General features: G+C 61.0%; 45 protein-coding genes, 1 tRNA gene and 5 pseudogenes (2 of these 51 cut by a window edge). 26 read left to right on the plus strand and 25 right to left on the minus strand.

Translation table 11 applies throughout. The annotated features are described in order from the left end of the window. The 3 genes and pseudogenes from ACQKRQ_RS27375 to ACQKRQ_RS27385 form a co-directional block, all read right to left on the minus strand. Positions 1-3,689: the 5' portion of an ESPR-type extended signal peptide-containing protein gene (locus tag ACQKRQ_RS27375; RefSeq protein ID WP_427480771.1), read on the minus strand. Its footprint begins 2,746 nt before the window's first position; the window shows 3,689 of its 6,435 coding nt (coding positions 1-3,689); it begins with the start codon at positions 3,687-3,689; the stop codon falls past the left edge of the window. A gap of 884 nt (positions 3,690-4,573) precedes the next feature. Beyond that, positions 4,574-4,693: pseudogene (locus ACQKRQ_RS27380) on the minus strand (hypothetical protein); the annotation flags it as partial. Positions 4,694-5,726: 1,033 nt separating this feature from the next. After that, positions 5,727-6,821 carry a sialidase family protein gene (locus ACQKRQ_RS27385; protein ID WP_427480773.1) on the minus strand — a complete coding sequence of 365 codons (1,095 nt, stop codon included), beginning with the start codon at positions 6,819-6,821 and terminating at the stop codon, positions 5,727-5,729. Between the two features lie 889 nt (positions 6,822-7,710). On the opposite strand from ACQKRQ_RS27385, the gene ACQKRQ_RS27390 reads away from it, so the two are divergent. Beyond that, positions 7,711-7,887, plus strand: a complete 177-nt coding sequence (locus tag ACQKRQ_RS27390) for a hypothetical protein (RefSeq protein ID WP_427480775.1) — start codon at positions 7,711-7,713, stop codon at positions 7,885-7,887. 2,064 nt (positions 7,888-9,951) lie between these two features. On the opposite strand, the gene ACQKRQ_RS27395 is transcribed toward ACQKRQ_RS27390, so the two are convergent. Beyond that, positions 9,952-10,347, minus strand: a complete 396-nt coding sequence (locus ACQKRQ_RS27395) for a response regulator (RefSeq protein WP_427480776.1) — start codon at positions 10,345-10,347, stop codon at positions 9,952-9,954. A 513-nt stretch (positions 10,348-10,860) separates the two neighbouring features. On the opposite strand from ACQKRQ_RS27395, the gene ACQKRQ_RS27400 reads away from it, so the two are divergent. The 3 genes from ACQKRQ_RS27400 (at position 10,861) to ACQKRQ_RS27410 (ending at position 12,942) form a co-directional block, all read left to right on the plus strand. Beyond that, on the plus strand, positions 10,861-11,313 hold the full coding sequence (locus ACQKRQ_RS27400; protein ID WP_427480778.1) for a hypothetical protein: 453 nt from the start codon (positions 10,861-10,863) through the stop codon (positions 11,311-11,313). A gap of 517 nt (positions 11,314-11,830) precedes the next feature. Beyond that, positions 11,831-12,550: a hypothetical protein gene (locus ACQKRQ_RS27405; RefSeq protein ID WP_132380501.1), complete on the plus strand. Its 720-nt coding sequence runs from the start codon at positions 11,831-11,833 to the stop codon at positions 12,548-12,550. Positions 12,551-12,765: 215 nt separating this feature from the next. After that, on the plus strand, positions 12,766-12,942 hold the full coding sequence (locus ACQKRQ_RS27410) for a DUF2934 domain-containing protein (RefSeq protein WP_427480780.1): 177 nt from the start codon (positions 12,766-12,768) through the stop codon (positions 12,940-12,942). Positions 12,943-13,168: 226 nt separating this feature from the next. Here the strand turns inward: ACQKRQ_RS27410 and ACQKRQ_RS27415 are convergent, their stop codons facing one another. After that, positions 13,169-13,468 carry a hypothetical protein gene (locus tag ACQKRQ_RS27415; RefSeq protein WP_427480782.1) on the minus strand — a complete coding sequence of 100 codons (300 nt, stop codon included), beginning with the start codon at positions 13,466-13,468 and terminating at the stop codon, positions 13,169-13,171. A gap of 479 nt (positions 13,469-13,947) precedes the next feature. Here ACQKRQ_RS27415 and ACQKRQ_RS27420 point away from each other — a divergent pair, with 479 nt between their 5' ends. Continuing rightward, on the plus strand, positions 13,948-14,418 hold the full coding sequence (locus tag ACQKRQ_RS27420; RefSeq protein WP_427480783.1) for a PRC-barrel domain-containing protein: 471 nt from the start codon (positions 13,948-13,950) through the stop codon (positions 14,416-14,418). A gap of 463 nt (positions 14,419-14,881) precedes the next feature. Here the strand turns inward: ACQKRQ_RS27420 and ACQKRQ_RS27425 are convergent, their stop codons facing one another. Together ACQKRQ_RS27425 and ACQKRQ_RS27430 are read right to left on the minus strand one after the other, a co-directional pair. Beyond that, a complete protein-coding gene (locus ACQKRQ_RS27425) occupies positions 14,882-15,109 on the minus strand; it encodes a hypothetical protein (RefSeq protein WP_427480785.1) in 228 nt (75 codons plus the stop codon). Between the two features lie 378 nt (positions 15,110-15,487). Further along, on the minus strand, positions 15,488-17,152 hold the full coding sequence (locus tag ACQKRQ_RS27430; RefSeq protein WP_427480786.1) for an alpha-amylase family protein: 1,665 nt from the start codon (positions 17,150-17,152) through the stop codon (positions 15,488-15,490). Between the two features lie 629 nt (positions 17,153-17,781). Here ACQKRQ_RS27430 and fusA point away from each other — a divergent pair. Beyond that, the gene (fusA, locus tag ACQKRQ_RS27435) at positions 17,782-19,833 is read left to right on the plus strand and encodes an elongation factor G (protein ID WP_427480788.1); all 2,052 of its coding nucleotides are present in this window, start codon (positions 17,782-17,784) and stop codon (positions 19,831-19,833) included. Between the two features lie 441 nt (positions 19,834-20,274). Here the strand turns inward: fusA and ACQKRQ_RS27440 are convergent, their stop codons facing one another. Next, positions 20,275-20,640: a nuclear transport factor 2 family protein gene (locus tag ACQKRQ_RS27440; protein WP_427480790.1), complete on the minus strand. Its 366-nt coding sequence runs from the start codon at positions 20,638-20,640 to the stop codon at positions 20,275-20,277. 81 nt (positions 20,641-20,721) lie between these two features. Continuing rightward, positions 20,722-21,393 carry a glutathione S-transferase family protein gene (locus tag ACQKRQ_RS27445; RefSeq protein WP_427480792.1) on the minus strand — a complete coding sequence of 224 codons (672 nt, stop codon included), beginning with the start codon at positions 21,391-21,393 and terminating at the stop codon, positions 20,722-20,724. 115 nt (positions 21,394-21,508) lie between these two features. Here ACQKRQ_RS27445 and ACQKRQ_RS27450 point away from each other — a divergent pair, with 115 nt between their 5' ends. After that, complete coding sequence (locus tag ACQKRQ_RS27450; protein ID WP_427480914.1) at positions 21,509-22,462, plus strand: LysR substrate-binding domain-containing protein; 954 nt, start codon at positions 21,509-21,511, stop codon at positions 22,460-22,462. 677 nt (positions 22,463-23,139) lie between these two features. On the opposite strand, the pseudogene ACQKRQ_RS27455 reads toward ACQKRQ_RS27450, so the two are convergent. After that, positions 23,140-23,343: pseudogene (locus tag ACQKRQ_RS27455) on the minus strand (DDE-type integrase/transposase/recombinase); the annotation flags it as partial. Position 23,344: 1 nt separating this feature from the next. Here ACQKRQ_RS27455 and ACQKRQ_RS27460 point away from each other — a divergent pair. Continuing rightward, a pseudogene (locus ACQKRQ_RS27460) lies at positions 23,345-23,461 on the plus strand (IS6 family transposase); the annotation flags it as partial. 131 nt (positions 23,462-23,592) lie between these two features. On the opposite strand, the gene ACQKRQ_RS27465 reads toward ACQKRQ_RS27460, so the two are convergent. After that, positions 23,593-24,204: an MlaA family lipoprotein gene (locus tag ACQKRQ_RS27465; RefSeq protein WP_427480794.1), complete on the minus strand. Its 612-nt coding sequence runs from the start codon at positions 24,202-24,204 to the stop codon at positions 23,593-23,595. A 479-nt stretch (positions 24,205-24,683) separates the two neighbouring features. On the opposite strand from ACQKRQ_RS27465, the gene ACQKRQ_RS27470 reads away from it, so the two are divergent. The 4 genes from ACQKRQ_RS27470 to ACQKRQ_RS27485 are packed head-to-tail and all read left to right on the plus strand — an operon-like array spanning position 24,684 to position 28,383. Beyond that, the gene (locus tag ACQKRQ_RS27470; RefSeq protein WP_427480795.1) at positions 24,684-25,469 is read left to right on the plus strand and encodes a MipA/OmpV family protein; all 786 of its coding nucleotides are present in this window, start codon (positions 24,684-24,686) and stop codon (positions 25,467-25,469) included. A 10-nt stretch (positions 25,470-25,479) separates the two neighbouring features. Then, positions 25,480-26,205 (plus strand): response regulator transcription factor, encoded by a 726-nt coding sequence (locus ACQKRQ_RS27475; RefSeq protein WP_427480796.1) that lies wholly within the window; start codon positions 25,480-25,482, stop codon positions 26,203-26,205. Further along, positions 26,202-26,984 carry a response regulator transcription factor gene (locus ACQKRQ_RS27480; RefSeq protein WP_427480797.1) on the plus strand — a complete coding sequence of 261 codons (783 nt, stop codon included), beginning with the start codon at positions 26,202-26,204 and terminating at the stop codon, positions 26,982-26,984. Before ACQKRQ_RS27475 ends, ACQKRQ_RS27480 begins: the two co-directional genes overlap by 4 nt. Positions 26,985-27,027: 43 nt before the next feature. Continuing rightward, a complete protein-coding gene (locus tag ACQKRQ_RS27485; RefSeq protein WP_427480799.1) occupies positions 27,028-28,383 on the plus strand; it encodes a sensor histidine kinase in 1,356 nt (451 codons plus the stop codon). Between the two features lie 75 nt (positions 28,384-28,458). On the opposite strand, the gene ACQKRQ_RS27490 is transcribed toward ACQKRQ_RS27485, so the two are convergent. Next, entirely contained in the window at positions 28,459-28,737 is a 279-nt protein-coding gene (locus ACQKRQ_RS27490; protein ID WP_427480801.1) for an SET domain-containing protein-lysine N-methyltransferase, read from the minus strand. Positions 28,738-29,223: 486 nt separating this feature from the next. Here ACQKRQ_RS27490 and ACQKRQ_RS27495 point away from each other — a divergent pair. The 4 genes and pseudogenes from ACQKRQ_RS27495 to ACQKRQ_RS27510 form a co-directional block, all read left to right on the plus strand. After that, a pseudogene (locus tag ACQKRQ_RS27495) lies at positions 29,224-29,502 on the plus strand (MgtC/SapB family protein); the annotation flags it as partial. 14 nt (positions 29,503-29,516) lie between these two features. Further along, positions 29,517-29,780, plus strand: a complete 264-nt coding sequence (locus tag ACQKRQ_RS27500; protein WP_408435724.1) for a hypothetical protein — start codon at positions 29,517-29,519, stop codon at positions 29,778-29,780. A gap of 585 nt (positions 29,781-30,365) precedes the next feature. Further along, positions 30,366-31,817, plus strand: a complete 1,452-nt coding sequence (locus ACQKRQ_RS27505) for an ATP-binding protein (protein WP_427480804.1) — start codon at positions 30,366-30,368, stop codon at positions 31,815-31,817. A 365-nt stretch (positions 31,818-32,182) separates the two neighbouring features. Further along, positions 32,183-34,030: a thiamine pyrophosphate-requiring protein gene (locus ACQKRQ_RS27510; RefSeq protein ID WP_427480805.1), complete on the plus strand. Its 1,848-nt coding sequence runs from the start codon at positions 32,183-32,185 to the stop codon at positions 34,028-34,030. Positions 34,031-34,084: 54 nt separating this feature from the next. Here the strand turns inward: ACQKRQ_RS27510 and ACQKRQ_RS27515 are convergent, their stop codons facing one another. The 5 genes from ACQKRQ_RS27515 to coxB form a co-directional block, all read right to left on the minus strand. After that, on the minus strand, positions 34,085-35,392 hold the full coding sequence (locus ACQKRQ_RS27515; RefSeq protein WP_427480807.1) for a c-type cytochrome: 1,308 nt from the start codon (positions 35,390-35,392) through the stop codon (positions 34,085-34,087). A gap of 89 nt (positions 35,393-35,481) precedes the next feature. Then, a complete protein-coding gene (locus ACQKRQ_RS27520) occupies positions 35,482-35,922 on the minus strand; it encodes a hypothetical protein (RefSeq protein ID WP_427480809.1) in 441 nt (146 codons plus the stop codon). Then, positions 35,907-36,551 (minus strand): cytochrome c oxidase subunit 3, encoded by a 645-nt coding sequence (locus ACQKRQ_RS27525; RefSeq protein ID WP_408181315.1) that lies wholly within the window; start codon positions 36,549-36,551, stop codon positions 35,907-35,909. Before ACQKRQ_RS27525 ends, ACQKRQ_RS27520 begins: the two co-directional genes overlap by 16 nt. A 1-nt stretch (position 36,552) precedes the next feature. After that, complete coding sequence (gene ctaD / locus ACQKRQ_RS27530; protein WP_427480812.1) at positions 36,553-38,586, minus strand: cytochrome c oxidase subunit I; 2,034 nt, start codon at positions 38,584-38,586, stop codon at positions 36,553-36,555. A gap of 31 nt (positions 38,587-38,617) precedes the next feature. Further along, entirely contained in the window at positions 38,618-39,658 is a 1,041-nt protein-coding gene (gene coxB / locus ACQKRQ_RS27535) for a cytochrome c oxidase subunit II (protein WP_427480814.1), read from the minus strand. Between the two features lie 280 nt (positions 39,659-39,938). Between coxB and ACQKRQ_RS27540 the strand changes: the two genes are divergently transcribed. Next, positions 39,939-40,238, plus strand: a complete 300-nt coding sequence (locus tag ACQKRQ_RS27540) for a hypothetical protein (protein ID WP_427480816.1) — start codon at positions 39,939-39,941, stop codon at positions 40,236-40,238. 743 nt (positions 40,239-40,981) lie between these two features. Here the strand turns inward: ACQKRQ_RS27540 and ACQKRQ_RS27545 are convergent. After that, positions 40,982-42,313 (minus strand): ABC transporter substrate-binding protein, encoded by a 1,332-nt coding sequence (locus ACQKRQ_RS27545; RefSeq protein ID WP_427480818.1) that lies wholly within the window; start codon positions 42,311-42,313, stop codon positions 40,982-40,984. A gap of 1,140 nt (positions 42,314-43,453) precedes the next feature. Here ACQKRQ_RS27545 and ACQKRQ_RS27550 point away from each other — a divergent pair. Next, entirely contained in the window at positions 43,454-44,173 is a 720-nt protein-coding gene (locus tag ACQKRQ_RS27550) for a Crp/Fnr family transcriptional regulator (RefSeq protein ID WP_427480820.1), read from the plus strand. Positions 44,174-44,271: 98 nt separating this feature from the next. After that, complete coding sequence (locus ACQKRQ_RS27555) at positions 44,272-45,402, plus strand: ATP-binding protein (protein ID WP_427480822.1); 1,131 nt, start codon at positions 44,272-44,274, stop codon at positions 45,400-45,402. A 1,059-nt stretch (positions 45,403-46,461) separates the two neighbouring features. On the opposite strand, the gene phaZ is transcribed toward ACQKRQ_RS27555, so the two are convergent. Then, positions 46,462-47,661 carry a polyhydroxyalkanoate depolymerase gene (gene phaZ / locus ACQKRQ_RS27560; RefSeq protein WP_427480824.1) on the minus strand — a complete coding sequence of 400 codons (1,200 nt, stop codon included), beginning with the start codon at positions 47,659-47,661 and terminating at the stop codon, positions 46,462-46,464. Between the two features lie 459 nt (positions 47,662-48,120). On the opposite strand from phaZ, the gene ACQKRQ_RS27565 reads away from it, so the two are divergent. Next, positions 48,121-49,170, plus strand: a complete 1,050-nt coding sequence (locus ACQKRQ_RS27565) for a virginiamycin B lyase family protein (protein ID WP_427480826.1) — start codon at positions 48,121-48,123, stop codon at positions 49,168-49,170. A gap of 85 nt (positions 49,171-49,255) precedes the next feature. Here ACQKRQ_RS27565 and ACQKRQ_RS27570 read toward each other — a convergent pair whose 3' ends face one another. From ACQKRQ_RS27570 to ACQKRQ_RS27590, 5 genes are all read right to left on the minus strand, one after another. Continuing rightward, entirely contained in the window at positions 49,256-49,822 is a 567-nt protein-coding gene (locus ACQKRQ_RS27570) for an alpha/beta fold hydrolase (protein ID WP_427480828.1), read from the minus strand. Beyond that, positions 49,792-49,864: transfer RNA gene (locus ACQKRQ_RS27575), tRNA-Lys, on the minus strand. Before ACQKRQ_RS27575 ends, ACQKRQ_RS27570 begins: the two co-directional genes overlap by 31 nt. Positions 49,865-49,913: 49 nt before the next feature. Beyond that, positions 49,914-50,477, minus strand: a complete 564-nt coding sequence (locus tag ACQKRQ_RS27580) for an Hsp20/alpha crystallin family protein (RefSeq protein ID WP_427480916.1) — start codon at positions 50,475-50,477, stop codon at positions 49,914-49,916. A gap of 134 nt (positions 50,478-50,611) precedes the next feature. Continuing rightward, complete coding sequence (locus ACQKRQ_RS27585) at positions 50,612-51,019, minus strand: Hsp20/alpha crystallin family protein (RefSeq protein WP_427480830.1); 408 nt, start codon at positions 51,017-51,019, stop codon at positions 50,612-50,614. Positions 51,020-51,043: 24 nt separating this feature from the next. Beyond that, positions 51,044-51,496 (minus strand): Hsp20/alpha crystallin family protein, encoded by a 453-nt coding sequence (locus ACQKRQ_RS27590; RefSeq protein WP_132380509.1) that lies wholly within the window; start codon positions 51,494-51,496, stop codon positions 51,044-51,046. A 241-nt stretch (positions 51,497-51,737) separates the two neighbouring features. Between ACQKRQ_RS27590 and ACQKRQ_RS27595 the strand changes: the two genes are divergently transcribed. The 5 genes from ACQKRQ_RS27595 (at position 51,738) to ACQKRQ_RS27615 (ending at position 54,842) form a co-directional block, all read left to right on the plus strand. Beyond that, a complete protein-coding gene (locus ACQKRQ_RS27595) occupies positions 51,738-52,121 on the plus strand; it encodes a hypothetical protein (RefSeq protein WP_427480832.1) in 384 nt (127 codons plus the stop codon). 906 nt (positions 52,122-53,027) lie between these two features. Continuing rightward, positions 53,028-53,336, plus strand: coding sequence for a hypothetical protein (locus ACQKRQ_RS27600; protein ID WP_427480834.1), 309 nt, complete (start codon positions 53,028-53,030; stop codon positions 53,334-53,336). A 423-nt stretch (positions 53,337-53,759) separates the two neighbouring features. Beyond that, on the plus strand, positions 53,760-54,056 hold the full coding sequence (locus tag ACQKRQ_RS27605; RefSeq protein ID WP_132380798.1) for a CsbD family protein: 297 nt from the start codon (positions 53,760-53,762) through the stop codon (positions 54,054-54,056). Between the two features lie 106 nt (positions 54,057-54,162). Then, a complete protein-coding gene (locus tag ACQKRQ_RS27610; RefSeq protein ID WP_427480836.1) occupies positions 54,163-54,537 on the plus strand; it encodes a phage holin family protein in 375 nt (124 codons plus the stop codon). Continuing rightward, a complete protein-coding gene (locus ACQKRQ_RS27615) occupies positions 54,534-54,842 on the plus strand; it encodes a hypothetical protein (protein WP_427480837.1) in 309 nt (102 codons plus the stop codon). The genes ACQKRQ_RS27610 and ACQKRQ_RS27615 overlap by 4 nt, the downstream gene beginning before the upstream one ends. Positions 54,843-55,430: 588 nt before the next feature. Here the strand turns inward: ACQKRQ_RS27615 and ACQKRQ_RS27620 are convergent. Continuing rightward, positions 55,431-55,762: pseudogene (locus ACQKRQ_RS27620) on the minus strand (hypothetical protein); the annotation flags it as partial. Positions 55,763-55,861: 99 nt separating this feature from the next. Here ACQKRQ_RS27620 and ACQKRQ_RS27625 point away from each other — a divergent pair. Continuing rightward, positions 55,862-57,671 carry the 5' portion of a response regulator gene (locus ACQKRQ_RS27625; RefSeq protein ID WP_427480839.1) on the plus strand. The gene runs 341 nt beyond the window's last position, so 1,810 of the gene's 2,151 nt are visible here — the first part of the coding sequence; its start codon is at positions 55,862-55,864; its stop codon lies off the right edge, out of view.

Genomic DNA, 57,671 nt, shown 5'->3' on the forward strand with positions numbered 1-57,671 from the left:
ACGGTGACTGCGTCTTGCGCCTGCGTGCCGTCGGCCACATTGGTCAACTGACGGTAGGCCGTGCTACTGCCGACGGATACCGCACCCAGCAAGGTCTCATCGGACGTATTGAACGGAATCGCGTGGGAGCCGTTGGCGATCGATCCCGCCGCGGGCAGAACCGTGCGATCTGAAACCGATCCCGACCCGATCGCCACGCCGCCGACGATCGAGGCACTCGCCTGCAGTCCGAATGCCAGTGCGTTGTTCGCCAGCGCCTGGGCACCGTTGCCCAGCGCCATGCTGCTCAGCCCCGAAGCCTGGGCGCCGACACCCGCAGCCAGCGCGTTCACACCGGTGGCGCCGTCGTCGGCGTAGTTGGCACCCTGTGTGCCGCCGTCGTTGACGCTGTAGTAGTGCGTCTTGTTGGCGGTTACCGTCGTGGACAGCGCGTCGACGGCCTGATCGGTCGCGTACAACTGCGAGCCGTTCACCGCGTCGGTACTGGTCGAGCTCAACCGGCCCGCGGCAACATTCGTCACGGTGCGTTCGGCGCCCACTTTGCCGACGCTGACCGTGCTCGCCGGCGTGGTGCCGGCAAACGCGTACGCGGTCCCATTGATCGTCGCGCCTGGCGTCCCCACCGCGGCGGCAGTCGTGCTTCCCGCACCCAGGGCCACCGCGCCGGCGTTGGTGACCGTGGCGCCGGAGCCGATCGCAAGGCCTTGCGTCGCCGCGGCCGACACCGTTGCAGCGTCGCCGAACGCGACCGAACCGGCATTGTTCGCTTGCGATGCGTTGCCCAGCGCGACGGCGCCCTGGCCGGTCGCTGCATTCGCATTGCCGAGCGCCACCGCGCCCTGGCCGTTGGACGTATTGTTCGCGCCCATGGTTATCGCGCCGGTCCCGACCGCTGAGTTCGGATCGCCGATGGCGACCGCGCCGTTACCGCTGGCCGTATTGCCCACGCCGATCGACACGGCCTTGCCGCCGGTGGCGGTTGCCGTCTGACCGATCGCTATGGCGCCGGCCGTGTTCGCGGTTGCTCCGGTACCCTGGGCGATCGAATCGCCACCCGTGGCTTGAGCCCCGTTGCCCAATGCAATGTCGTTGGCCGTCGTCGGTGCGCCGTTCACGCCGGCCACCGCATTCAGACCCTGGGCGATCGAATCGTTACCGAACGCGTTGGCGGCCGGTCCCACCGCGATCGCGTCGGTGCCGGTGGGCACACTGTCCGGCAGCACCGAATTGGTGTGAAAATATTTGATCCCGCCGCCATTGTTAATGTTGGAAATCGCTGTGGTATTGGTCGACACCTGCTGGTTGGTGGCGAACAGCTGGGACCCGTTCACCGCGTCCGTGCTCGTCGCGTTCAATGCGGCCGGCGCCATGTTGGTGATGGTCACCGGAGATCCGGCCCCCGCCCCGCCGGTCGCACCAAGCGTGATCCTGGTACCGCCCGCCGCGTCGTACTTGACCGCAATGTTGGCGGTGTTGTCGATATTCGTATTCAGCGCGGTCAAGGCACCGGCAACCGTCGTCTGCGCGGTGGGTCCGCTTACCGCCCCGGTAGTGCTAACGGTGTTGACCGGCTGGCTAAAGCCGGTGAGATTGCCGGTCGCCGCGCTATAGCTGGCGCCGCCGCCCAGGGTGCCCGCTGTCGACGTGCCGAGATTATTGATACCGGCGACAACCGTATTCAGCTGCGAGCCGTTGATGGCGTCGGTGCTGGCGGCCGAAATCACGCCGGCTGCCACGTTCTGCAGTTGCCGCTCCTTCCCAGCGGAGCCGACCGACACCACGCCATTGGCCGCGCTCGCGATGCCGGCCGCCGTGCCGCCGTATAGCGCCGTAGTGCCCGTATGTGACGCTGCGGTTGTGCTGCCCGCACCCAGCGCGACGTCGTTCGCGTTGCTGGCGGACGCGCCGGCACCCAGCGCGATCGCATGGGTCTGCTTGGCCACCGCCGAATCGCCGAACGCCAGCGCGCTCGCGCCGTTCGCATTGCTCGCGTTGCCCAGTGCGACCGCGCCCTGGCCATTGGCGGTATTGCCGTTGCCCTGCGCTACCGCGCCATCGCCCGTGGCGGCGTTGTTCGCGCCCACGGCGACCGCACCATTGCCAGTCGCGGTATTGGGATCGCCAATCGCGACCGCGCCGTTGCCGCTGGCGGTCTGCGCCTGACCGAGCGCTACTGCGCCCGTCCCGCCGAGTACCTGGGAGTTATGGCCGCCGGCGAACGAACCCGCGCCAGCTGCTGCGGCGACGGTGCTGCCGTCGCCGATCGCAACCGTGGACGCAGCGAGCGCACTTGCGGCATTGCCGATGGCAGAAGCATTGGTCGCGTTTGCCGTCGCGGAGGTACCCATGGCGAGGGCATCGGTGTTGGCGCCCGTCAGAGCTGAGTCGCCGATCGCGATGGATGAGGAGCCAGCCGAACTCGCGCCGGAGCCGATCGCAATCGCGCGAATGCCCGACGCCGCGGCGCCCGCCACCGTCGCCGGGGCAGACGCGCCGCCTTCCGCGACGGAATCGGACGAACCCAACGCTATTGCATTAGCACCGCTCGCTTTCGAGCCATTCATCATGCCGAGCGAGTTGAGCCCTGTAGCGGCGGCGCCTGCCCCCAAAGCCACGGCATTCTGTGCCGTGGCTTTAGACACTGTGCCGGCGGCCAGTGAAGAGGGACCGGACGCGGTCACATCCGTGCCAACGCCAATCGCACCCGCCGCCGTTGCGCCCGTGCCTGCGACAGAACGCGGCCCAAGATAAACGGCGTTGAGGCCGCTTGCGACGGACTGAAAGCCGACGGCGACGGCATGCGTCCCGGAGGCTGCAGCGGTATAGCCCACTCCGACGGCTGCGGGTCCGCTTGCCACGGCCTGGAAGCCAATCGCAGCAGCATAATCAGCGTTAGAGGTAACGTCAGTGCCGATGGCGATGGAGGCCGTTCCGGTCGAACCGGTGCCCGCCGCGGTGCGCGCGCCCAGATAAAGGGCGTTCGCACCAGTGGCGCTGGCTCCCGAGCCAACGGCTACACCATTGGTCTGGGAGCCTGTGGCTCCGCTGCCCAATGCGACCACGCCCGACGCGGCAGCGTTGGCGCTCGAACCCATTGCAACGCTGTTGTCTCCGGTTGCTTTCGCCGAGGGGCCGACGGCAGTCGATAGGTTGCCGCTCGAAACAGCGTCAACGCCAATCCCGATGGCCGCGGACCCGCTGGCGGCGACATCCGTACCGATGCCGATTGCCGACTCCGCGGTCGCGCCGGTACCCGGAGCCGTGCGCGCGCCCACGTAAATGGCGTTGATACCATTGGCAATGGCCTGAAAGCCGAAGGACAGGGCATTAATGCCCGTACTGCTGGCGAGAGAACCTACCGCAGTGGCTCCGCCTCCAGACGCGGTCGACTGAAAGCCCACGCAGGTGGTGCTGCCACTATAGAAGTTGAAGGGCGCCGCCGAGCAGCTCACCTGCGCCTGCGCCTGCGCGGCCCATCCCCCCAGACCCATTAACAGCAGTACGGTGACGACACGCGGGCTGGAACCGTGCAGCACCGAAGCACCATGTTCACCAGGTTCGCCGCTGCGTCCGTCGCATACGGAGGCAGCCGCTGCTGACTTTCCCTTGCCGCGCGACGCGTCCAGCTCCGACGCGGCAACGAAGGCGCCTAGCGCCTTGTTCCAGATGGTCCGATATGCTTTGTTCATGTCCTTGCCTCACCAGGTAATTGAAATGCGAAGTTCATAAGCACGGGCGTGTGCATGCATCCCACTTATTCAGGATAACTATCTATGGTGTTTAAAACGTCTCACTGCGACGCGCGTTGCTTTAGCGTTGGAGCTGCGGCAAGTTGCTTCCGCCCTCGGTGAATCACGAATTCTGCGCGCGAGCGAATACCCATGCTCACGATCCGATTCGCATGACTAATTAAATAATGAGGGTCGGTCAGATAACCAGTTTTTGGGGCGCTGGCCGCTGAGACGTTTGACGAATGTCTGGGTTATGAAGGTCCGAAGGGCAGACGCACAGAAAAGGTGATCGCGTGGCGGAGCGCCACTTGCCGGCCAGACTGGTGCGTCTTCGCCGCGCCAGTGCGCGGCTCTGTCCCGACTGGGATACTCATCGTTACTGCCCCTCAGTAGCCTGTTGCAACGTTCTCTCGGCTCATGGCATGACAAATAGTCTTTCGCCAGCCGGCACGCGCCGTTTTTCTTTCTCGCAACACCTTGAGCAATGTGAGACGCAGGCCGCCGGGTTATTCGCATCGAATGCCGCTTCTCCCATTAGCAGATCCTGTAATGGAAAGAAAGTTAAGTGCTCGCGGGGAACTTTCTCATAGGTCTTTTAATTTGTCTACAAAAAATCTTTACGATATCTGGACATTGCAGAATTTAACAATTAGGTTCCGTTCATGCGTTTCCCACTCAAAAAAATGGGCGGGATTTCCTTACATATCTTTAAGGAAATCTGTACCTTTTTCTCCATTTTTCAGTCAATTGTCGTATAGCAACGCGCATAAAAAAATGGCAGGCCAACTAGTGAACAGAAACCGCTTCGTTGATCGTGTCGCCGGACACTTCTATTTCTGCCACTGCGAAGCAATCGGGAAAAGCTGCGTGCCGTTCACTGCGTCCGTGCTGGTGGCGCTGATCTGACCGGCGGCGACATTTTGCAACTCATGTTCCTGACTGACCGCGCCGATACTCCCGACAACGTCGGCGTCGCGCCTTCTGTTGAAGTTCGTAAATTCCGCTAATGATGTCCTTGGCGCGCTAATCGTGTCCACTAACGCTGCTAGCGCGGCTTTTCTACCGCATCACGAACTCACTGCCCGACACGACTGACCAAGCGCAGGACGACGCCGCGCAGACCAACATCCACACAAGGGGATGCTGAAGGCCGCAGCAGTGACGCACAAAGCGCCATACTGCACAACCGCAGTAGCCGAATTAGCGGACACAACGAACGCGTTAGCAAAATCAACGGACATCCGAGCGTGCGTGCTTTGCTGAAACGCAACCCATTGCGTCTGCAGATACGCCTCGAGTTGCTCGCGGCCCCCCCCCCCACCGGCGGCACTTCACGCGTGGCCAGATTCAGCGCCGGATGACGCCGGATCGCCTCGATGCACTCGGGATTGCGCAACGCCGCCGTATTGCCGATCGGCAGGTCATTGACTGGGTTGCGCGCAGCGACCTCGGAAAGCTTTCCGTTGTGAGTTGCAGGCAAAGCATCGACTGCGATGATGCGGTCAGGCACGCGCGCGGGCGGCGAGCAAACCGTTCAACACGGCGCCGTCGGTCAGCACCAGCAGCAACACAACGCGCGACTCGAAGTCGTCGAACATTGATTGATTGCTGGACGTATCTCCTACTCACTGCTCGACGACCAGCGCGTCGCGGATGACCGACATTGATGCCGCGCACATTCAGTACGCCGTCGGAGCGACCGTGCATCCGGACGCCGCCGTCCGGCGAGAACGAGATCAGATCGCCGTGCGTCCAGACACCCGGATCGCTGGCGAAGTAAGCGGCGGGAAAAGCCGTCCGGTCGATGTCGCCAAAGAAGCCGCGAGGACGCGACGGAAACGGATTGAAGCAAACGAGCTGGCCGACGATCGATTCCGTGCGAAATCAAACACTTTCCCAACCTGTGATAGCAAATGCGAGCAATGTTATTCTCGCAACGGTGTTGGCAGTAATGTAGAAACAACCCGACGACAGTTCGGTGATCGGGATTCACGATTAGTGATCGGTCGTAACTTGTACTGTGCGATGGGACATGCGAAGCCTTTTAGGATCAAGCACGACATGCTTTATGTGGGTCTTTTTCCACGTATACGTGACATGAATCATGCCGTCTGGTGACTGGATAATCGCGGGGTATGAGAACTCCTGATTCACGGTATTCTCAAGGTCCAATACGTTGCGATAGGTCTGATGGTCGACCGAAACAAAAATAGACAGCCTATGTCGGTCCCAACCGCCTTCGACGTAAGGTAGCGGATTCGTGACAACCAGGTCGCGTCCGTCAGACAGGGTCAACGCGTCCAGGCCGGAATTTGGATTCGGAATACTGATCGGTGAGAGAGCGCTCCATGTCTTCCCCCAATCGCTCGATCTGGTGCTGAATATAAAACCGCTTTTCGTCCGAACGAGCGCCTGCAACCGTCCGTGGCCGTGATCAAGGATTGCAGGCTGGATCGCCTGGACAGGCCGCGGCCCGACCGCCGGGGCCACAACTTCCCACGAATTGCCTCCATCATTGGAAAGCTCGAAGTGAACTTTCCAACCATCATTCTCGGTGCTGCTTCCAGATATCACGATTCCATTTGACAGTTCGACGGGCTTGTCTTTCGCCGGGCCTGATACGCCTAAGCCCAGTGCGACCGGCTTTGACCATGTCCTACCGCCGTCAAGTGAAGTCATGCGCAGAGGATGCCAATCTGCCGGCAATTTCCCCCGGCTGTAGAACAACATCATAGGGCCTTTTTGGGGAGAAAATAGCACCGGATTAATTGTCGTCAGCACTCCACCGTCACGCGAGCGGTCACCCGCGACGCGAACAGGATCTGCCCAGTGATTGCCGGAGAAGATCGCTACCCAGACGCCAACATCGTTCGCTGCCTCTTTGCTGCCTGCTAACCATGCGGCTACCAGATTTCCGTCTCTGTAGGCAATCGTCGAAGCATGGCAAAACGATACGTTTTGCGTAGGATTGACGATTTCGGTCGACAGAATCGCGCTGAATCCGCTTTCGCTTTTCGCAGGTATTTGCACCGAGTACAAAGAAAGGATTACGAAAGATACATGCCGGAAGGCTGAGGAAGTTTGTCGCATCGTACCGATTGATTCCGATGGCATTCGTTATGAGTGAGCGTCAGCGACGCTCAGTATTTTCTCTTGACGCAGAGCAAACGTACCCAAAGTTCCTGAAGGAAAACTTAAGAGCACATTCGGGCGCAAGCACATCCGGCCGACCGATTTTGAACTGATCACTTTGTGGGGAAAGAAACCTGCGACTCCAATTGGCACACGTGGACCTGGAAAAAGGTTCGTGGCCCGATTCATGCTGCGCTCATTGCGAACCGGCGCGAGGCCATCATGGAAACCCGCATTTTCACTTATGTCGAATGCCCATGGACATCGCGGAGCCCTCATCGAAAGCCTGGACATCGGCGATTTTTCCGACCACCGGTACCGGACGCGGCTGCGTAACCTGACCCATGCCGGGACGTACGACGGAGGTGACGGACTCATCGCAAAAATGAAGCCCGGCTGCCCGGCGTGCGGTCGAAGTCTGGGCCCGGACGATATCGTCGGCCACAGTGAGTTGCAGGGGTCGGGCGAAGTGCTGCGGCCAAGAGACGATTCAGGATCAGCGGAGACAACGCTCAGCATCGGTTGCTGACAGGCGGGGCCGCGCGTCCGGTTGGTGGCTTTCGGCGGTGCCGTGTGACAGCCCGCTGTTGCCCTGAAACCCATCGCTGGCAAACTTCGCTTTCACTCTGTTCAGCCTGGGAATCACCGGCACGGGCCTGCTCGCATTGCCAGTACTCGCGGGTCTGGCGCCTATGCAATGGCGGGGTGCGTTTAACTGGCGAAACAGCCTCGCCCTGAAACACAACTGGTAAAACCTTTCTACGGCGTCATCGCCCTATCGACGCTAGTCGGTCTTGTGATCGGCTTTACAAGGATCGATCCTATCAAGGCGCTTTACTGGAGCGCTGTGATCAACGACGTGGTTTCCGTCCCGGTCATGGGGCTGATCATGTTCACGGCGGTGAATCCAAGGATCATGGGCAAGTTCATTATTCCAGTGCGCCATTGCATCGCCCGCTGGGCCGCGAAGATAGCCATGGGCGCTGCCACGCTCGCCATGTTCTGGTTGATGTTCGCTCCTTGAGTGCGTGAGCAGTGCGGGTGGACGAACCAGCTTGGATTTATGTTTCATACCTAATTCGCCCTTCCAATGTCCGCCCTTAATGGAATCCGTCCTGGAGCGCAAGGCCCGCATATCTCCGTTGAGGAAGAGGACGCTCGACACGCGCCCACGTCGGAAACATTCGACCACGGAAGAAAAAATGATGAACTGCGAACGAGCGAGAAATCGATAGTCTGGCGGCTCAGGGTGAACGGGGCAGCCGCGGCATTGCCTTAGCTGTGTTCGCAGGTCAAAGGCTTCAGCTGCGTTTTCCTTCGCCTCGTGTCTGTTTTCCTGAAGGTCTGTGATCCGTTGCTTCCTGTCGGGAAGCGTTCGACTTCAAGCCACCCTCAGATGGATAATGGCCTATCGTCCAGCAGATGGGGGGCCTTCCAACGGCGCGCGCGCGCGCATAGTTCGCGGCCGCCGACTGATCCGTTTCTGATCTGCTCCTGAACTGTTCGTCAATCGCCTCACGATCGGAGCCCAGACGCGTTCCTGAACACACTGGCAAGTCAATCAGGCTTCTTCAGTCCGCTCGGATTCTCAGGTCCACCGCGCGTCACCCCTTGATCAGTCGGCACGCTCGCCCCGCGGTTATCAGGCGCCGTCTCGCGTCGTCCGGAGGCCGCCGACCCAGAATGGGGCGCGCGAATTGCGCCAGGCACGCGCGGTCGATCGTCACTCTGAGGCGCCTCCGCGACGCTAGCGCCTCGCATCCCCGCCCCCGAGCGGGGCGCCCCTCCACCACTCGCTCCCGCCTCGCGGGCCGCGCCTGTATTCTGCGCAGATCCAGTCGCCGCAAAGATCGACATCAGCGCTGCAGCTGCGAAGCTTTTAAAGAGGACTTCCATTTTCGTCTCCATCGCCAGGTGCACGCATCCGTCGGTGCGCGCGCGTTAACTCGACAAATCGCTGCTGACACGCCGAAGGCTTCTTCCAGGAAGGCGGACGGGCTCTGGCGAATCCTCACCGCTCTGATGTGATGATCGGCGCGACTGGGCTCAAGGGCAGGCATCATGAGCAGAGCGAACGCCACCCCGTGTCTTACGCCCGTCGAGGGCTCGACGAAATCTGAAGTGCGGTACGCGGCCCGTGGGGCGTCACAGAGACGCTCATTTGCGCAAGTCTTCACCGGAAAGTCGCATCCATTTGGAAGTTCCACCCTGATGCGGCCTGCACGAGGCAGACCCTGCTACGCGCTTTGCAGTGGGGTGCTTTCATATTAGATCCGCTGAACGACGGGACCAGCATTTGTGTTACTTCCGACGAAATTGCGATAGGAAGCTCACTCTGGAGCGACGGCCTTGCCAGTGCGTGCGTCAGCGAACTATCAGGTTGGGCCCGACTTTTGCGCAGCATCTGGCACGCCGTCCCGCTGCCGAACCAGCGCATTACATAGCGGCGTGGTTCTCGACTTTCATGCCGGCGCATTTGTCCGTGCGGCCTGATCGCACTCACTCGAGGAGCAGACAAAATGGAAACGACGAAAGCAGAAGGAATGCTACGGGAGGTTGCTGGCGACGTTCAGCCGCGCATGTGTAGGCCAAGATGAAAGACCAGGAGCCGGAGCAGAATGCTTGATTGCCTCTGCGGTTTCGAAACCGTCGCGCTGAGGTATCCAGATGTCCAGGAGAAACTACGTCCGGAAACCAGTTCTTGATTATTTCCGGAGCGTCGCCAAATCCCCCAGCAACGCGGGCTTCCATGCCATCCAGTGAGAGATACGTCGCAGTCGCAATAGCAACGCCGCGATAGTCTCGACGACCAGAACACGGGGCGTACCGGCCCTACGGGTTTCGCACTGGTTACGCATGAGAGAAGTCAACATGCGGGCCTCCCCCGGTTCGTTTTTTGGCTTTGCCCGCCCATCTCGAGAAGACTAGATTAAAGCGAGACCCAGGTCAGCGTCAAATCTGCTGGCGAGATGATTGCCGGGCATGACAATTCCTCAGATAAGAGGCAGCGTGCCGGACTCCGAAAAGTCTACGGCTACGGAGCGCGCCTTGCGCATACTCGCATTGCGGCGGACGCGAAGACACTTAATCACCCATTGACCGAGGGTTTCCCGTACGCACTTGCGCCACGCCTCGATGCACGCCGGGCGAGCCGGTGCAGGTGACGCAATAGTACGGTCACCGGAAGAGGCTTACGGAGAAAGCCGGACACCTTGATGGGAGGTCGTCTTCGCGCGTCCGATGTGAGGATGACGGGTACTGACGCGAGTTCAGGGTATTGCTGCAGCTTTCGCGCCAGTGCAATTCCATCCATCCCCGGCATTGCGCAGTCTGTGACCACGATATCAGGCCGACTTTCCAGAGCGAGGCGCAGCGCATCGCCACCATTGGTCGCGGTGCGAACGAGGTGTCCCTCTGCAGCTATCAGAATGCCAAGTGAACCGAGCATCCCCACGTCATCATCTACAAGCAGAACCGTTGCCATAGCGCTGTCTCCACGTGCGTCCGTGCGCCAGTTCCAACCCATCTCCAGTTTTTCATGGCAGCAAACAGTCAGCGACTGCTGTGCGTCATGGCAGACGTCGCTCAATGCCGCCCTACAACGTTGCCGTCCTTGCTGAGGTCGCTATCTCTCAGATGCGCATGCACGATGCCCACGCCAGGCAATGTTTACCCGGGGTGGCATCGCCTCGCGCGTCCCTTCTCTAGTTGGACACGCGCTACAAAGCCCAGATGGCCGATACATGCGAATTGCAACGCGAGTCACGATTCACCTTGTCCCGTCTTCTAGCGTAACTGGTATCACTCCTGTGGCGGCGTGAGGTCTCTGACACAACGCGCCAATGCCACACCGGCCCCGTAAGGCGTTCACGCACGCGGCGATATGGGCGAAGACGGTGCAACGAACTGCTAGTCACGCCGCTTGCGCGCTTGCCCGACCGGGTATAGCCCTTGCGCGCTAGAGTACATAACAGCTGATGACGTATGGAGGAACCGCATGCCACAAGTCATCGTTGCGCTGTTCGGCTCATATCATGACGGCGACGAGGCGCTTCGCGCGCTGCAGGCATTGGGGTTAAGCCTGGACCGTGGACATTTATACGAGGCAGGAAAAGGCGCCCCGGCGCCGCCTGGTCCTGTCAACACGCCAGAGCTGGATTGGCGCCTCCACGAGTCCGCGGAGTATGCCGCGCATGGCGAGCGTCCGTGCGCAGGCGCGAACCGATACAACCCGGAGACGGAAGATTTTGGCCTCAGCGCCGACACTGCGGCTCCCGTGGGCGTGGACACAGCCTCGCGTACGCTTCTTATTATTGAGGACATAACTGGCCTGAGACCCGCTACCGCTTGCGAGGTGCTTTACGACTATGGCGCGCTCGCAGTGAAGGACGCGGCCGGCCACTGGCGCTTCTCACCCCACCGGAAGGTCTGCCGCAGCCAGGAATCGTAATTCGATTCACGACGGCCAGTTTTGCGACGCCGTGATGGGAGGTGCCTGGCTAACCGAGCGACTACGGCGAACCGTGTTAACGCACGCAGCCGTTGCAGAGTCGCACCTTCATCGGTGATGCGGGCACACCATGCGACAGTGTGCCCGGCTTCGATGTTGCGACGGGACCTGCTCAATGTTGAAATACTGGTCGCCTTTAGCCAAAACTGCAGGTGCGAAAAAGAGAGAACGCTCAACATGGCGAGCAAAATAGCCGCACCAGACACCGTCATGATACGAGCTGATTATCCCGCCTCAAAGGTGCAAGCCGAGCGCCCAGCACCCAGCCCCCAATGCCGCCAAAACCGTCGCGCAATCCACTTACGATGTGCGCCTACGGGGACCCGGACCGTGACACCGTTTGTCCTGTCCAAGTCTCCCGGGAACGCCTGTTGCGTGGCTATTGCGCGGTCGAAGCTTCGGATTTCTTAGTTGTTGAGACCGCGTTTGAACAGCCTTCAACCTGGGAGACGCCATCATGCAGATTCTTGCCACTCAAACCGGCCTGCCTCGCGTGTCATGGGGTGCCATTTTCGCCGGCGTAATCCTGTCACTCATTGTCTATCTCGTCCTCAGCGTGCTCGGGACAGCCATCGGCGCAACACTCCTGTCTCCGCTATCGCAGCCCGACCCGATGCGCGCATTCGGTTTTGGCTCAGGCGTCTGGATGATTGTCACGACGGTCGTTGCGGTCTTCACCGGTTCGTATCTCGCTGGTCGATGCGCACCTGTCCTCGGATGGCTGCACGGCGTGCTCGCGTGGGCAGTCATGATTCTTTTCGTCGTGTACGGCATGGCGTCCCTCGTCGGGGGGGCTGTCAGCGTTGCCGGCAACGTCGCCACGGCGGGCGCGACTGTAGGCGCCGCGCAGGGCCAGGCGCCCGGCGGCAACCCGGTGGTCGACTCGGTCAGACAACAGGTTCAGAGCGTGGTCGCGTCCGCAGCATCGGTAGCGTCGAGCCCGCAAGCCGAGCAGAACGCACGCCAGGCGGCAGATACCGCTGCCCGTGCCGTCGCTCGCGCGACGTGGTTTTCGTTCGCCGCGCTTGTCGTGGGCGCAATCATCGCTCTGGGGTCCGGCAGTCTCGGCTTTCGCCATCAACCCCTTTACGAGGAAGGAGGCGGCTCGTCCAGCGACGCCGCAGTACGCGCCGCACGCGGAAGTGGGGGCACACGTACCAACAGTCCTGCCCGTTGACGCCTGACGGCTGGCGTTCGGTTGTGCGCAAGGAACATGCTTCCTGTTGGGCGTCGCTCGGTCGACCGTCCGGCGCCCCCGTCGACCTGAAGGAGATTGTGGCGATGTTCGCGAGACCAGCGAGCGGCCGGTCGTCTCCAAATCTTCGCGAGTGGTCCAGGAGGCGGAGCGACAACATGCGTAGCATTCTTGAATAATCTACTGGAGAGATTGAAATGGACAACGTTTCGCGGGAAGAACAGATTCGTGTGCGGGCCTATGAACTCTGGGAAAAAGACGGTAGCGTCGAGGGACGCGCCGACGAATATTGGGAGCAGGCCAAGGCCCAGATAGACGAAGAAGAGACTGCGGGCGAAAACGGAACTGAACCTAAGAGCCGGCTGCCCAAGTGATGGAAAACGGACGCTGAAGAAAAAGAACCGCGCCGTCGACCGCCCGGCGGAGCAATAACTCTTGCCGACGAGCCGCTCGGCGGCGCAGCGGCGGCGCGCCCTTCCGTGGTCACTACGGACCGACCCGCGACGTGCCGGATGCTATCCGGTTGCGTCACGCTACCGCATAACGCTCCAGACCTTGACCTTGCAATTTACGCGGGACGCTTCTGCAGCAGCACCGCCGTCAGTAGGTCTTTTTCATGCCGCCACCCTCGGAAGCAGGTGCGTCCATTCCACCCTTCTTCTGCGTCTTGGGCTTCATCTGCTTTTGCGACATGTCGCCCGACTTCCCCATCGTGTTTGCGCCGGATGCGCCAGACGGTGACTCCGTCGTTCCGGTTGCATTCGGCGTGCCCATTCCGGCGCCACCCTGGCCTGCACCAGCGCCCCCACCACCAGTTGTGCCCGCACCCTGCGCATAGGCGGTGCCAGACAAGCTCAAGACGAATGCCGATAGCAGCAAAGCTTTCGTAGCTACTCGCATGATGGTCTCCCTTGTGTGCAAAGCGACCAGTTGCGACCCGGGTCGGCGCAACCCTCGCTGCGTTGAATCGCGCAATTCCCGTGCCGCTGTTGGCCCTCGCAAAGGTACCTCGATTTCAGCCTTCGCCGTTCGCCGTCCCCCAGGAACTATTGCGAACACCGCACGACCCGCGCGCTGACACGCGGAAGCCGCTTCGCCGCACAGCAGGAGGTTCCGCTGCTGTCGGTTTTTTCAAGGCGGACGACATCTCGTCTACAGAACGGAAGTGCGCTGGCGAGAAGAGATTGTCCACGGACGACGGGCGGATGGCATATCCCATATTTGCCGACCGGGTTAAGCCCCGCTGAACCTTGGACTTGGACAGCCTCGGCACGAGCCAGCAGGCAGCCGTCGCATGCACCGCATGCGAGGCGCGAACAACGGTCGTCGTGGCATGCGCGTTGCGCGTCCCGAGACATCCACCTTTTCAGGAGTAGGCCATGACAATCCTTGACCCCCAAACGCAGTCCCAGACCGGTGGCCCAGGTGCGAACATAGTTGGCGGCGGAATCGGCGATGGGCCGGGGCCAGATGTAATGGCCGCCTCAACCCTGGATGGCACCAAGGTGATGTCGTCTGATGGAGAACATATTGGAAAAATATCAGACATCATGCTCGACGTGCGCGGCGGCCGCGTCGCATACGCTGTTCTCGCAGAGGGCGGCTTTCTAGGTATGGGCAGCACGCTGCACGCCATTCCGTGGAGCGCGTTGACGCTGGACACCGACGAAAAGTGCTTCTTCGTCGACATAACGGCCGAACAAATCAAGAACGAGCCCGGTTTCGACAAGGACCACTGGCCGTCCATGGCGGACGCACAATGGGGCGCCACGGTCCATCAGTACTACAACCGGGACCCGTACTGGTCTGCTACCCGCGCTGCTAGCAAAGGAGACGTGACTGACATTTAACAGTTCTGTCCTCGACAGGCGGCATACGAAGCGGCCGCCGCCTGCCAGCTAGCCGCGCCGGCAAGACCCAATACAGCGGGTCGCTGACTCCTTCACGGAGGAAACCATGACGAATCGTCGAAAGACACAGACACGTGAGACGGGCCGCGATGATGATAGAGATGACCGACCAGGAGGCACGTCGCAGTCGTCTGGTCCGCCAGTGCCCGACAGCGCTGCTCCGGTCTTGCAGTCAGAGGACGATGACCCATTGGTCGACGAAGACGCGTCGGCATAAAGGTGCGCCGGAACGAGGTGGAGCGCCGATACGGAACATTTTCAGGTACGCAACGAGTGAGGATAGGTGCGACGGGCGACCTATTTGACAGCCGGGATTGCTGCTTCACCTCGCGGATATGCTCGAGCGAATGCCTCGTCCAGGCCGACGCTCGGTGCCGCAGAGGATGCGAATCCGGCCGAGGCATCAAGGCCGCGCCGCCCTCTGGGTGAGAAGCGCCCGATGAGAAGCATTCTTCACTGCGGCCATCTTTTTTGTCGCGGGTTTTGTCGCGACGGCTTTCGCTTTGCTCGCGGCGGTGGAATCTGCAACTCCGCTAATCCCTTCAATCAAGAACTTCATCCGGTCTTTCGCACCGGCTAGCAGGCCGGCGCCGGACCACGCCCACTCCAGGTCGCGCCGGACTTTGGTCACGGTAAAGCGCCGGCTGGGGTCCTTTCCTCCGCCCCTTGCCAGCGCTCCTGTTCTCCTGAGGAAGTTAGGTATCTCTGCCTTCGGGGTCGAAAATATCGGAGGTCTCGCTATCATGGACTTCCCCGGAACCGTAACATCGTGTGCAGAGCTGCCACCGCCCTCCGCCGCATTTTGGGCACGTGATGGTGTTGGACGTGTGAGACATGTCTGAAACAGTCTCGATTTCAGTTATCTGCACTTTTCCCGTCCCGCCACATTTTTCGCACTTGATTTTTCCTTGGCCACCACATTGCTGACAGGTAGTCATGTCCCCCTTCCTAGTGGTTAGGTGTACATGACCATCCTACTCCAAGCGCCCGGGGAACACGAAGCCGCCTGCTAGACCTCGCTGCGTTTGAGCAGATAGTCGAGACCTCCCACGCGATACCAGCGATAGCCATAGGGCTCGAGCACCACCGTGTGCCGTCCGGTTACATCGGCCTGACTGTGTTCGTCGGAGAGCAGGTTGACGAGCCGCGCGTCGCCTGGATCGCCGGTCCCGGTTTTGAAACTGACCGTGCACGCGGTCGCGCTAAAGTTATGCAGACACACCACCGAATTATTGCGCCAGTCGTAGCGTAAGCCGAGCACATCCTTACGCGATATCCGCAAGATCGAGAAGTCTCCCCAGCTGATCTCCGGCACTTCGCGGCGCATGCGGATCAGGCGTTCCATCCAGTTCAGCAGCGAATCTGGATCGCGGCGCTGGCTCGCGACGTTCACGCGTTCAAAGCCGTATGGCCCGCCTGAAATGACCCGCGCGGTCGGCTTTGGATGCTTCGTGAAACCGCCGTGCGGCTCGGTCGACCACTGCATCGGCGTGCGCGCGCATTCACGCTCCGGCAGGCGTAGATCGTCACCCATGCCGATCTCATCGCCGTAACGAAAGACCGGCGTGCCCGGTGACGTGAGCATCACGCTATACGCGAGTTCGAGGCGGCGCCGGTCCCCGTTGAGCATTGGCGTGAGCCTTCGGCGAATGCCGCGGTCATAGAGTTGCATGTCAGGCGCCGACCCGAATGCGGCGAATACGGTCTCGCGCTGCTCCGGCGTGAGACGTCCCAGGTCGAGTTCGTCGTGATTGCGCAGGAACACGCCCCATTGCGCTGTCGCCGGGCGCGGTTTTGTTGCGCGAAGCGCCTTCCTGAGCGGTGCAGTGTCTGCGCTCGCCATCGTATAGAACGTGGCTTGATTGACCTGAAAGTTGAACATCATCTGCAGACGCTCGCCCTCGTCGCCGAAATACTGCATGTCGGTGTCGGGCAGAACGTTTGCTTCGGCGAGGATGATCGCGTCGCCCTTACGCCATTGGAGGAACTCGCGGAAGGTCCGCAACATGTCGTATTGCTCGACGGGCTGCCGCACCTGTGGGCCTTTGGTCGCGATCACGAAGGGCACGGCGTCCATACGGAAACCTGATACCCCGAGCTGGATCCAGAAGCCCATGATCTTCAGCAGTTCCGCCTGAACGTGCGGGTTCGCCGTGTTCAGGTCGGGCTGGAAGTCGTAGAAGCGGTGGAAATACCAAAGGGCTGCTTCCTTGTCGTAAGTCCATGTGGATTTCTGCACGCCGGGGAACACAATGCCGTCTGTTGCGTTCGCGGGCTTCTTCTTCGACCACACGTACCAGGCGCGGTACCGTGACTCCGGGTCGCGGCGCGCGCTCTGAAACCACGCGTGCTGATCGGACGTGTGGTTCACTACCAGATCGATCATTACCCGCAGACCGCGTTGCCGGCACGCGTGCGTGAACTCGGCAAAGTCGCCGAGGGTGCCATAGCGGGGATCGACGTTGTAGTAGTCGGAAATGTCGTAGCCGTTGTCGCGGCCCGGCGAAGGCTGGAACGGCATCAGCCAGAGCGTCGTGATGCCGAGGCCCTGCAGGTAATCGAGCCGGCGCATCAAACCCTGAAAATCGCCGACGCCGTCGCCATTCGCATCCATGTAGGTGCCCACCGACAGGCAGTAGACGATCGCGTTTTTGTACCAGAGGTCGTTTAACATGCGCAATAGATGTCGTGGACTGGTTCGATGCTACGCCTGGAGCGACGATGACAGCACTCACCTGGTGGGAGCATGGCGTCATCCATCCAGTGTACCCGCGCTCCGCTTCGGGACGCGGCGTTTCAGGTCGCAAAGGGTCTGTTCAGCGACTAATAGAGGCCGATCCTTTCTGGAAGGCCCAGGTGTTAATACCTTCCTCCGGCTCGCTTCGGGTGCGCTTGTCGGCACGTCGTATCTGGTCTTCGCCCCCGCGGGGAGAGCGCAAGCAGTCGTACGATCCATCGGCGCCCCCGAACACGCGCCAAGGTGGTCGCCCAACCTTAACGACAGCTCGCCGCCGGTTGTAATCCGTCGGAGTGGATCTGCTACCCGGAAATGCGCAAGCCGCAAGGCATCCGCTGGACGTCTGCCGGCCACGTGGCATCGAGGTCTGGCAATTCGCGCTACAGATTGTGGACGGGCGGACGCCGCCGGCTGTGGCTGCCTACAAGGGGCAGCACGGAATGGTGCTGGATCAGCCGCAATGGAAGTGACACGGCTGCAGCCCGAATCCTACGGCTACCCCGTGTGGCGGACAGGCTCATTTTCACTAATAATGGCCCCACCTCCCTTACTGCGCGAGGGCGAGCATGCGTTATAGCCCCGATGCCATCCGCACCGTCGCCCTGGTCGGGCATGCCGGTAGCGGCAAAACCTCGCTTGTCGAAGCGCTGCTGTACCAGGGCGGTATGCTCCATGCGCCCGGCAGCGTCGAGCGCGGGACTACCGTCTGCGATTTCGACCCGCTCGAACGGAAGTATCATCACTCGCTCAACTCTACCGTCACTCACCTGCATTATCACGACACACGCATCTATCTGCTCGATACGCCCGGTTATCCCGACTTTTCCGGGCCGTCGATCAGCGCGCTGCCCGCGGTCGAGACGGTTGCCGTCGTCATCAATGCGCAGACGGGCATTGAAATGACCACCCGGCGCATGATGACCTGGGCGGGCGAACGTAAACTCTGCAGAATGCTCATCGTGAATGGAATCGATGGAGAAAAGGTCGACCTTCCAGGGCTACTCACGCAAATCCAGCAAACGTTCGGCACGGAATGCCTGCCCATCAACCTGCCGGGGCAGCGTGGCCGCCAGGTGGCGGACTGCTTTTTCAAGCCTGGCGGCGACGCCGATTTCCTGTCCGTGGAGGCAGCGCACAATGCGCTCGTCGATCAGGTGGTCGAGATCGACCCGGCCCTGATGGAGCTCTACCTGGAGCAAGGCGAGGCCATCCGGCCGGAACAGTTGCACGAGCCTTTCGAGCGTGCGCTGCGCGAAGGCCATCTGGTGCCGGTGTGCTTCACATCGGCGGCCAATGGCGCCGGCATTGCGGAACTGCTCGATGTCTTCGTCCGGCTTCTGCCCAATCCGATGGAAGGCAACCCGCCGCTCTTCTATCGCGATTCCGGGGGCCGCAAGGAAGTCGTGCGTGCCGAACCGGTCGCCGACAAGCACGTGCTGGCCCACACCTTCAAGATCGTGATCGACCCTTACATCGGCAAGATGGCCGTGTTTCGCATCTATCAGGGCACGATCGAGCGCGATAGCCAGCTTTATATTGGCGACAGGCGGCAGCCATTCCGGGTCGCCCATCTGTTGATGCTGCAGGGCAAGGAACACGTGGATATCCTGCGTGCGGGTCCCGGTGATATCTGCGCGGTGGCCAAGGCCGAGGACATTGGCCTTGATGCCGTGCTGCACGACGCGCCTGAGGACGGCAACATTCACCTCGTCCCACCAGACTTCCCGATGCCCATTTACGGCCTCGCGATCGAACCGGCGCGCCGCGGCCACGAGCAGCGGCTGTGGGAAGCGCTGCAGAAGCTGACCGCGGAAGACCCGTGTCTGCGTATCGAACGCGAGGTCAGCACCAACGAGACCGTCGTGCGAGGCCTCGGCGAACTGCATCTGCGCTACATGCTGGAGCGGCTATCAGACCAGTACAAGCTTGAAGTCGTGACGCGGCCGCCGAAAATTGCCTATCGCGAGACCATCGGCGGCAGCGCCGAGGGGCACTGCCGCCACAAGAAGCAAACCGGCGGCGCCGGACAGTTCGGTGAAGTGATGCTTCGCGTGGAGCCGTTGCCGCGAGGCGCAGGGTTCGAATTCGTCGACGCCGTCAAGGGCGGCGCCATCCCCGGCCAGTTCATTCCCGCCGTGGAAAAGGGCGTTCTGCAGGTGATCGAGAGCGGGCCGCTTGCCGGCGTCCCGATGCAGGATGTGCGAGTCACGGTCCTCGACGGCAAGAGCCATTCCGTCGACTCCAAAGAGGTGGCGTTCGTCACCGCCGGGCGCAAAGCCTTCATCGATGCGGTGCTGAAAGCACAGCCTATCGTGCTCGAACCCATCGTGGACATCGAGGTGACGATGCCAGAACCCGCGATGGGTGACATCATCGGAGATCTGTCGTCAAGGCGCGGCCAGGTTCATGGCTCCCGCCCCATCGCCGGAGATGCCGTGGTCGTCGTGGGACAGGTGCCGCTTGCCGAACTCAAAGACTATCAGTCGCGTCTAAACGCGATCGCCGGCGGACACGGCAACTACAGTATTCAACTCAGCCACTACGCGCCGGTGCCCGCTGCCACGCAGGAATCGTTGGTGGCGCAGCACAAAAGCCGGGGCGACGCCGCGCTGCCGTGAATGGCCGCCGGTCGTGATTGTCGAGCGGCAGCGTTTGGTCGCGGCGGAAACAGTTAGGTAACGCGGAGATGCGGCGCAGCTACAGCTATAGCTACAGCTACAGATAACACCGAGCCACCCCTTCCGATTTTCCGCAAATAGGCCTGGCCATTCGACGGGTGCCGCGTCGGCGCGCTAATCGTGCCCATAAATTCTGCTAGGGGTATTCGTGCTTTTCGTGCTCGTATGGACCCGGCGCCTTTTGCAAGCTTCTTGTTCGTGATGTCGAAACGGTCTGCATGCACGTATCCGGCTTGCAATTGGACGATAGCCGAAGCACGCCCGCAGCCTTGATGAGATCCGCGCATCCTGTCCTTAGCAAAATCGCGGCTTGCCTAAAAGAGTCACGAACTCTGTGTCACGATGTTTATGCACCGGAAAGCCAAGCGGATCATGGCGCGGCTATGACGGCACGGAATCGAGAAAGACGTAGAGTGCTTCAATCTTCCCGTCGCGAACGATGATGACATCCACGCCCGTATAGTCGGGTGCCTCACCACGCGGACCGGAACCCCATGCGAGGCGACCAGCATTGTGGAGGGCCTGCGCTTCACCGTGCGGCGCATAAACAAAATGCGGGTGCGATGCTCGAAGATCTCCCGCGAACTTGTCGAGAGCGTCGTGCCCGACGAACGTACCTGGAGGTACGTAGAGCACACAATCTTCGGTATAAAGCTCCTCGATGGCTGCGCGACGACGCTTTGCGTCACCTTCGCCAAAGACCTCCTGAAGGTTACGATAAAGCAGTTCATGGATACGGTCGCTCATTGCGATTCTCCTTGGTGATTGACTATGGACTGAGCCCCGTCACGATGTGTAGATGTCTGGGGAATTGGAGGTTGCATGGCGTTACTGGGCGAGCGCCGCGGTCTTTGCGATGGCCGCGACGACAGCCGGTCGCGTCAAAATCTCTTCGTACCAGCGAGCGACGAACGGAAATTTGTCGAGGGCCACGCCAATCGCCTGATGACGCCACACCCATCCGAAATGGGCAATGTCTGCGATGCTGTACTCGACGCCAGCAGCGTATGGATGACGTTCGAGAATCTGGTTGAGCACGCCCAGCGTCCGATCGACCTCCGCCAGCGCCCGCGCTTTTGCCTCGGGTTGCGGCGACGCCTGGATCGCTACCTGAAATGACTGCAGGAACGCCGGGCTGAGGCCGGATGCGTGGAAGAAAAGTTGCTCGAAGACCTTGCCGCGCTGGGGGCCGTCTTTCGGAAGAAGCTGCCCGGTCTTCTCTGCAAGGTGTACGAGGATCGCGGCAGACTCGCTGAGTATCACGTCGCCGTCCCCAGGAACGGATCGGTCGATGAGAACCGGGACTTTTGCGTTGGGATTCAGTGCCTTGAAAGTGTCAGTCTTCTGCTCGCCCTGGCGCAGATTGACGCGAACCAGCCGATAGTCGAGTCCCATCTCTTCCAGTGCGATGGGAATTTTGATGCTGTTTGGGCGTGGCAAATGCATGAACTTCGAGCATGCTCTGTTGTTGCGCGCCATCGGGGCCGGCGAAATCGACAAGCGCTGGTGTCCTCTTTCGTTCCATGATTTATCTCCTGTGCGACGAGACAAATCTACGGCAGCGTGCTACTTTTCGAAATAGAAATGATTGAAAACCATCGTTGCAGAATTGCCGATGTCAAAATTACCGGACTTTGAAGGTTTCGCGATGTTCGCGAAGGTCGCTGAAGAAGGTTCGTTTGCAGCCGCGGCGGCGGCAATGGGCGTTTCCGTTGCCACGGTTTCCCGGGCCGTTACCCGTCTCGAGGAGCGACTGGGGGGACGGCTTTTCAACCGTACCTCCCGACGACTTGCACTCACGGACTACGGCCATACGCTTGCCGAGCGAGCGGCGAAAATCTACGCTGACGCCGAGGAGGCCGAGGACTTCGCTCGTGAGACCTCGAGCCGGCCGCGTGGTCTGGTAAAGCTCGCCGCACCACTGTCCTTCGGTGCTCGCTGGGTCGCCCCGCTGCTGCCTGAGTTCTTCCGGATCTATCCGGATATTGCCGTGGACCTTCATCTCACGGATGCCCATGCCGATCTGATTGGTGATGGTTTCGACGCCGCCCTCCGTATCGCGATCATGGAAGACTCGTCACTCGCTGCACGTCTCATTGCACCGGTGCGTCGGTTTGTAGTGGCATCTCCAGCCTATCTGTTGCGCTGTGGTCGACCGCAGCATCCACGCAATCTTGGCGGCCACCAGTGCCTGACCTACGCCAACAGGAGCAGGCGCGAAGTTTGGCGCTTTACCCACCAAAGTGGCGAGGAATGCACGATCACACCAGCCGGCGCATTGCGAGTGACAAGCGTAGAAGCGTTACTGCCCATGCTCATCGCAGGACTTGCCATCACGGAGCTTCCCGAGTTTGTCGCGACACAGTATTTCGCGGACAAACAGCTTGAACCGATTCTGACTGACTGGCGCCTACCCGAAGGTGGTCTGTATTTTGTTACCCCCACTGCTCGCGCACGCCCAGCGAAGGTTAGCGCGTTGGCTGAGTTCTTCATCTCCAGACTTGCCGCAGCGGAATGGAGCGCAGAGACACTGATGGGTTGGAAACCGCCTGGCGATCACATCAAGTGATTGTGACGTCTACAGCGTCCGTGGTACGGCAGAATTTCATGACGTCTGTTGCTGATCAACGTACTCGGTACGGCTCCGCCGTTCAGGCGACGCGAGTTACTCGAGGCTTTGCCGATCGTCATCTGGTGCGTATGGGCTGACTTCGTCTCTTGGACCGGCGTCTCTTCTTGTCAGAAAGCTGCCATTTCTCTCGTTCGAGCCCGTTTGGCCGCAACGGGTGCGGGCTGACTGTCGCGAGAACACCAGGGCTCGATCAACGCGCGATCAGCGATCAGCGCGCGAATGCCGAGAAATCCCTCGGCTTCTCCGCAGGCCAATCCTGCCGAACACGCTTGCCCGGTCCGGATTGGACGCCGACTGGATTCCTTATGCGCCGCTGCCGTACGGCTGGGTGATGATCTCGAGATTGTGGCCGCTCGGATCTTCGAAATACGTGCCTCGACCGCCATCGTTCGTATTGATCTCACCCTCCCGGCGGTGAGAGGGATCCGCCCAGTAGGGCAATCTGCGGCTCTGTATTCGCGCAAGAATGCAATCGAACTCGGTCTCGCTCACCAGAAACGCGTAGTGTTCCGGCCGCGTTTGATGATCATCGCTGGAGAAGTCCAGCGTGACGCCGTTATCCAGTTGCACGGCAAGGAACGGCCCGAAAGGCTTCGGCTCGGGAAGTCCGAGTAGATCGGTGTCGACCGCTCGGCGTTACGCGCTCCGAGTGCGGCCAGATCGGCGCCGCTCTTATCCGCGATAATCGTTTCGGGTTCACCGTTCTGGTCAATCGCCTTCTCGAAGCGGCGCGCAGCAGCCTTGTCACGGTGGGCGCGCAACAGGAAATCAACCGTGTTGCCCTGCTTGTCGATGGCTCGGTACAGGTACTTCCATTGTTCGAGCGTGCACCGCTGGGTCATCAAGCTCGTGCCGTTGTTCGAAAAGGCGTTTCGACGGCACAAGCGAGCGGTTGGCAAGAGCTGGAGGATGGACGAAACCTACGTCAAGGTCAAAGTCGCTACTGCCGTCAAAGTACTGCTTTTCAGGTAATAAGATCCCCCGCCCGATTCAATTCATGTTGAACGTCCATGACTTACCGTGCACTTACCAGTGCGTTACGAAACTGTCATGCGATGACGCAGAGGTCATTGCGATGCGGTGCCGGAATAGTCGGGCAGCAGGTCGGCGCGTTTGCTGACAAAGCGGGTGCCAGCTACGGATGCCTGGACCGCAGTCGATGCAGCCCCGAAGGGGTTGAGCAAAGCGCCGACGGCGATGTCGCTCACGTTCCGCACGCTGCTTGGACCGAACACCGGCACGACGAGATACGGCCCGAGCGGTACGCCATAGTGCGCAAGCGTCAGGCCGAAATCCTGGTGATGCTTCGGCAGACCCGCGGGCGTTGCCCAATCGATCAGCCCGCCAATGCCCAATGTCGAGTTGAACGCAAAACGCACCACGTCCTCCGTCGCGTCCGTCGCGTTAAGTTGCAGCAGATCGTCGGCGAAATTGCCGATGTCGCCAAGATTGGAGAAGAAGTTGTGGACGGCAGTTTGCACCGGTGTCGGCGTCACCTTCTGGTAGGCGGTGGCCATGCGTCTGGCCACGTACGTGTCGAGCCTGTCGTTGAACGAGAAGATCGCCCGATTCATTGGCTCGAGCGGGTCGCCGGCGGTCTGCCCTGAACCCGTCGCGCATCCGCATGAAAGAAGCGCTGCTCCGATCAGCGCCACGTTGCGTGCCTCACCGTTTCTCATACGAAGTCTCCAGCAGGGGATCGGACGACGGGACCGGCCAGGCACGCGTGCGCGTCGCCGCAGACAGTCGAACTGATGATGAAGCCGGAGGACTTACCGCTTACTTACCGCCGAATGGCAACGAACGGACGGCGACGGACGACGGATGATCTTGCCCTGTGCTGGACGTGTCAGGTATGTCGCGCTGTGACGCCATGCTACTGGCGCGACAGTGTCGGACTCGGTGGACGCACGATCCGGCGCGCCCGGTTTCGGCGCCGACGCAAGTTTTTTTCGGGCGGCTTTTGGCGTTCGCGGCCATGGGCGCTCTGCTCCCTCAAGGACTCGCGGCCATGCGGTGTTTATGTGTTTCGTCTCTGTGTTCTGCGCGTTTTTTGGGTAAGTAACGGGTAAGTCACCCGGACCTACAGTCGACTCCGTCTCATCTATCCACTTCAGGAACGACTGTGAAGAAGACTATTCGCCGTGGGAGCCAGCTAATGCTAGCCGTCACCTCAGCTTGCCTGTGTTCGGGCGTTGCCTGGGCGGACGGTGCCAGCGCGGATCCGCCCAGCGTAGACGACTCGGGTTTCACCGTGCTGAGCAACTCCACGAACGTGACCCACTGGGGCCTCGGGGCCGCAGCCGGCATCGAGCAGGCGCCTTACAAAGGCTACGGCACCAAATTCACGCCGATTCCGCTGATCTTCTTTGAGAATAAATGGGTGCATGCGTTCGGCACCTCGCTTGACCTCAAGATCGGCAAATGGAATGAGGTGAGCTTCTCACTGCGCGGCAAATACGCGATCGGCGACGGATACAAGCAGTCTGATGCGCCGATCCTCAACGGCATGCAAGACCGCAACGGCGCGTTCTGGTACGGTCCGGCGCTCTCCTGGCACACCGCGTTCGGCACGCTTTCCGGTGACTTCCTCGCCGGCGGCAACAAGGGCGAAATGGCCAGCATCGACTTCGGAAAGTCCTTCGAGTACGGCAACTTTTCGATCGGGCCGCACGTCGGCGCCGAATGGCTGAGCAGCAAGTATGTCGACTACTATTACGGTGTGCGACCGTCGGAGGTGCGTGCGGGGCGTCCCGCTTATTCAGGAAAGTCCACCTACGACATGTCGTTGGGTGCGCGCGTCGACTATAAGTTCACGCGCCAGCAGATCGTGATTCTCGACGTCGGCGCGTCGCATCTTGGCAGCGGCATCACTGACAGCCCGCTGGTTGGGAAGAGGTTCATTCCGCAAGCCAGGATCGGCTACCTTTATCAATTCAATTGAGCGCAGCGTCATGTCGCGAGTTGCACTGATCGAAGACCACGAGCGTCTCGCCAGCATGGTGCGCAAGGCGCTGACGGAAGCGGGAATCGAAGCCGATCACTTCAGGAATGTATCCGAGGCAAGCTACGGTGTGAGCCGTGCCGACTACGCGGTGCTGATCATCGACCGCGGATTGCCGGACGGAGACGGACTCGCTTTTCTGCGCGAATTGCGCGCTGCGGGCCAGATGACACCGTGCCTGATGCTGACGGCTCGGGATGCCTTGCACGATCGTGTCGACGGCCTCGAAAGCGGCGCCGACGACTACGTGACCAAGCCGTTTGCGATGAGCGAGCTGGTCGCACGGGTGCGTACATTGATGCGCCGGCCACCGGCGCTTGAGGAGCTGGTGCTGTCGTTCGCTGACATCACGGTGGATCCGCAGCAACGCGTGATGCGCAGTCAAACGCGGTCGGTACTGCTTGCCCCTGCCGAACTGCAGATCATGCTAGGTCTCGTGAAGGCAGCCGGCGCAACGGTCCGGCACGCCGCACTCGAACATGCTGCATGGGGTTTGGGCGACGCAGTGACGCCTAATGCGCTTGAAGTGACATTGCACCGGCTACGCAAGAAGCTGACGGCAATCGGCACGACCACGCGGCTCGTGAATATTCGCGGGGCGGGCTTCGCGCTACACCCGTCTTCAGGACGGACGGGTTCGCATGAGCAGGCGGGGCCGAGAAGGAGAGGGGCATGAAGCAGACAGTTCTCGTGGTTGACGGCGACTCCTCCTGTCGCGACGCATTGCGAATGCTCCTGCAGTCGAGCGGTTTCGAGGTGGCGGTTCTGTACGAGCCAGACAAGGTCGCGAAGCGCATCGAAGTGGAGCGACCGGCGCTCATCCTGATGTCGAGCGGGACGACCTTCGGCAGTGGGCTCGCCGCGCTGCTGACGCTACGACGCAGCGGTGACGACCTGCCAGTCATCATGCTCGGCGAACAGGACGACGTGACCGAACGTATCGTGGCACTCGAATGCGGCGCCGACGATTGCATCTGCAAGCCGTTTAACGTACGTGAAGTGCTGGTGCGAATCCGCTCTGTTCTGAAACGGTCGAGACAGGTTGCCCTGCAGGACCCGGCATCCAGGTCGCCGTTCAGTTTCAATGGCTTCGTACTGGACTTTGCGTCGCGCACGCTCACGTCCCGCGGTCAGCCGGTCCCGCTCGTGCAAAGCGAGTTTGCAATCCTCAACCTGTTTACTACGGCGCCGGGCAGGATATTTTCGAAAGAGGCCATCGCACGGCGCATCTGGCCCGACGAGCCGCCCCGACCGGCAACCGTGGGTCTTTGGGTGCATCGCCTGCGCAGGCGCATTGAGCGGGACGTCAGCGCTCCGGAACTGATCCAGACGATACGCACGAAGGGCTATGTGTTTCGTCCGGAAGTCGGCATGCCAGACCCACGAGCATTGCTTAAGCACGACCGGTTGGTTGCCCAGTCTTCGGCTGCGTCAATTCCCACCGGCGTCAGCTGAACCGCTGACGGACTCGTCCGCCGCTACCCTATATGGTCTCATCATGCTCTCTCACTGGATTCGAAGTCTTTCCGCGCGGCTGTGGCTGACCAGCGTCGCAGCGCTCGCCCTCAGTCTGACCATACTGGCCAGCGTCGTCGTCTACGCGTCCAATCACTTTCCGGAGCAGGCACTCGGGCGGCACGAACAGATCGAAAGCGTCACGGACGTTGCAAACGGGGTCGTCTTCGACAACGCTGGCCGTCCGATCTCGGTAGGGCTGCCGGATGAGAGGGCGTGGCTGTTCGCGGTCGCGCACACCGAGCTCATGTACCGGGTGCTCGACGAGCGGGGCAAGGTGCTGCTCTCGTCCGACAGCGCCCGGGACGGCGCTGCCTGGATTGCCGGCGATCTGCGGGGGGCTGTCGGCAGGACAGCGGAAGCGACGATCGGTAACAAGGCGTTCGACATTGTGACGCTTCCCGTCAGACATGGGGATGCGGTCTTCTACGCGCAGACCGCAACGAGCAAGCGCCTTGTCGACGTGATGATCGGCGCGAAAGTCAAACAGATCCCGGCAATCGTCAAGGTCACAATTCTGCTTGCGACGATCGTCTTCGGACTGACGCTCACGATAACCGTGCATCGGGTACTCGCACCGCTCAGAGAGGCGTCGGACGCTGCGGCATCGATCACGCCGCGCAACCTGGCGACGCGCCTGTCGCTGCGAGGTATTCCGAGCGAAATCAAGCCGCTGATCAACGCCTTCAATGATGCGCTTGCGAGACTGGAAAATGGTTTCGCTGTGCAGCAACAGTTTCTCGCGTCCGCCGCGCACGAGTTGCAGACGCCGCTTACGTTGATTCGTGGTCAGATCGAACTGCAGCCCGAAATCGAGGACAAGGAATTACTGTTTCACGAGATCGACCTGATGGCCCGGCAGGTTCGGCAGCTGCTGCATCTTGCAGAGGTCAGCGAATCGCAGAACTACACCTTTGGAGAGGTGAACCGTGTTGAGGTTGCACAGGACGTTGTCTCCTATCTGGAGCGCAAGGCTGACAAAAAGCAGGTGAAGCTTCGACTCGACGCAACCGTTACGCTGTCACCCATCTGGGCAGACAGGAGTGCGCTGTTTATCCTGCTCAAGAATATCGTTGAGAACGCGATCAACGTTTCGCCGGCCAATAGCGTCGTATCACTGATCGTGGACAACGTGTCAATTCAGGTTCGGGACGAGGGACCCGGTATCCGGCAGGAATACCTTCCATTCCTCTTCAAGCGGTTCTGGCGCGCACCGGATGCAAAGCACGACGGCGCCGGCCTCGGGCTGGCCATCTGCAAGGAAATTGCGCTCGCTCACGAATGGCGGCTGACGGTAAGCAGGCTGTTGTGCGGCACGAGTTTTACCGTCTGGCTTTAGCGACGCGAAGCGGTGACTTTGCTTGCTGCACGATGCATGCTCCCCTGAGAACACGCGTGTGGCTCCCGCAAAGTCTCACCTGAAGGTGCGCTCAGTCGTAAGCCTGTAGGCGATTAAAAGCTCGTCGCCCGGCATCGTGGTTCTGAGCGTCTCGATGAAAACCCGACCCCGCTCGTTCTCGATCGCCTCGCAGTTCGGCTGGCAGGTGCAGTCGATCGTCTTTTGCGAAACAGCGGCGTGAGACAGGATGTGTAACCCGGTGAGTCGGTGAGCACATTGAAAACGGCTAGTTCCACGTTGGCTGGTGTTAGTGGTCAGAATAGCTGCTAGCGAAGGTTCATAGGGCGCTAGCATGGTCGTTGATGATGCTAGCGTGCCTAGCACACGCCTGACATTTCATTTCGTAAAACGCGCTTAGCCTCGAACCAGCAACACTCCTTTCCCTGGAGCGGGCGCTCGGCACAGTCGGGTCAACGCGGAACGCTACCATGCATATCGCTCAGAATATCCCTTCACACAAGCATTCAAGTTTGTTCCAGAACTCGTCCACCAAGATTCGCTCGTTGGAATGGAGCTTACGTACCTGTTCCTGTTTGGCGGTCTCAGCAAACGCCATCGCGTTTTCCGCGCCGAGATTCCTCGCGACGCGTCCCCCGAAGCTCGTAACGAAATCTCGCGCTGCCGGTGGTTCACTCCGGGCAAAATTTCAACGCTCGTCGCGAGCATACCGACCCGGGAAATCGTCAATCTGTTTTGCGCACGAAAATCGCGCCGAGGCGCTGCCGGCTGTCATCGAAGAACCCGATGGGAGCGTTAACCGGACGGCCCAACTGTATGCCGATGTCGCCGACACGGCTTCCCGGCAGGCCTAAAACGGACCTATCGAAAGGCAAAGTGACAGGAAATATCGGGTTTCTGTCGCGCCTCGTCCTGGCGGCTCTACTTCGGAGCGTCACCGGCTTTGAGCGCGAAAGATTGAACTGGGCGGCAGGTTTGCGCACTCACATGCTCGTGTGCGTCGGCTCGTCGTTGGCCATGCTGGTATCAGCGTTCGGATTTGGCGATGTGTTGGGTGGGAAGAACGTCGTGCTCGATCCCTTCCGGATTGCCGCCCGGATGGACAGGGTAAGCCCATGAGCCGCACTTATCACTATCACGGATTTGACATTGAAGTGGCCGTTGAGACTGACTTCAGCTGGAAGGCCGGACCCAAGGGGACAACCAGCGTCGGATTTGTGGCGGTCGTGAGGATCAGCAAGGCCGGTGCATCTGTCGCTGTCTTCTCGCCGCTGCGTTTTGGCGAATCCCGAGGCAGGCCATTTCTCAGTGAGGCCGATGCGCTGATGGGCGGCTATAGCGCGGGACGACGTATTGTCGATGACTTGTTCAATTCGTAACCCTGTGCCCTGATGCGCATGCCGCACAGAAAGCCTGGCAGTCATCGATCCAATTCTCCGACTCTCTATGGCTGCCATGGCGCCATGACCGGCCGTTCGGTAGCGCCCCTCGTGGCCGCACTGAGCCTCGCTGACCGGCTCTGGTCGACCCCCTTCGGGTGTCCGCTGTCCGCACCTAACCAGCCGACGCGCAGCTACCATAACGGTTTCAGGCAACCCGCGGCCATTGACCCAGAAAGAGATTTCGCCTGGCACCAGTCAGCTCGTCGGTGCGCGCGGCTGCACTGACTTGCCATCGGTTGCGACAGCTCGGTGGGTCAGTCCTATGATTGTCGGTATCCCGCGCGACGATCAGCTAAGCAAGGACCGGGCCGCCGTGCGCCTCGCCCCGCTGAGCCGGAGGGTCGCCGCGGCGTCGCCCGACTGCGGTTTTACGCACGAGGGGCGAGGAGATCAAGGCGCGGTCGCCGGCGTCTGCATTGCGGATTTCCCCGAAAGAGGCGGTCGCGGCCCTGAAGATGTCGATCCGAATGCCTTAGGCACCCAGATTGCGCGAGGCATTGCTGATTTGTGGAGGCAGAAGATATGTCCCGGTCTAGTCCTCTACAGTGGTCCAGACGGTCCGCTCCCGTTAACTATGCAGTTGCAGTTCTGTCGGTTGTTGCGGCCCTCGTCGCCGCGCTGCTACTAGAACCTGACATGCACAGTAGTCCGTTCGTATCGCTGTCTCTATGCGCGATCATGTTTAGTGCCTGGTTCGGTGGCCTCGGCCCGGGTTTGTTCGCGACCGCACTGTCCGTTGCGGGTTTCACTTATTATTTTGTCCCGCCGATCGGTTTCGCGGTTGCGCCCACGGACTTGCCGCGCGTCGTGCTGCTTGCGGTGACAGCACTGTTTGTGGTGTGGCTGAACGTCGCGCGAAGAGGTACCGAAAGCGCATTGCGGCGGAGTGAGGCCTATTTGGCTGATGCCCAACGGCTGAGTCATACAGGGAGCTTTGGCTGGAGGATAGCTAGCGGCAACATTGTCTGGTCGAAGGAGACATATCGGATATTTGGAGTAGACGAAACGGTCAAGCCGACGATCGACCTCATCCTCCAATGTGTTCATCCGGATGACCGAGAACTTGTACTGCATGAAATTGATCGTGCGGCACTTGGCAAGCCATCCTACGACTACGAACACCGTCTTCTGATGCCGAATGGAGCGATCAAGTACCTGACCGTCAGGACCCATCGCGTGAAATACGAATCGGGCGAAGAGGAACTCGTTGGTGCACTGATGGACGTCACGGCAACCAGGGAAACGCAAAAGGCGTTGGACACGGCACGGGCGGAACTCGCCCGCGTCGCTCGTGTAACAGCCCTCGGACAGATGAGTGCCTCGATTGCGCATGAAGTGAATCAGCCCCTTGCCGCCATTGCTACCAGCGCCTCAGCTGGCTTGCGCTGGCTGACCCGCGAAGTTCCGGAAATAGGCGAGGCGCGCGCCTGCGTGAATCACATTGCCGAAGAAGCCAATCGGGCGAGCGAAATCATGCGGAGCATTCGCGATCTCGCCAGGAGGGCAGATCCGGAGGTGGTCGCACTTGACATCAATGCGGTCATCGATGAGACGGTCGCTCTCGTAAAGCAGGAGGCGCTCAACCATCGAGTAACCGTGCAGGTGCAACTCGCGCCGGAATTGCCCCTGGTGCGCGGCGACCGGATCCAGCTGCAGCAAGTGATCATCAATCTTGCAATCAACGGTATCCAAGCCATGGTGGCAGGCATCGATCGCGCGCGCGTGCTGACCATCCGAACCGAACGGCGCGAATCCGACCAGGTGCTGGTGGCGGTACAGGACGTCGGCATCGGCACGGAGCCCGAGGGGCTGGACCGGCTTTTCGCCGCATTTTACACGACGAAGCCAGATGGTATGGGGATGGGACTATCCATCTGTCGTTCGATCATCGAAGCTCACGGAGGGCGGGTGTGGGCGTCCCGCAATATTGGCCCGGGAATGACATTTCAATTTACCCTTTCCGCGTATCGATAACGTAGCCGTGTCTAAAGGCGGCTTGTCTCGGGTAAACGGTCATCGCCGGAGCCACGCGAACGGTCCGGGAGAAATCGATAGCCTTTGAACGGAATTGGCGCTTCGGGCGACGACGGATCGGAGACAGATGCTTTATGCATGCTCCGTCATATTCGCCGACCTCGGCCTCCACTTGACGGTTACCGTCTGACAGCAATCCTGTCGTGCGCGCCCGATAACTGGACACTCATCCTTGACGATTACAGCCTGCAATACCGCGGAACGGGACTTGCGACAGGCGAAGCAGGCATACGACGAATGGCGAAATGGCCCAGCCACACATCCCCTCAACCGTCGTCGCTTCAATCGTTTTCAAGGAGAGCGTGATGTCCGACACCGTTGGCGACTTCATCATCGAACGGCTCCACGCCTGGGGCGTCCGCCGCATCTACGGTTACCCCGGCGACGGGATCAACGGCGTCTTCGGGGCCCTCAACCGCGCTCAATCCGAATCCCGGAAACATCGCAAAAGCAAGGACGAAGGCAAAGAAGCACCCGCCCCGATCGAATTCATCCAGGTCCGGCACGAAGAAATGGCCGCCTTCATGGCTACGGCTCACGCCAAATTTACCGGTGAACTCGGTGTGTGCATCGCCACCTCTGGCCCTGGCGCCTCGCATCTGATTACCGGCCTCTACGATGCTCGGATGGATCACATGCCGGTCCTCGCCATTGCCGGCCAGCAAGCCCGCGCGGCGCTCGGCGGCCACTATCAGCAGGAACTCGACCTCGTCTCGATGTTCAAGGATGTCGCCGGCGCCTTCGTCGAACAGGCCAGCGTTCCCGCTCAAGTCCGCCATCTGGTCGACCGCGCCGTGCGCATTGCGCTCTCCGAGCGCAAGGTCACCGCTATCGTGCTGCCCAACGATCTGCAGGATCTGCCCTACGAAGCACCCGGCCGCAAGCACGGCACGCTGCATTCGGGCGTGGGCTACCGCGCGCCGCGTCTCATGCCCTATCCCGACGATCTCCAGCAAGCCGCCGACGTCCTCAACGCCGGTAAGAAGATCGCGATCCTCGTCGGCGCCGGCGCCTTGCATGCCACGGATGAAGTCATCGCCGTCGCCGAAAAACTCGGTGCTGGTGTCGCGAAGGCGCTGCTCGGCAAAGCTGCCCTGCCCGACGATCTGCCTTGGGTCACCGGTTCGATCGGCCTGCTCGGCACAAAGCCGAGCTACGACCTGATGACCGAATGCGACACGTTGCTGATGATCGGCTCTGGCTTTCCCTACGCGGAATTCCTGCCGAAAGAAGGCGCGGCCCGCGGCGTGCAGATCGACATCAAGGCGGACATGCTGAGCCTGCGCTATCCGATGGAAGTGAATCTGGTCGGCGATAGTGTCGAAACCTTGCGCGCGTTGCTGCCGCTGCTCGAAGAAAAGCCGGACCGTGCGTGGCGCAAGAAGATCGAAGGCTGGACCGCGGACTGGTGGAAGACGCTCGAGAAGCGCGCACACGAACCCGGCAAAGACGCGGTCAATCCGCAGCGCACGGTGTGGGAGTTGTCCAAACGCATCCCTGCTAACTCCATCGTCACGAGCGATTCCGGATCGTGCGCGAACTGGTACGCACGCGACCTGAAGGTACAGCGCGGCATGATGTGCTCGCTGTCCGGCGGACTCGCGTCGATGGGCGCGGCCGTGCCGTACGCGATCGCCGCCAAGTTCGCCTACCCTGAGCGACCCGTGATCGCATTGGTTGGAGACGGCGCGATGCAGATGAACAACATGGCGGAACTGATCACGGTCTCGAAGTACTGGAAGAACTGGGCCGATCCGCGCTGGATCTGCATGGTGCTGAATAACGGCGATCTCAACCAGGTCACGTGGGAGCAGCGCGCGATGGAAGGCGATCCGAAGTTCGAAGCATCGCAGGATATTCCCTCGGTGCCCTATCACAAGTTTGCTGAATTGATCGGCCTGAAAGGCATCTACGTCGACGACGCCAAGCAGATGGGTGCGGCGTGGGACGAAGCCCTCGCCGCGGATTGCCCGGTGGTCATCGAAGTGAAGGCCGATCCGAATATCGCGCCTTTGCCGCCGCATATCACGCTCGCTCAAGCTAAGGCGTTCGCGTCGACGCTGATGAAGGGCGACCCCGACCAGGGCAACGTGATCGTCGAAACGGCCAAGCAGGTACTCGGTGCAGTACTGCCGGGCCATCACGACAAATAGAGCACGCGTCATGACGGCTCGGCCAGCCATGCATACTGGGGCATTCCGGCCGAACTATTTGTGCAGGGCATGCCGCACCGCGGACACGTCATGGGCCGTGACCGGCTCGGCCGCATTGCCCCACGTGTTGCGGATAAATGTCAGAACGTGTGCGAGTTCGCTGTCCGTTAGCTTGTCCGCAAAGGCCGGCATCTTGCGCGTCTCGGGGCCACCGTCCGTGCTCGGACTGCCCCCGCCCTCCACGAGCAGACGCACGAGCGAGGTCGTTTGCGGAGTGAGTACAGCCGGATTGCCCGCAAGGCGCGGATATTTTTGCGTGACACCCGTGCCGTCCGACTGATGACAGCGCGCGCAATACGCTGCGTAGATTCCGGCGCCGGGCCGCTCGACTTCGCCTGTTTTCAGCGCCTGCGCGCTCTGCAACGCGCCGCGCGAACGTGGCTCGAAGTGGCCGCTCTGAGCGCGTGGCGGCAGACTCTTCAGATAGTTAGCGATGGCCGCGAGGTCGGCATCGTCGAGATATTGCGTGCTGTCTTCCACCACTTGAACCATGCTACCGAACGCGACCAGGCCGCCACCGTGGCCATGTTTCAGGAAAGCGGCGATGTCTGCCGCGGAACTTCGTCCCAAGCCCGAACCGGCGTCGGCTGTGAGGTTCGGTGCGAACCAGTGATCGTTAGTGCCGCCGGTCAGATAAAGCGGACTCGCCTCGGTGTAGCCGCGTTCCTCATACGCCGGCCCGCGCGGCGTGTGGCACGCACCGCAATGACCCAACGATTGCACGAGATACGCACCGCGATTCCATTGCGCGTCGCGCCCTGCGTCCGGTTTGAAGCGATCGCCCGGCACGAACGCCCAGTCCCAGAACGTGAGCGCCCAACGCTGATTGAATGGGAACGGCAACTGAGTTGGTCGAGCGGGGGCGGCGACCGGCAGCACGCCATGCATGAAGTACGCGTAGAGCGCGTGCATGTCGTCATCGTCGATCTTTGCGAACGATGGGTACGGCATCGCCGGATAGAGCCGCTTGCCGCCTCGCGCGACGCCATCGCGCAAGGCACGCGCGAAGTCGTCATAGCTATAGAGACCGATACCTGCCTGCGGGTCCGGCGTGATGTTCGACGAATAGATGGTACCGAACGGCGAGGCCATGCCCAGACCGCCGGCGAACGGCGTCGCCGGAATCGGTGTCGCGCCGGGCCGCATGATGCGTGGCGCGGCCGTATGACAGCCCGCGCAATCGGCGGCTTTCGCGAGATAGGCACCGCGCGCGATCTGCGCGGCGTCGCCGGGCGTCGCGTTGCCGGGCGCGGAATCGGCTGTGTAGCCGGATGCAAGCGTGCCGAGGGTCAATGCGAGCATCGCGGCGGCAATTCCGCGACCGCTTCGAAACCATCGCCCAAGCGAGCCTTCGCGGCGTGGTGAAACGGATGAGTTGGGCGCGCGCATTGTTACCACCACTTGCACGGCGACACGAGCGCCAGTGCGATATCGGTTGCAACCAGTGCGAACAGAAACAGCGCGCTCGACATCGCCGCGACGCGTGTCAGGAAGGCGTCGAGTCCGCTTCGCTTCTGGCCGGCGGCGCCCGAGCCGCCCTCCTCCGCTTCAAGGCGACGAACGTTTCGCCAGGCCGTCATTGCGCCGAACACGCCGGCCGCGAGACATAGCGCGCTGACGGCGACGAGCGCCGGACGCATCCATGGCAGCGCCGGCGACGACAGCGGCTGATCGAATGGATAACAACTCTGCGCGGCCAGCGTCTCTGCGATCACCATCTGTGCCAGCCATGCGCACGGCGGGACCAGCAGGCCGACCAGCATGCGCCGCATGGCCCCGGTCGGCGCGCAAGACGGTCCGACGCTCAACGGCGGCTTCATGTCCCCGGCCATGATAGATTCCGAAACAGGTAAGGCGTCAGATACAGCGTGCTGAAGATGAACAACCACACGACGTCCACGAAATGCCAGTACAAGCCGCCGATGGTCAGCGCGGCGCAGCGTTTCTCGTCGAAGTAGCCCAGCGCGGTCCACAGCAGCAAAAATAGCAGCACGACGATGCCAACCACGACGTGCGCCATATGGAATCCTGTGATCGTGAAATATAGCGAACCATACAGATGCGTCGTCAGGCCGTACGGATGATCGTGCCATTCGAGCAGTTGAATGCTCACGAACACGATGCCGAGCAAGACGCCCACCGCCATCGAGGCGACGGCCCATCTCAAGCGCCCGCGCCTCACACAACGCTCGCACAACCAGACGAACACGCTGCTCGACAACAGAATGATCGTGTTCGTCATGCCGAGACCGAGCTTCGGCAGGCCTTCAGGCGGCCAGCGCTGCGTACTCTGCGAGGCCAGATAGAGATACGAAAAGATCAGATAGCCGAACAGCGCGCCTTCGGTCGCGATCAGCGTGAGGCAACCCCACCAGCCGCCCGAACGCTCGCCCGCGCTGCCGATCGGCAGAGGTTCGGTCGGTTGCGCGGCTGTCCGACTCAAATCGGCGGCGTCGCTCATGTCAATCTCCCGAGTCATGAACGGTGGCCGGTTCGCGCTGGATCAACGCACGTTCGGGCCACAGCCACACGATGATCGACACCGCACACCCCATCAGCATCGCACCGGCAAATGTCCATGCGCTCATCGCAAGTCCCGCGAATACCAGCGTCGCGAACACGGCAAGCCAGAACGGCGAGTAGGAATCGCCCGGCATCTTCAGGATCACGTCGGGATTTGCTTCGAGTGCGGTGGTGCCGAGCGCCTCGCGGCCTTGCGCGAGCAGATAACCTTCACGCAGTTGCGAGTGCGTGTGAAGCGTGACGCCTGGCTCCTCGATGCGGCCTTCCCATAACGGATGACGGCTCGCCAGCGTCGGCACCACCGCGAAGTTGTATGGCGGTGGCGGCGAACTCACCGACCATTCGAGCGTGGGCGCGTCCCACGGATTGTCGCCGGCCGGCTTGCCGCGCTTCAGGCTGACCAGCAGATCGATCATGAAAATCAACACGCCCGCCGCGAACAGAAACGACCCCAGCGACGTGACGAGATTCACCGTGTTCCACCCCATGTCGGCGGGATACGTATAGATACGCCGCGGCATGCCGAGCAGACCCGCGATATGCATCGGAAAGAAGGCAATATTGAAGCCCGCGAACAGCACCCAGAAACCGAACTTGCCGAGCCGTTCGCTCATCATCCTGCCTGTGAATTTCGGGAACCAGAAATAGATGCCGCCGATCACTGGAAACACGTTGATGCCGAGCAGCACGTAATGCAGATGCGCGACCACGAAGTAGGTGTCGGTGAGCTGCCAGTCGAATGGCACGGCTGCGGTCATCACGCCGGATACGCCGCCCACCACGAACAGAAACACGAATCCCGCGAAAAACAGGAATGGCACGCGAAACACCGGCCGGCCGGTCCAGATCGTCGCGATCCACGCGAAGGTGGCGACCGCGCTGGGAATCGCGATCACCATACTGGCCGCGCCGAAAAACGACAGCGCGAGCGCGGGAATCCCGGTCGCGAACATATGGTGAATCCACACGACGAAACCGATCACCATCGTCGCCACCGTCGAGAGCGCGACCGGCCCATAGCCGACCAGCGGACGCCGGCAAAACACCGGCAACGCATCGGAGACGATGCCCATGGCCGGCAGCACAACTGCATAGACCCAGGGATGCGCGAAGATCCAGAACAGGTGTTGCCACAGTAGCGCACGTCCGCCGTTCAACACGTCGAAGAAGTGCGTGCCGATGCGCCGGTCGAGCCACAACAGAAAGAACGCCAGGCTTACCGACGGCACCGCCAGCAGATTGCCGCCTGACGCCGTGAGCGTGCCCCACACCAGCACGGGCATTCGGTCTAGCGACATGCCAGGCGCGCGCATCCGTAGCAACGTGACCACGAAGTTCATCGAGCCGACAGTCGTCGAAATGCCGAGCAGCACCATGCCGAGCGCGTAGACATCAATATTCGGTCCGGTGCTGTACTCGAGCCCCGAGAGCGGCGCGTAGTTGAACCAGCCGGCATCCGGCGCCTGCCCCGTCGGGAAGCTTGCATACAGGAAGATGCCGGCAAACAGAAACACCCAGTATGAAAGCGCATTCAGACGCGGGAACGCCATGTCGCGGGAACCGAGCACCAGTGGCCACAAATAGTTCGAGAAGCCGGATAGCACCGGCAACGCGTAGAGAAAGATCATCGTCACGCCGTGCATCGTGAAAAGCTGGTTGTACTGCTCGGGCGTGAGGACCGTCGCGTTGGGCCGCGCGAGCTGGATGCGCATGATGAGCGCTTCGATGCCGCCCATCAGCAGGAAGATGAACGCGGTCACCAGATAGCGCAGACCGATGGTTTTGTGATCGACCGTCGAGAGCCAACCACGCCAACCCGGCGGCGCTGACCAGATCTCGCGCAAACGCTTTTCTTCGACACTCCCGGGCGCGACGCGGCCGTATTGCGGCGTGCGCTCGAGCGGCAGCGCCGAACTGTCTGCCGCGGCCTGCCGTGCCCCTGGGGTTGAAGCGGGCCTCGCGTGATCGGACATTGAAAGACGCTCCTTGATTGCCGGCCAGAATTCAATGCAGCGTGGCCAGATAGGCCGATAGCGCGGCGGCATCGTTGGTATTCAGTGCGATGCTCGGCATCAATGCCTCGGGCTTGATCGCCTGCGCGTGCTCAATCCAGTCGAGCACGTGATCCGGTGTATTGGTCACCTCGCCCGCCGCGATCATGCGACGCGAGTTCAGATGCGTGAGATCGGGCGCTTGCAGGCCGTCCGCGTCTGTGCCGCGAATCGTGTGGCAGCCCGCGCAGCGCTCGGCGAACAGATGGCGGCCCGCGGCAACGCTGCTGTCATTCGCGGATGCCGCCGCTTGTCCTTGCGCGTCGCGCCAGACGTTGAAATCCGCCGGACTCTGCGCGACCACTTCGAAAGCCATGTGCGCATGTTGAGCGCCGCAGAACTGCGAGCATTGCCCGCGATAGATACCGGCGCGATCGGCCTGGATCCATTGCTCGTTGGTTTGGCCAGGGATCGTCTGGGTTTTGCCTGCAAGTTGCGGCACCCAGAACGCGTGCACGACGTCCGCACTTTTCAACGCTATCTTCACGGGCTCGCCGACGGGAATGTGGATCTCGTTGGCCGTACTGAAGTTGCGCGCCGGACTGGGATCGTCGGCGTAGTCGACTTTCCACCACCAGTCGTAAGCGGTCACGGTGATCGTGAGTTGAGGATGAGTCGCCGGCGTTGCAACCGACTCCAGTGTGATGAGGATATAGACCAGCGTCGCCAGCAAGGCCGCCGACGACACGCCCGTGCCGATGTAAATCCAGCGCATGCCGCCGGCTTCGGCATTGAGCGAATCGCTCGTCGTAGCGGGACGCTTGCGAACGATCGCGGCGATCAGCAAACCTGCAATGACGACTGTTACCGTGACCGAAATACCCGCCAGTGCCCAGCCTAAGCGCATGGTCGGAGCGGCGGCGGGTCCCGCGGCGTGGAGGAAATAGTTGAGCGGCGCAACAGAACTGGCTTGAGCGGTAGTGGCTGCCGCAGCTAGCGCAATGAAATGGGTGCCGACGAAAGCGCGCTGGACAAGTGCTGTCGTCAATCGCATCCATGCCTCCTCACGGCCTCCGCCGACGGCCCCAAAGTCGAAATACCGCGCGCAGATCCGCGCTGTGACAAGGACGCCTGAGCAAATATCGGACCACGCCGCGACGCCGGTCGCCGACCCTGGCTGGTACGGTCAAGGGTTTGATGAGCCACGGCGTGTTGTAAAAAAGGCATGTTATTTGCTCCGACCATTATCGTTTGGTCGCCGAAGGGTTAATCGCCTTGGCGCTCGTGATTCCACGGTGCTTTTTGAATCCCAATAGCCTTGTGTGGAGGTGATCATGAAATGCGGATATCTTGGATGGATCATTGATGCAACCCCGGAATTCTCCCTTGGGAAGTTCTTCGCACATGCGCGGCTGGTCCGCGTTTCCGCAGACGAAGACGTTGACGGCGAAATGCACATCGAGCGCAATCTTTCCTGGTTCGATACGGAGGAAGAGGCGATCGAGGTTGCCCAGCAATGGGCGTTTGTGTGGATCTGCGATCGCGACGGCAGTTTTGCTGGCAGGCAGTTCCAATCGCCGATAAACCAAAAGGGCACGTCGGCCCAAACTCCGGCCGGACGAAGCGCTGGGTAAGTCATGTCGAGGAACGTTCGTCGTGTAACCCGCGACTTGTCAGGACCCGATCAATCCTGGCTCCTCCACTCATCGCGTGTAAGTGCCGCTCATAAAACACGCGGCCCATTACGCAGGCCGCCGCGCGGCATCGTTGATAAGCGAACGACAGATAAAGCGCGAACTCCGGACATAACTTTCGATGACATAGACGTCCGTATATGGGCCGATTCCGGTCTAACACAGTGGTCTTGCCGTTGCCGCCCCGCCCATTGGCTGCGCAAGGCGGCAGCCGACCCCGGAACTGCCGGTCGAGAAGTCGGAGTTGCAAGGGCCGGCATTCTGAGTGGAACGGTCATTCCATACAGCCACTCGATTTCTTTTACTTTACTTATCGCCGCTCGCAAATAGACCGACGGACGCTCTTTCCGTCTTTCTCTCTGCTCACGGTCATTGGGGATACTCGCTGCACCGAAAAATCACGCAGAGGGAGGTCGCACAGGTGGATGGGCCCGGTATGCTATGCCCGCCTCCACGCACCGCCAGGAGGGCATTGCTCTGGGCTGCCGAGTCGATGGCCCTTCGAACATCATCGACACTCTCCGCCTGCAATATGGCGGCGGGCCTGCGGTCGACAAGGCCATTCCACACCCGCCGCGCATTGTCGTAGTCTGGATGGTCACGACCGATCACCGGTCCTCGACATCCAGACGAAACGAGCTTGCTGAGCAAGCTTCCATGCATGGCGTCGAGAGCTCCTGGGCTCACTTCTGATAACCCGCCTGCTTCACAGCGCGATCGGCGGCGGCGTTGCTCGCCTTCAGCGCTGCGTCCACACTGGTTTGCCCAGCAACGACGCCCGCAATCGCTTGCCCCACCACAGTCCCGAAGGACGGGAACTCGGGGATGCCTACGAATTGAATTCCGCTGTACGGCACTTTCCTGAGCGATGAGTCGTTCGGGTCGGCCGATTCGATCGCTCTCAACACAAATTCTCCGAAAGGAGCGGCCTGCCTGTACTCGGGACGTGCAAAAGTCGACTTCCTGCCCGGAGGAACAGATCCCCAACCCTCGTCCTTTCCAACCATCTCGGTGTACTGTTTCGACGTTGCCCAAGTAACAAATTTTTTCGCGGCATCCTGCGACTTCGAAGTCTTGGGGATCGCGAGCGACCACGACCACAGCCAATGCGATCCCTTCGGCGTTACCGCAACCGGTGCCGCAGCGAAGCCAATCTTGTCCGCCACTTTCGACTGCGACTTGTTGTAGAGCGTGCCCGCGGCAGCCGTCGAATCGATCCACATTGCGCACTTCCCGGACGACATCAGCGTCAGGTTCTCGTTGAAGCCGTTCGAGCTCGCTCCGGGCGGCCCCTCGTTCTTCAAGAGGTCCGCATAGAAGCTGATCGCCTTGTGCCACTCCGGCGTATCAACCTGCGCTTTCCAGTTCTCATCAAACCAGCGTCCACCGTAAGTGTTCACCACGGTCGACACGTATGCCATGTTTTCACCCCAACCTGCCTTCCCGCGCAAACAGATGCCATACTGACCCTTGGCCTTATCGGTGAGCGTGACGGCAAATTGCTTGATCTGCTCGTAGGTCGGCTGATCCGGCATATTGAGCCCGGCGGCCTGAAACAAATCCTTCCGATAAAACGTCATCGAACTCTCGACATAGAACGGCAACGCATAGAGTTGCCCATCGTAGGAAAGGCCGTCGCGCGCGGTCTTTACCACGTCGTCGAGATCGTAATCGAGAGGCAGATTGGTCATCGGCATCAGCCAGCCGCGCTTGCCCCACAACGGCGTTTCGTACGTGCCAATTGCAACCACGTCGAACTGGCCGCTGTTAGTGGTGATATCGGTCGTCGCGCGCTGACGAAGTACGTTTTCCTCAAGGATCACCCAATTCAGCTTGATATCCCGGTTCGCGTTCTCGAAGCTCGCGGAAAGCTTCTTGAGTTCCAGCATGGCCGGGCTGTTGAAAGTAGCGATGGTGACATCTGCCGCGCTGGTAACTTGTGCCGCGCAAATCGAAAGGCCAGCAAGCGCAACCTTGCAAATCGGCTCGCGACGCGCTGAGTTTTTCATCTTCATGATGAGTCTCCGATCGCTTTCGTCCGTGGCAGCGTTTGATTCCTCGGAGATCGCAGCGGAGGCGGACGATGCTGTAAGGACTGCGACGGCCGGCGTGCAGGCAATGTCGATTCGGCGCTCGGACCAGATTGAGTTCATGACGTTTGCCTCTTACCCTCGGACCAAGCGTTGTCCACATACGAAGCGTGGTATCTCGAGCGGTCTTCGTTTCTCGAAGGCGGAGAAGTGATCAGCTTGCCCGGCGTCGAACACTCGTTATGAGCAAACCTGTGCCCGGGTGACCGGCTCCGCAAGTAAGCGTGTAAGGGTCTCCGTGGGCCGGCTTACCTCAAGCGCCTTCCGAATGAGCGCCGACTACCGAGTGCCAAAGCAATGAGCACGCTTCACGCGACCCGTAGTCTTGTCGACGGGTGTTGCTGACGCCAGAGCGCCGGAATGCGCATGACGGGCCGTCGAGCCGATCGCCGCACGGTGCTGCGTCGCGTTCGGCTCTTACCGCTGCTCATGTTCTGCCCGTCAGGCGGAGCAACCAACGAAACGCTCGTGCCTTGAGCATGGACACATCCAACTTCTGCCTGAGGTCGTCAACGGGACGTGGCGTATATAATTTTCCAATGGATGCGGCTTCTGACCGCGAAACCCCACGTACCCTGATTGTATATTTTCGATAGGAAAACGTAAGGGAAACTGCGCCGGCTAAGTGTAAAACGCTTATAGACTCGGAAGAGCTACACGCTACGCGCCTTTCATGAAAATCGCCTAATTTCCGCCCTTTAGCGAACGGCTGAGCATTCTGCAGCCCAGTTCGCCCGCTCATCCGGCAACAATCGGCCTATTCAGTCACTTGACCAGGCATCGCAAATGTCCGTTTCCTGACCGGCAAGGGACGTTCGTCGAAAAAGTGCATGGCCTTATTTTTGACCGCCGTACGGCGGTTCACCCGGCACCATTCGCCGTTCAAAGCGATCGACGCGGGACGAACGGCTGCATATTTCACTCGTTGAAAAGGCAATCTCAAATTGAATCACCGGGCGGAGAGCCTGGAACGCTACCGTACAGACATACCGTCTGAGTCGTGACACGTTGACGTGTACCAGGCACATCCGCCATAGCGAGCCCAGATGCCAGGAAGCGGAAAACATGACGAACGAACATCGTGCCAATGAAAATCATCTGCTCAGGGTGCTGCCCGACGCAGAATGGGCGCGCCTGGTAGTGCACCTGATCCTGGTCGATGTGCCAATGGGACAGGTTATCTATGAGTCTGGCGAGAGCGTGAAGAATGTCTATTTTCCGACGACCTCAGTTGTATCGATGCTGCACCTGATGCATGACGGAACGCCTGCAGAAATTGCGATCGTGGGTAACGAAGGGCTCGTTGGGATCGCGCTTTTCATGGGCGGAGAGACGATGCCGAACATTGCGATTGTGCAAAGCGCCGGTCAGGCGTATCGGCTGGACGCCCGGATTCTGAAGGAGGAATTTGACCGGGCTGGCCTGGTGCAGCGGTTGTTGCTTCGCTATACCCAGGCATTGATCACGCAGATGGCCCAGACGGTCGTTTGCAACCAGTATCACTCGATGGACCAGCAGATGTGCAGATGGCTGCTGCTCAGCCTCGACCGCCTACCGCTGAACGAACAGAAGATGACGGCTGCACTGATTGCGAACATGCTTGGGGTTCCAGGCGCGGCCGTGATCGAAGCGGCAATGAGGCTGCAGGATGCCGGGCTGGTACGATGCACCGGTAATCATGTTGAGGTGCTGGATCGGCCGGGCCTCGAAAAGCGTGCGTGCGAGTGTTATGGCGTGGTGAAACGGGAGTTCGCCCGACTGTTGCCTGATGTACAGGCGACATGAAGGTCCGGCCAGGTTCGGTCAGTTCGTCCCTGATTTGCGCGTAACATCGGTATGCTGGTTGGACCTCGACATGCCGTTTACGCTTTGGAGACGCCTACATGCGACTTGCCGACTTTATCTCGCAAAGCATGGAGCCAATTCTTGCGCAGTGGGAAGCGTTCGCCGCCACGCTCCTGCCTGCGGCGGCGAACATGGAATCGCCGGGGTTGCGCGATCACGCGGAGCAGATCCTGCAGGCCGTGGCAAAGGACTTACGGACTTCGCAAACCAGGGAAGCCCAACGGGAAAAATCAATGGGGCGAGGTCCTGCCCTGATCGATGCGACCGAAACAGCCGCGCAAACGCATGCCCTTCTGAGGGCCCGGGCCGGTTTCAGTATCAATCAGCTCGCAGCCGAATATCGCGCACTGCGAGCCAGTGTGCTTCGCTTGTGGATGGATGATTGCGCGCCGGAAGTGCCGGATCTCGACGACGTCATCCGCTTCAATGAAGCGATCGATCAGGCACTCGCGGAGTCGGTCACGTTCTTCAGTACGCAGGCGGAGCAGAACCGCAACCTCCTGCTTGGCATGCTGGGTCACGACATGCGCAATCCCCTCCAGGCAATTCAGGTCACTGCGTCGTACCTGGCCGCGCTCAATGCTGGGGAGCGAGTATCCGGAGCCGCCTCCCGTCTGATACGAAGCGGCGCCCGGATGCAGGCGTTGCTTGATGACCTGACTGATTTCAACCGTACCAAGCTGGGCCTGGGCATCAATGTGACGCCCGCAAGCGTCAATCTGGCAGATGTGCTTGCCGACGAACTGGACCAGTTGCGCGCAGTTCACCCCGACAGGCAGATTGAGTTGCAAGTGAAAGGCGATTCGCAGGGGCTCTGGGACGGCCGGCGTCTGCAGCAATTGCTCGGAAATCTTGTAACGAATGCCATCAAGTACGGGGCGCAGGACGCCCCCGTACGCGTGACGGTGACTGGTGATGTAACACATGTCCATATCGAGGTCAGCAATTGCGGGCCGGCTATCGACGGCACTATGCTGGTACGCATCTTCGATCCCCTGACGCGGGGGACGGACCTTAAGGGCGCATACGAGCAGACGGGTAGCCTGGGACTGGGTTTGTATATCGCAAGCGAAATCGCCAAAGCCCATCACGGTGCGATTGAAGCGCGGTCCGAGGAGACGGAGACCCTGTTTTCTGTATCACTTCCGCGTGCTGACGTGTCCTCCTGACGCCCCGGCGCAAGGACGCAGAGTGACGATTTCAGCGTCGGCTGTCCCGGACAGCGGCATCGTGGAAAGCCGTCATTCACGTGTCGAATCCCAATGACGCCTTGGGGTCGAACTGGGCCGTTCAAAGTAACTTTGCCGAGCCTTCACGGGCGGCGATAGTTCAGGGGGTGGAATGACAGGTGCAAGGCCCGTCAGATATCGGCTCTCCGCATTGTTGTAGCAAATCTGTAGGCCGCGAGGTCGCGCTCGCTCCAAATGCGCCAGCTTGGCCATTTGCAGCGCGTCGTTCGTGGGTATCGAGGCCGGTGCCTGCTCAGCCTTGGGCTGGACCAGATAGGTGCCGCAAGATCACCTAGTACGTCCCCAAGAGCCTTCTCGAGGGCAACAATGCGACGTTCTAGAGAGCGCGACAGGGCTGCAGAAACGCCCACCAGCCTGCGTCGCGCTTCATCACAATCGCACTGTGAATACAGCAGTCGACCGTCCACGCGAAGGGTTTTTAACGATTCCATCTGGACGACGACCGCAAGAGCCCACTTTGGCCCGTTTAACGATTCCGGCATGCACTTCTCCGCGCAGGTTCTCATAATTATGCTGCCGGGGCGAAGTCTTAGCGTCAACGCCAGCCGCAGGACAAAAAAAGCCGCAGACAGCGCTGCGGCGAACAAACACACACGCCGAACGTTGGGAACGCTGACGTGTGAACCAGAGCCGACCGCAAACCCAGCTCAGGGCGAAGCCGACAATTTCGCCATCATCCTCGGCCAGCCACACTCCGCGTGGATCGTCTCGAAGGCAGAACGCCTGGAAATCCGAAGGCCGCGACGTGGCGATCGGCCCGAAACCGTGGCGGACAGTCAGGTCGTTGATGCTACGGGCAACCAGTTCTTCGGCGCGTGCCAGTTCGTCAGCGCTTGCAGGTCAGACAACCAGCGGCATGGGCACCTCCCGTGTGACAACCTCTAGATGTACAGCAAAAGGCCACGGTAGAGCCAAGCGCGCAATCAATGGCTACGCCCGGAGGGCCGAGATTCGCCCTTGCCCATAAGGACACCTCAGTCAGCGCATCGACCTCCAGAACCGCACCACGGCGGGGTGAATCACCTCGCGCCACCTCGGGCCGGTGAACAGGTCATAGTGGTCACAATCCGGTATCGTCACGCGGCAGCGCTTCGATACCGGGACCGCACTGCACAGCGTGTGAGCGGCATGCGTCTGGCCTGCGCCGGCAATGTCGTCGCGGTCGCCCTCGACTGTACAAAGCGCCGTACCTGCGAGATCCTGCGGCTGAATACAGCGGCCGCCGACGTGCCATTTCCCACGGGCAAGCTGCTGCTCCTGAAAGATCACGCGAATCGTGTCGAGCATATAATCTTCGGCCATGTCGAGAACCGCCGCATATTCGTTCAGTGCACGCAGGCTGGCCGCAATGGCCTTCGCATCGACTGAGAGGCGGCTTGACCAGTAGCGCAATTCGAGTGCCAACTGGCGGTGTGGTTGCGCGGCGACAATCGCCGCATGCTGGATGAAGCCCGGACAGACCCGGCGGCCGGAACCGGCATAGCCGGGCGGAACGGTGTCGATCACCGTGTCGCGGAACCAGTCGAGGCTGTGGCTTTGCGCCAGCCGGTCGACGGCGGTCGGATTGAGCCGCGCATCGATCGGGCCGCCCATCAGCGTCAGGCTGAGCGGCGGCGCTTCTCCTTCCCTCGCCAGCAACGACGCAGCCGCGAGGGTCGGCGCGGTGGCCTGGCAGAGGGCGATGACGTGCGTATGCGCGCAGCCCACTTTTAGCAGAAAGCGTTCGACCGCGAGAACATAGTCGTCGAGTCCGAAAGGGCCCGCGGCGAGCGGTACGTCCCGTGCGTTGGCCCAGTCGGTGACGTACACATCGCCGTCCTGCAGCAGCGTTTCGACCGTTTCGCGAAGCATGACCGCGTGGTGTCCCGCGAGTGGCGCGCAGAGAAAGATGTCCGGTGGCTTCGCGCGTTTTTGACCGCGCCTGGGTGCAACGGGCGAGTGCGCGCGCGCGAATTGTCGCAGCGCGCAAAACGGCATGCTGTCTACCACCTGTTCGACAACCGGTACCGACCGGGTGCCCACCGTCACCGCCTCGATGCCGAACGGCGGTGCTTCGAGGGTCGGTCGAACCAGCCGGCACAGCCAGTCATAGCCAGCAGCGGCGACGGGCAAGCAAGGCATCGACGGCGACAGCCAGGCATCGCATCCGGGCATTGCCCAGTCGCTGAGCGACTGCATCAGGGCACGCTGCTCTTCAAGCCACGAATACCACATGCTGTCTCCTGCCCGCGTGCCCGCGACTCGTTCCGTCTTCCATCAAGGCAGGAGCGTGGTCGGAAAAACGGGAGTGAAATGCGTTCAACGGCAATCAATACGCCGCGAGAAATGTAGACCTGCCGCGAGAAACACGCCGTCGCGTCCTCTACCTTGCGCTAAAGACCAGCATATGTGTGCTGCTCCGGGAAAGAAATTGCGGCGTAACGCGTGCGCCCGCGACGCGCTGCCCGCGCAGGGGCAGCACCCATCGCTCGACGCGACATGTATCGCGCTCGGCAAACCGGCGCCAAAACGGCAATCCTCGAGAATGAGCGGGCAAGTGTCTGTGAAAGAGTCGGCGCAGCGACAGCTACAGATAAGTGCAACAATAAAAATGCCGTCGGCGCCTTTTGAAACTCATCCTGTGACATGGAGGCGAACATGCTGGAGATAGCGGGGGATCGCTTCTTGGCAGTGGTAAGCAGGATTCTCGAATCCCGGCTGACCCCCTGTCTTGTGTCGGCCATGGCAAGCGCCGCGCTCACCGTCTGTTCGGTGCAGGCGCAGGTACGACCGCCGTCGTTCGAGACTTTCGCCGTCCCGACCGGTAGTGCGCCACATGACGTCGCACCGGCGCCCGACGGCGCCGTGTGGTACACCGCGCAGGCGCAGGGCGCGGTCGGTCGGCTGGACCCGCGTAGCGGCAGGATCGACAGGATTCCGCTTGGCGATGGGTCGGCACCCCACGGGGTGATCATCGGTCCCGATCGCGCGGCATGGATCACCGACGGCGGCCAGAACGCGATCGTGCGCGTCGATCCGAAGACGTTTGCCGTCACGCGTTTTCCATTGCCGAAGGACCGGCCGGCCGCCAATCTGAATACTGCGGTGTTCGACAAGCAAGGGCATCTGTGGTTTACCGGCCAAAGCGGCGTCTATGGCGAGCTCGATCCGAAGCGCGCCAGCATGCGCGTCTTCGATGCGCCGCGCGGGCACGGCCCCTACGGCATCTGTGTGACTCCGGACGGCAGCCTGTATTTCGCGTCACTAGCGGGAAGTTATCTCGGCCGCATCGATCCCGGAAGCGGCGCAACGCAGGTCATCGATCCGCCGACGCCGGATCAGGGTGCGCGCCGTGTATGGTCCGATTCGAAGGGGCGTGTCTGGGTCAGCGAGTGGAACGCAGGAAAAGTCGGCGTATTCGATCCAGCGACGCGTCGATGGCGCGAATGGCGCCTGCCTGGCGACGATCCCCATGCATACGCGATATTCGTAGACGACCAGGACATCGTCTGGCTCAGTGAATGGAGCGCCAACGCACTAGTGCGCTTCGACCCGCGCACTACGCGGTTCGACGTGTTTGCGCTGCCGCGTCCGCACGCGAACGTACGTCAAATGATGGGCCGCCCAGGAGAACTCTGGCTGTCCGAGTCCGGCACTGATCATCTGTTGCGCTACCGCTCCCGCGCAGCAGATGCCAACGGAAATTGACGAGGCACTATCCACGAATGTCATCCACTGTACAGGAGAGCCTATGAGCGACAACTCTGGACGAAAAGTCGTGCCTGGCGGTGAATCAGCGGGGCTGTTTGATGCCCGCCTCGGGCGTAACGACGAGTGTGCTGTGCGGCACTGCGCCGTGTAGCCGGATCGAATTCGCTTCTGGGCCGACAACCTTGTCATCCCCGCCGGCAAAAATACTGGCCGGCATCTTCAGATCAGAATAGTGAGCACATAAATTTGCCGCGGCCCGGATCATGAATGCGGAATCCTCGGCCACGGCCCGCTCCTGTACGGGTCGGAGCAGCATCTCACGAGGAATGACATCGAAGAAGTCGGCTGGCATGGGTGCCGGAGCGAACATCGCTTCCACGCTGCGCCTCAGCAAGAGGCGAACGGTCAGCGGCGAAATGGTGTAACGCAAGACTTCCCCCCAGCACCGGAAGTGCCGCCGCCGCAGCGAGCGCGACGTCGCGCGCGCAGTCGGATAGTAGTAACCGGAGACCAGCACGAGCCCGCGCACGTCAGCGGCGGCGCCGACCGCCATGCCAAATGCGACGAGCGTGCCCCACGAACATCCCAACACGACGGGTTGCTCTATGCCTATCAGGGTAGGCCGTACTGGATTCGAACCAGTGACCAACGGATTAAAAGTCCGCTGCTCTACCAGCTGAGCTAACGACCCGAGCTACTCCCATTCATTCACCTCGCAAGCGCCGCATCGCCGCCCAACGCTAGCCTATTTCGATCGTGCGGCTCGCCGATCGCGGCGGTTCCTGTTTCGGCACGGTCAACGTAAGCACGCCCTTGTCAAACTTTGCGAGCGCGTGGTCGGGGTCGGCGTTTTCCGGCATCGGGATCGTGCGCGTGAAGGCCCCATACGCGCGTTCAAGTCGATAGCAGCCGTCTTCCTCACTGTGCACATCCTGCTTTTTCTCGCCGCGCAACACCATCGCTCCATCCTCGACGGTGACGGTCAGATCCTCCCTTTCCATGCCCGGCAACTCGACAGTCACGCGCAGGACCTTCCCTTCGTCGACGACGTCGATGCGCGGCTGGAAACGCGATGAGCTGAAGTCGCCAAACCATCGTTCTAGCGCCCCGCGGGCTGCAAACGGATCGTGAAAGAAATCCTCCATCGCACGCCACGGATCGCGGGAGAAAAGCCGCTGGATATCTGGCCATCCGGCACGCCATGGTTCGCTGGCCGGCGGACTTTGCGGACCGTCCGCATCGGGCTTGCGCGCTGAGCCGCGGAGAAATTTGAAAGGATTCCATTTTTTGGGGTCGGTGTTCATCTGCTGCTCCTCAATGATCTGACAGGAGAGCGAGACCATGACGATCTGCATCCGGCGCCTCCACGAACCGAGCGGTGGCGACCTCGCAGCCGCCACCGGTTTTTCTCCTGTCATCGTTGCCGGTCTTTGCGCGCTCAGTTCGTCTGCACCTCGATCCGTCGCGGCCGTGCTTCGTCGCGACGCGGAATCGTCAGCTTCAGCACGCCGTCCTGCAGATTCGCATCGATCTTCGATGTGTCGAAATCCGGGCTCAGCGAGAACGCGCGCGCGAAATGCGGTTCACGGATCTCGGCGTGCTGCAGCCGCAGACCGGCGGGTGTGGGCACGACCGCTTCCGCCTCGATATAAAGATTGCCGTCGTGCACCTTCACGTCGAGTTTGTCCTTGGTGACGCCTGGAAGGTCCGCCCACAGCGTGATACCCTGGCTGTCCTCAAACACATCCACCGCCGGTGTGAGCGTCCTCCGACGTGCTGACTGGTCGCCCTCGCGTCGTGCTACTGTTTTCTGGTCGCGTTCAGCAACCTGTGTCCTGTCGTTCATGGCCTGCTCCTCGAATAACTGGCATTACTGCACGGTGATGGCCCGCGGCTTGGACGCTTCGCGCTTGCCGACGGTGATCGACAGGCAGCCATTGGTGTAGCGGGCCTGCACCCTGTCGGGGTCAGCGTTCTGCGGCAGCTCGATCACGCGTCGGAAAATGCCGGTGAAACGCTCCTGCGCATAGGTGCGGGTGTCGTCGCGGGTGTCGTCATCGGTCCCGGCCCGGGCAGGCTTGCGCTCACCGCTGATCGTCAGCAAGCCCTTGTCGATCGACACGTCGAGGTCGGCCAGCGTGAGGCCCGGCGCGAACGCGACGATTTCGATCGAGTCGTCGGTCGTACCGATGTTCACCTGCGGAAAGGCCCCGAAGCGGCCCGAGCGGATGCTGGACGGAAAGCCGCCGAACAGGCTGTCCATCTGCCGTTGCAGACGGTCAAACTCACTGAACAGGTCGGTTCCGGAAAAGAGATCACTCATCGTATCCTCCTTCGATGCAGCGAGGAGGCGAACGGGCCTACGCGCTCCAGTCCGCCTGCCAGGCCGCTGGCAAACAAATCGAAACACGCAGCGCACCGGATGTGACCGGCGCGTCTGCCTGAGCGAAATCAAAGATAGAACCTACGGTGAAAATTTCAAGGGGCGGTGGTGAATTCCTGTCTTGAAAATTGCCTGCCAAATAATATTATCGCGGTGCATTGCAACGGAACCGGAGGACACCATGGAATTCGATTCGGACTGGCTCACGCTTGGCAGACATCGCGTCCGGCTGCGCTCGACCAGAGGCTTTCCGACGGAATTGATGCGTAGCGTGGCGGAGGTCGTGCGCCTCGCGATCGACAACAACATGAGCGCCCGCGCGCGGCTGGTCGAGATCGTCTTCCAGCAGGACCACGCATACGATATCGCCGTTGGCACGACCCTGGCGGAAGACAGCGTTTGTGCGCCGCAACTCGAAGCGGCGCTCGCGCTGGTGCTCGGCCTGCTGCCAGAGCAGGTGAATATCATCGTGACGACAGTGAGTCAGGAGGAAGTCGACCTGCACTTCGGCGTGTATGAACGCATGCTAGCCGAGAAACTGGGCGTGGTGCCGCCAATCCAGTGATCGTCGGGCGATCGCGATGTGCCGCCGGGCCAGCCTCCCGCAACGGGTCGACGGTCAAGGGACGCGTCATCTGTCCGGATTCCGGCACCCGTTTACGCCGACGGCGGACTTCGTGTTTCCGGTCTACTGACGGCAGTCGCGGGACCGTCTGCACCGCGACGCACGAAGGCCGCGCGGACGACGTCATACCCCGACAGGACGCGAGGCGTCGTGCTCAGCCCGCCAATGCTGAAATGCTGCCAATGCAGAGTAAGTTGTAGTTCGCATTCCACCCGGTGCGAGCACGATCCTGCCTGCTCTGATCCGAGGACGCCCTGTCGACCGCACACGTCAAAATTTTAGCGATTGCGCCAGCTGCTGCAGCGCGCGGCTCCGAAGGCCGCTTGGGCCGGCAGAACCGTTTGCAACCGTGAGTCAAAGCCGGGCTGCGACGGAATCAGGGGATCGCGTTACACCCATGAGTAGGCGCCCGGCTCTCAGAGCAGGAGCTCTCGCGTATGCGGGGCGATATTGCCTCGCATGGCAGACACTGCCGAACGGGTTATCGCATGAGTTGTGCCTGTTGCCGGCAGAACAGCGCGAGGTTCTGGGGCTGGCCGAACGGATGAGATCTGTGGGAGCCGCGAGGCCGCGTTGCGGATCGGGTCCGGCGACTTGACCACCGAGGTCCAATGTCGAACCCGACGGCCATCCCGGCTATCCCCCACGTGTCGTTCCCCTCGTGTGTGTTTTGCACACTCTGATGGAACCCGGGAGACAGATGCCCAACGCTCCGCGCGTGCCTCAGTCGGTTTGCGCAGCGATAACTATGGCCCAACGGGCGGAGGGCGCTCCCGATCAAGCGGGCGCGAGTTGTTCCGCGGCCCGATTCATGCGGCGCGTGATGTGAACAGGCAGGAGGCCATCATGAAAACCCGGATCTTCACCTATGTCGAATGCCCGTGCGGACATCGCGGAGCCCTGATCGAAACGATAGAAACGGGCGTTTTTCCGGCCGGTCAGCATAGGACCTGGCTGCGCAAGTTGACCCGCGCCGGGACGTACGACGGAGGAGATGTGCTATTTGCGAAAATGAAGCCAGGGTGTCCGGCCTGCGGCCGGAGCGTGGGTCCTGACGATGTCGTCGGACGTAGCGAACTGCAGGGAACGGGCGAGGTGCTGCGGACAAAAAGTGAGTCGAGACCACTGGAGGCAACGCCCGCGGTCAGTTGGTGACGGGCGGCAATCCGACAACCAGGGGGCACTGCAAGAGGCACTTTGCCGGCGCGGAGGCATTCCCGGAAATCACGAAGGAGACAGCGGCGCCTCTCGGTCCGCTCGACTTCCCGGTTCCGCCGCGCGTCAATCCGCTGATCCGGCTATACGCGTTTCATGGCATTGCTTCGAAGCTAATTCCGCTGTACGACTGGACCAGCACCTTGCGTCACACCAAACGAAATGACATTGCCCCTGAATACGGCGAGCGTCCGCCGGTGTTGTTCGCGTGTCAACGAGAGGTCGAGTTGGGCCCAGCCCTTGCTCACCTTTTGGCACGCCCATCGCGATATCGGTTCTGCGCCAGGCAGAAAGGGCGGTTCGTGGTCTCTCATGACGCAATTTCCCCGTGCGGTCCGGCCGCAATCACTTGAGGAGCAGACAATGGAAACGACGAAAGCAGAAGGAACGCTACGGGAGGTTGCTGGCGACGTTCAGCAAGCCGCCGGGGATCTGCTGGGCAGTGCCGGCGCACAGGTTAGCGGAACAGCGAAAGAGTTGAGCGGCAAAGCTCAGCAACTCTATGCCGATTTTGTGGATGTAGTACGCGAGTCTACGGTGGAGCGGCCGTTCGCGGCGCTGGCAATTGCCGCTGGCGTGGGCTTCATCGTTGGAGCGTTGCGCGCAGCGAATCGCTCAAGGCCCGATAACGGCCGAAGCGACTCGATAGACCGGGAGTAAGGCTACTCGCGTCTTGCCCTCGACGCGGCCTGAAAGGTGTAGACGGCAAACACCTGGCGGGCCGCCCCGGCGTTTCCGCAAGAAGCCAGTCCCGAGGAGTCCCGCAATGTCCATGCGTTCGAAAATCACGAAGTGGCGAAACGTCGGCAGATTCTGCGTCGAGCGAGCCACGGATTATGGTGAGCTCCTCGGCGTCGAACTTGAGGAGACCAGGAAATGTCTGGTCCGCGAGTTGAGCGCACTTGTTGCCCTGGCCGTCGCCGGCCTGTTCACACTTTCGTTTGTGTGCATTGCGATCATCGCGACGGCGTGGCGTACGCCTTACTTCCTTCCGGTGGTCTGGGGCGTTGCCGTGATGTGGCTGGTTGTTTCCGTTGTCTCTCTGCTCTTCGTCCGCGCCCAGAAACCCGGACGTTCGCTTCATCTTCTGCAGGGGGAGCTCCGGCGCGATCTCGACACGTTGAAGGAGGCGCTAAAATGAACCGCGTAGCGACCAATAGTGAAGCCGAGACCGCAATCCTGCTGCGCATGGCGGAATCACGCACAGCACTGCTAGCGGCGAATAGCACTCCACCATCGGTCCCGGCCGTACTCGGACAGACGCGGCCTCCTGCGGTCGGCCTGATCGCCTCGCTGGCCGACGCACCGCGCGTCACGCTGCTACTGGCGTTGTGCGTCGGCACCATCGTCCTCGGACCTCGCCGGACAGTCGGAATTGCCGGCCGCTCGGGGATCGCCGCGTGGCTAGGAGGAACCGTGCGGAAAGCGGTTCTCAAGTCCGTGTGAGTCGCCTGCCAGGGAAGGCACGGCGAGGTCGATTCAGATGTGTCAAACCTTCGTACCTCCACGACTGCTATCGCGACCGCTGCTACCGCTTGGCGCGTTGAGAAATCCTCGCGCTGCGAAGTTGCGCATGGTGCGTGCTCGGCGAGCATGAGCATCGCAGCTGGAACTGCTCCGGTATGTCTTTTACGCGCCGCGTGTTTGGATTAGGGAGGCGTGCAGCGTTTATCGCGTTTAATCTAGGTTCAGGCGCTTGCGCTGCTCGAAACTGGCCGCGAACGCATCGCCGCGACGGCTGTCAGGGCGACCTGCCAGCCGTCCCCGGAGGACTCCGAACCCATTGCCGTCGCGTCTTCCGGATATCTGGCTCAGACCGGTACCGCAGTTCCGAAGGTTCCGGCGACGACCGCTGTGTACGCGTTATGCGCGCCTGATGCGGCCGTGTCTGACACGCCCTTGGCGTGCGGGTCATTCTGAGGCATGCGCGTCGGCGATTTCGTTGTGCTCGAACCCTTGTAGAGGTCGTGCCGGTCGTCCCGCCGGTTCAGTAAGGCGCCCAGCTTCCTCCAGTTCATGGCCGTGCGACTTTTAAAGCTCACTCACAGGATGGATGTCGAACAAATCGAGTGTCACCCGTTTCGCCGTGGTATCCCACGCAGTCGCTTTCACGCCGCTCTCGCAGAACTCGAAGAGGTGCGGGTCGCCCGGTTTCGCCCATGAACAACTGACGCACATGAAGCCGGCCGTTCGTTCTGCGCGCAGCAGCACGGTGCTGTCCTTCAACGCGACTTTCTCCTGCAAAAAATTCTTGCCACCGCCTTCGATCCCCAGCCGCCGCAAGAGTAGGGACATGCGCCGTTCTTTCTTGTCCATGGAATGTTCCCTGGCCGCCGACGAATTCTGCTTTCTCTAGCAAGCCGCATTCCTCAATGGGTTCTCTTCTCCGCTGAATCGACCCCGTTGCAGGAACGATTTTCGCTGGTTACGCGCAAGGATTCAGTTTCTGTTGACGGAGATCTGAAGTGAGTACAGTTGACCGCGAAGCTGTTCTCGTTCACCAACAGGCCGTGCTGGCGAAGTTCGGCGAACTGGCGCTTCGCTCAGACGATCTTGACGAAATATTGACCGAAGCCTGTCGTCTGGTCGGCGAGGCGTTGAGGACCGACATGGCGAAGGTCATGGAGTTGCAGGACGACGGCACGACCCTGCTCGTGCGGGCCGGCGTCGGCTGGCCACCTGGAGTGGTCGGACATGCAACGGCCAAAGCGGAGTCCGGCTCGTCGGAAGGCTATGCGCTGCAAACGGGCGAGCCGGCCGTCTCCCGCGACATCGCCACGGAAAAGCGCTTTCGCTATCCACAGTTCATCGTCGATGCGGGCGTGAAGGCGCTGGTCAATGTTGTCATTCTCGGCGGAAAAGGCCGGTGCCCCTACGGCATCCTCCAGGTGGACAGCCTCGAGCCTCGAGATTTTTCCCGCCCCGACACCGAGTTTCTGCGCTCCTATGCCAACCTGCTCGCCGCCGCCGTCGAACGGTTGCGCATCGCCGCGGAAACGCGACGGCACGCGATCTCGCTGCGCGAAAGCGAAGAACGCTACCGCACGCTGGCTACGCAAATACCGCAACTGGTATTCACTTCAAGCAGTTCGGGAGAGCGCACTTGGGGCAGTCCCCAATGGGTCGAATACAGCGGCATTCCCGAAGAAGACAGTTTGGGGCTCGGGTGGCTGGCAGCCATTCATCCGGACGACCGTCCGGCGACCATGGCAGCGTGGGCGGCATGCGAGACCACGGGCGAGTTTTCCGTGGAGCATCGGATTCGCCGGGCCGTCGACCAGACTTACCGCTGGTTCCAGAGCCGCGCCACACCGGTGCGCGCCGAGGGCCGGATTGTCGGCTGGCTTGGCACGTCTACCGACGTAGAAGATCAGGCACGCGTTCGCAAGGCACTGGAACGCAGCGGCGAAGAACTCGAAGCGCGCGTACTAGAGCGAACAGCGGAGTTGCAGGCGGCGCTCGACACGTTGCATCGCGAAAGCCGCGAGCGCTCACGCGCGGAGGAACGCCTGCGTCATAGCGAAAAACTGAAAGCGATCGGCCAGCTCACGGGTGGCATTGCTCACGACTTCAACAACATGCTGCAGGCGATTATCGGTTGTCTTAGCATGATCCGCGTACGCCTGCAGCAAGGACGGCCGACCGAGGTTATCGGTCTCGTGGAGCGCGCCGAGCGAGGCGCCGTGCGAGCGGCCGCGTTGACGCACAGGCTGCTGGCGTTCGGGCGCCAGCAAACCCTCGAGCCGCGGCTCGTGAGTCTCGACACCATTGCACGCGATATGGAGGACATGATCCGCCGCGCCGTGGGTGCAAGCATCAATGTCGAATTGAATTTGTCGGACGGCAAATGGCTGGCCATGTGCGATCCGAGCCAGATGGAAAGCGCGTTGCTGAATCTGTGTGTTAACGCGCGCGACGCCATGCCAAATGGCGGCTGGCTCACCATCAGTACTACCGAAATGGTGCTGGCTGAAGCCGAACTCTCCTTGTTCGAGGATGCGCAGCCCGGGCGTTACTGCTGCATCGCGGTGTCCGATACCGGCGTGGGCATGTCGCCGGAGGTACTTAGCAAGGCCTTCGAACCGTTCTTTACGACTAAGCCGGCGGGGCAAGGTGTCGGTCTCGGTCTGAGTCAGATCTACGGTTACGTGAGACAGTCGGGCGGCATCGTGCAGGTGGACACCGTGCCAGGCAAGGGCACCACAGTGCGTCTATGCATGCCAGCCCCCGCTGAACGGGACGACAATGAAGTAAGCGGCCGAGACACCGGCAAAA

It is taken from the genome of Paraburkholderia sp. NPDC080076, from assembly GCF_050281145.1.
Classification (GTDB): domain Bacteria; phylum Pseudomonadota; class Gammaproteobacteria; order Burkholderiales; family Burkholderiaceae; genus Paraburkholderia.

Excerpts from the sequence above, each read along its gene's own strand:
- ACQKRQ_RS27385 (WP_427480773.1), bottom strand. The coding sequence starts at position 6,821 with ATGCGACAAACTTCCTCAGCCTTCCGGCATGTATCTTTCGTAATCCTT.
- ACQKRQ_RS27395 (WP_427480776.1), bottom strand. The coding sequence starts at position 10,347 with ATGGCAACGGTTCTGCTTGTAGATGATGACGTGGGGATGCTCGGTTCA.
- ACQKRQ_RS27400 (WP_427480778.1), top strand. The coding sequence starts at position 10,861 with ATGCCACAAGTCATCGTTGCGCTGTTCGGCTCATATCATGACGGCGAC.
- ACQKRQ_RS27405 (WP_132380501.1), top strand. The coding sequence starts at position 11,831 with ATGCAGATTCTTGCCACTCAAACCGGCCTGCCTCGCGTGTCATGGGGT.
- ACQKRQ_RS27410 (WP_427480780.1), top strand. The coding sequence starts at position 12,766 with ATGGACAACGTTTCGCGGGAAGAACAGATTCGTGTGCGGGCCTATGAA.
- ACQKRQ_RS27415 (WP_427480782.1), bottom strand. The coding sequence starts at position 13,468 with ATGCGAGTAGCTACGAAAGCTTTGCTGCTATCGGCATTCGTCTTGAGC.
- ACQKRQ_RS27420 (WP_427480783.1), top strand. The coding sequence starts at position 13,948 with ATGACAATCCTTGACCCCCAAACGCAGTCCCAGACCGGTGGCCCAGGT.
- ACQKRQ_RS27430 (WP_427480786.1), bottom strand. The coding sequence starts at position 17,152 with ATGTTAAACGACCTCTGGTACAAAAACGCGATCGTCTACTGCCTGTCG.
- fusA (WP_427480788.1), top strand. The coding sequence starts at position 17,782 with ATGCGTTATAGCCCCGATGCCATCCGCACCGTCGCCCTGGTCGGGCAT.
- ACQKRQ_RS27440 (WP_427480790.1), bottom strand. The coding sequence starts at position 20,640 with ATGAGCGACCGTATCCATGAACTGCTTTATCGTAACCTTCAGGAGGTC.
- ACQKRQ_RS27450 (WP_427480914.1), top strand. The coding sequence starts at position 21,509 with ATGTCAAAATTACCGGACTTTGAAGGTTTCGCGATGTTCGCGAAGGTC.
- ACQKRQ_RS27465 (WP_427480794.1), bottom strand. The coding sequence starts at position 24,204 with ATGAGAAACGGTGAGGCACGCAACGTGGCGCTGATCGGAGCAGCGCTT.
- ACQKRQ_RS27470 (WP_427480795.1), top strand. The coding sequence starts at position 24,684 with ATGCTAGCCGTCACCTCAGCTTGCCTGTGTTCGGGCGTTGCCTGGGCG.
- ACQKRQ_RS27475 (WP_427480796.1), top strand. The coding sequence starts at position 25,480 with ATGTCGCGAGTTGCACTGATCGAAGACCACGAGCGTCTCGCCAGCATG.
- ACQKRQ_RS27480 (WP_427480797.1), top strand. The coding sequence starts at position 26,202 with ATGAAGCAGACAGTTCTCGTGGTTGACGGCGACTCCTCCTGTCGCGAC.
- ACQKRQ_RS27485 (WP_427480799.1), top strand. The coding sequence starts at position 27,028 with ATGCTCTCTCACTGGATTCGAAGTCTTTCCGCGCGGCTGTGGCTGACC.
- ACQKRQ_RS27490 (WP_427480801.1), bottom strand. The coding sequence starts at position 28,737 with ATGCTAGCGCCCTATGAACCTTCGCTAGCAGCTATTCTGACCACTAAC.
- ACQKRQ_RS27500 (WP_408435724.1), top strand. The coding sequence starts at position 29,517 with ATGAGCCGCACTTATCACTATCACGGATTTGACATTGAAGTGGCCGTT.
- ACQKRQ_RS27505 (WP_427480804.1), top strand. The coding sequence starts at position 30,366 with ATGTCCCGGTCTAGTCCTCTACAGTGGTCCAGACGGTCCGCTCCCGTT.
- ACQKRQ_RS27510 (WP_427480805.1), top strand. The coding sequence starts at position 32,183 with ATGTCCGACACCGTTGGCGACTTCATCATCGAACGGCTCCACGCCTGG.
- ACQKRQ_RS27515 (WP_427480807.1), bottom strand. The coding sequence starts at position 35,392 with ATGCTCGCATTGACCCTCGGCACGCTTGCATCCGGCTACACAGCCGAT.
- ACQKRQ_RS27520 (WP_427480809.1), bottom strand. The coding sequence starts at position 35,922 with ATGGCCGGGGACATGAAGCCGCCGTTGAGCGTCGGACCGTCTTGCGCG.
- ACQKRQ_RS27525 (WP_408181315.1), bottom strand. The coding sequence starts at position 36,551 with ATGAGCGACGCCGCCGATTTGAGTCGGACAGCCGCGCAACCGACCGAA.
- ctaD (WP_427480812.1), bottom strand. The coding sequence starts at position 38,586 with ATGTCCGATCACGCGAGGCCCGCTTCAACCCCAGGGGCACGGCAGGCC.
- coxB (WP_427480814.1), bottom strand. The coding sequence starts at position 39,658 with ATGCGATTGACGACAGCACTTGTCCAGCGCGCTTTCGTCGGCACCCAT.
- ACQKRQ_RS27540 (WP_427480816.1), top strand. The coding sequence starts at position 39,939 with ATGAAATGCGGATATCTTGGATGGATCATTGATGCAACCCCGGAATTC.
- ACQKRQ_RS27545 (WP_427480818.1), bottom strand. The coding sequence starts at position 42,313 with ATGAAGATGAAAAACTCAGCGCGTCGCGAGCCGATTTGCAAGGTTGCG.
- ACQKRQ_RS27550 (WP_427480820.1), top strand. The coding sequence starts at position 43,454 with ATGACGAACGAACATCGTGCCAATGAAAATCATCTGCTCAGGGTGCTG.
- ACQKRQ_RS27555 (WP_427480822.1), top strand. The coding sequence starts at position 44,272 with ATGCGACTTGCCGACTTTATCTCGCAAAGCATGGAGCCAATTCTTGCG.
- phaZ (WP_427480824.1), bottom strand. The coding sequence starts at position 47,661 with ATGCAGTCGCTCAGCGACTGGGCAATGCCCGGATGCGATGCCTGGCTG.
- ACQKRQ_RS27565 (WP_427480826.1), top strand. The coding sequence starts at position 48,121 with ATGCTGGAGATAGCGGGGGATCGCTTCTTGGCAGTGGTAAGCAGGATT.
- ACQKRQ_RS27580 (WP_427480916.1), bottom strand. The coding sequence starts at position 50,477 with ATGAACACCGACCCCAAAAAATGGAATCCTTTCAAATTTCTCCGCGGC.
- ACQKRQ_RS27585 (WP_427480830.1), bottom strand. The coding sequence starts at position 51,019 with ATGAACGACAGGACACAGGTTGCTGAACGCGACCAGAAAACAGTAGCA.
- ACQKRQ_RS27590 (WP_132380509.1), bottom strand. The coding sequence starts at position 51,496 with ATGAGTGATCTCTTTTCCGGAACCGACCTGTTCAGTGAGTTTGACCGT.
- ACQKRQ_RS27595 (WP_427480832.1), top strand. The coding sequence starts at position 51,738 with ATGGAATTCGATTCGGACTGGCTCACGCTTGGCAGACATCGCGTCCGG.
- ACQKRQ_RS27600 (WP_427480834.1), top strand. The coding sequence starts at position 53,028 with ATGAAAACCCGGATCTTCACCTATGTCGAATGCCCGTGCGGACATCGC.
- ACQKRQ_RS27605 (WP_132380798.1), top strand. The coding sequence starts at position 53,760 with ATGGAAACGACGAAAGCAGAAGGAACGCTACGGGAGGTTGCTGGCGAC.
- ACQKRQ_RS27610 (WP_427480836.1), top strand. The coding sequence starts at position 54,163 with ATGTCCATGCGTTCGAAAATCACGAAGTGGCGAAACGTCGGCAGATTC.
- ACQKRQ_RS27615 (WP_427480837.1), top strand. The coding sequence starts at position 54,534 with ATGAACCGCGTAGCGACCAATAGTGAAGCCGAGACCGCAATCCTGCTG.